General features: G+C 39.9%; 58 protein-coding genes (2 of these 58 only partly in view). 20 read left to right on the top strand and 38 right to left on the bottom strand.

Translation table 11 applies throughout. The features are described from left to right. Both AC1PJ9_RS13625 and AC1PJ9_RS13620 read right to left on the bottom strand, forming a co-directional pair. A protein-coding gene (locus AC1PJ9_RS13625; RefSeq protein WP_311087533.1) for an acetoacetate decarboxylase family protein crosses the window boundary here: on the bottom strand, positions 1–542 show its 5' portion. 205 nt of this gene lie to the left of the window's left edge; 542 of the gene's 747 nt are visible here — the first part of the coding sequence; the start codon lies at positions 540–542; its stop codon lies beyond the left edge, outside the window. Next, entirely contained in the window at positions 539–1,342 is an 804-nt protein-coding gene (locus AC1PJ9_RS13620) for an SDR family NAD(P)-dependent oxidoreductase (RefSeq protein WP_311087532.1), read from the bottom strand. Before AC1PJ9_RS13620 ends, AC1PJ9_RS13625 begins: the two co-directional genes overlap by 4 nt. A 107-nt stretch (positions 1,343–1,449) precedes the next feature. Here AC1PJ9_RS13620 and AC1PJ9_RS13615 point away from each other — a divergent pair, with 107 nt between their 5' ends. From AC1PJ9_RS13615 to AC1PJ9_RS13595, 5 genes are all read left to right on the top strand, one after another. Further along, on the top strand, positions 1,450–2,496 hold the full coding sequence (locus AC1PJ9_RS13615) for an AraC family transcriptional regulator (protein ID WP_311087531.1): 1,047 nt from the start codon (positions 1,450–1,452) through the stop codon (positions 2,494–2,496). An 80-nt stretch (positions 2,497–2,576) separates the two neighbouring features. Further along, positions 2,577–3,146, top strand: a complete 570-nt coding sequence (locus AC1PJ9_RS13610; RefSeq protein ID WP_191009963.1) for a TetR/AcrR family transcriptional regulator — start codon at positions 2,577–2,579, stop codon at positions 3,144–3,146. A gap of 139 nt (positions 3,147–3,285) precedes the next feature. After that, on the top strand, positions 3,286–4,305 hold the full coding sequence (locus tag AC1PJ9_RS13605; protein WP_311087530.1) for an MBL fold metallo-hydrolase: 1,020 nt from the start codon (positions 3,286–3,288) through the stop codon (positions 4,303–4,305). Positions 4,306–4,503: 198 nt separating this feature from the next. Next, positions 4,504–5,052: an RrF2 family transcriptional regulator gene (locus AC1PJ9_RS13600; protein WP_003651943.1), complete on the top strand. Its 549-nt coding sequence runs from the start codon at positions 4,504–4,506 to the stop codon at positions 5,050–5,052. Between the two features lie 158 nt (positions 5,053–5,210). After that, positions 5,211–6,416 (top strand): NAD(P)/FAD-dependent oxidoreductase, encoded by a 1,206-nt coding sequence (locus AC1PJ9_RS13595; RefSeq protein ID WP_311087529.1) that lies wholly within the window; start codon positions 5,211–5,213, stop codon positions 6,414–6,416. A gap of 97 nt (positions 6,417–6,513) precedes the next feature. Here the strand turns inward: AC1PJ9_RS13595 and AC1PJ9_RS13590 are convergent, their stop codons facing one another. After that, positions 6,514–7,206 (bottom strand): type 1 glutamine amidotransferase domain-containing protein, encoded by a 693-nt coding sequence (locus AC1PJ9_RS13590; protein WP_311087528.1) that lies wholly within the window; start codon positions 7,204–7,206, stop codon positions 6,514–6,516. A gap of 155 nt (positions 7,207–7,361) precedes the next feature. Between AC1PJ9_RS13590 and AC1PJ9_RS13585 the strand changes: the two genes are divergently transcribed. Together AC1PJ9_RS13585 and AC1PJ9_RS13580 are read left to right on the top strand one after the other, a co-directional pair. Next, the gene (locus tag AC1PJ9_RS13585) at positions 7,362–7,778 is read left to right on the top strand and encodes a MerR family transcriptional regulator (protein WP_004701448.1); all 417 of its coding nucleotides are present in this window, start codon (positions 7,362–7,364) and stop codon (positions 7,776–7,778) included. A 75-nt stretch (positions 7,779–7,853) separates the two neighbouring features. Beyond that, positions 7,854–8,660 carry a type 1 glutamine amidotransferase domain-containing protein gene (locus AC1PJ9_RS13580; RefSeq protein WP_311087527.1) on the top strand — a complete coding sequence of 269 codons (807 nt, stop codon included), beginning with the start codon at positions 7,854–7,856 and terminating at the stop codon, positions 8,658–8,660. 67 nt (positions 8,661–8,727) lie between these two features. Here AC1PJ9_RS13580 and AC1PJ9_RS13575 read toward each other — a convergent pair whose 3' ends face one another. From AC1PJ9_RS13575 to AC1PJ9_RS13560, 4 genes are all read right to left on the bottom strand, one after another. Then, complete coding sequence (locus AC1PJ9_RS13575; protein ID WP_311087526.1) at positions 8,728–9,303, bottom strand: dihydrofolate reductase family protein; 576 nt, start codon at positions 9,301–9,303, stop codon at positions 8,728–8,730. Positions 9,304–9,504: 201 nt separating this feature from the next. Continuing rightward, on the bottom strand, positions 9,505–10,572 hold the full coding sequence (locus AC1PJ9_RS13570) for a saccharopine dehydrogenase family protein (protein ID WP_311087525.1): 1,068 nt from the start codon (positions 10,570–10,572) through the stop codon (positions 9,505–9,507). A gap of 15 nt (positions 10,573–10,587) precedes the next feature. Then, a complete protein-coding gene (locus AC1PJ9_RS13565; RefSeq protein ID WP_311087524.1) occupies positions 10,588–11,826 on the bottom strand; it encodes an NADH:flavin oxidoreductase/NADH oxidase family protein in 1,239 nt (412 codons plus the stop codon). A 159-nt stretch (positions 11,827–11,985) separates the two neighbouring features. After that, the gene (locus AC1PJ9_RS13560) at positions 11,986–12,816 is read right to left on the bottom strand and encodes an alpha/beta fold hydrolase (RefSeq protein WP_311087523.1); all 831 of its coding nucleotides are present in this window, start codon (positions 12,814–12,816) and stop codon (positions 11,986–11,988) included. 328 nt (positions 12,817–13,144) lie between these two features. Here AC1PJ9_RS13560 and AC1PJ9_RS13555 point away from each other — a divergent pair, with 328 nt between their 5' ends. After that, positions 13,145–14,053, top strand: a complete 909-nt coding sequence (locus AC1PJ9_RS13555; RefSeq protein WP_311087522.1) for an acetoacetate decarboxylase — start codon at positions 13,145–13,147, stop codon at positions 14,051–14,053. A 91-nt stretch (positions 14,054–14,144) separates the two neighbouring features. Here the strand turns inward: AC1PJ9_RS13555 and AC1PJ9_RS13550 are convergent, their stop codons facing one another. Then, positions 14,145–14,939 carry a TorF family putative porin gene (locus AC1PJ9_RS13550; protein ID WP_311087521.1) on the bottom strand — a complete coding sequence of 265 codons (795 nt, stop codon included), beginning with the start codon at positions 14,937–14,939 and terminating at the stop codon, positions 14,145–14,147. Between the two features lie 81 nt (positions 14,940–15,020). Beyond that, the gene (locus AC1PJ9_RS13545; RefSeq protein WP_311087520.1) at positions 15,021–15,935 is read right to left on the bottom strand and encodes a LysR substrate-binding domain-containing protein; all 915 of its coding nucleotides are present in this window, start codon (positions 15,933–15,935) and stop codon (positions 15,021–15,023) included. Positions 15,936–16,035: 100 nt separating this feature from the next. On the opposite strand from AC1PJ9_RS13545, the gene AC1PJ9_RS13540 reads away from it, so the two are divergent. From AC1PJ9_RS13540 to pcaD, 7 genes are all read left to right on the top strand, one after another. Then, on the top strand, positions 16,036–17,142 hold the full coding sequence (locus AC1PJ9_RS13540; protein ID WP_311087519.1) for a muconate/chloromuconate family cycloisomerase: 1,107 nt from the start codon (positions 16,036–16,038) through the stop codon (positions 17,140–17,142). A 23-nt stretch (positions 17,143–17,165) separates the two neighbouring features. Next, complete coding sequence (gene catC, locus AC1PJ9_RS13535) at positions 17,166–17,456, top strand: muconolactone Delta-isomerase (protein WP_311087518.1); 291 nt, start codon at positions 17,166–17,168, stop codon at positions 17,454–17,456. Between the two features lie 160 nt (positions 17,457–17,616). Continuing rightward, positions 17,617–18,537, top strand: coding sequence for a catechol 1,2-dioxygenase (gene catA / locus AC1PJ9_RS13530; RefSeq protein WP_002113693.1), 921 nt, complete (start codon positions 17,617–17,619; stop codon positions 18,535–18,537). A gap of 134 nt (positions 18,538–18,671) precedes the next feature. Continuing rightward, entirely contained in the window at positions 18,672–19,343 is a 672-nt protein-coding gene (locus AC1PJ9_RS13525) for a 3-oxoacid CoA-transferase subunit A (protein WP_005069060.1), read from the top strand. Positions 19,344–19,361: 18 nt separating this feature from the next. Continuing rightward, positions 19,362–20,015 carry a 3-oxoacid CoA-transferase subunit B gene (locus tag AC1PJ9_RS13520; RefSeq protein WP_311087517.1) on the top strand — a complete coding sequence of 218 codons (654 nt, stop codon included), beginning with the start codon at positions 19,362–19,364 and terminating at the stop codon, positions 20,013–20,015. 236 nt (positions 20,016–20,251) lie between these two features. Beyond that, a complete protein-coding gene (gene pcaF, locus AC1PJ9_RS13515) occupies positions 20,252–21,466 on the top strand; it encodes a 3-oxoadipyl-CoA thiolase (protein ID WP_311087516.1) in 1,215 nt (404 codons plus the stop codon). Positions 21,467–21,476: 10 nt separating this feature from the next. After that, positions 21,477–22,256, top strand: a complete 780-nt coding sequence (gene pcaD, locus AC1PJ9_RS13510; RefSeq protein ID WP_311087515.1) for a 3-oxoadipate enol-lactonase — start codon at positions 21,477–21,479, stop codon at positions 22,254–22,256. A gap of 68 nt (positions 22,257–22,324) precedes the next feature. Here the strand turns inward: pcaD and AC1PJ9_RS13505 are convergent, their stop codons facing one another. From AC1PJ9_RS13505 to AC1PJ9_RS13445, 13 genes are all read right to left on the bottom strand, one after another. Beyond that, positions 22,325–23,812 carry an NAD-dependent phenylacetaldehyde dehydrogenase gene (locus tag AC1PJ9_RS13505; RefSeq protein ID WP_311087514.1) on the bottom strand — a complete coding sequence of 496 codons (1,488 nt, stop codon included), beginning with the start codon at positions 23,810–23,812 and terminating at the stop codon, positions 22,325–22,327. A gap of 33 nt (positions 23,813–23,845) precedes the next feature. After that, positions 23,846–25,063 (bottom strand): hypothetical protein, encoded by a 1,218-nt coding sequence (locus tag AC1PJ9_RS13500; protein ID WP_311088057.1) that lies wholly within the window; start codon positions 25,061–25,063, stop codon positions 23,846–23,848. A 144-nt stretch (positions 25,064–25,207) separates the two neighbouring features. Beyond that, the gene (gene tynA / locus AC1PJ9_RS13495; RefSeq protein WP_198308545.1) at positions 25,208–27,523 is read right to left on the bottom strand and encodes a primary-amine oxidase; all 2,316 of its coding nucleotides are present in this window, start codon (positions 27,521–27,523) and stop codon (positions 25,208–25,210) included. A 209-nt stretch (positions 27,524–27,732) separates the two neighbouring features. Continuing rightward, the gene (gene feaR, locus AC1PJ9_RS13490) at positions 27,733–28,647 is read right to left on the bottom strand and encodes a transcriptional regulator FeaR (RefSeq protein ID WP_004701415.1); all 915 of its coding nucleotides are present in this window, start codon (positions 28,645–28,647) and stop codon (positions 27,733–27,735) included. 197 nt (positions 28,648–28,844) lie between these two features. After that, the gene (locus tag AC1PJ9_RS13485) at positions 28,845–29,801 is read right to left on the bottom strand and encodes a p-hydroxyphenylacetate 3-hydroxylase reductase component (protein WP_081399139.1); all 957 of its coding nucleotides are present in this window, start codon (positions 29,799–29,801) and stop codon (positions 28,845–28,847) included. Positions 29,802–29,846: 45 nt separating this feature from the next. After that, the gene (locus tag AC1PJ9_RS13480) at positions 29,847–30,800 is read right to left on the bottom strand and encodes a PDR/VanB family oxidoreductase (protein WP_100193537.1); all 954 of its coding nucleotides are present in this window, start codon (positions 30,798–30,800) and stop codon (positions 29,847–29,849) included. A gap of 33 nt (positions 30,801–30,833) precedes the next feature. Further along, complete coding sequence (locus AC1PJ9_RS13475) at positions 30,834–31,571, bottom strand: SDR family NAD(P)-dependent oxidoreductase (RefSeq protein ID WP_049836819.1); 738 nt, start codon at positions 31,569–31,571, stop codon at positions 30,834–30,836. A 10-nt stretch (positions 31,572–31,581) separates the two neighbouring features. After that, complete coding sequence (locus AC1PJ9_RS13470; RefSeq protein ID WP_005040195.1) at positions 31,582–32,067, bottom strand: aromatic-ring-hydroxylating dioxygenase subunit beta; 486 nt, start codon at positions 32,065–32,067, stop codon at positions 31,582–31,584. A gap of 10 nt (positions 32,068–32,077) precedes the next feature. Beyond that, positions 32,078–33,355, bottom strand: coding sequence for an aromatic ring-hydroxylating oxygenase subunit alpha (locus AC1PJ9_RS13465; protein ID WP_033847177.1), 1,278 nt, complete (start codon positions 33,353–33,355; stop codon positions 32,078–32,080). Between the two features lie 29 nt (positions 33,356–33,384). Next, entirely contained in the window at positions 33,385–33,918 is a 534-nt protein-coding gene (locus AC1PJ9_RS13460; RefSeq protein WP_311087513.1) for a nuclear transport factor 2 family protein, read from the bottom strand. 4 nt (positions 33,919–33,922) lie between these two features. Continuing rightward, complete coding sequence (locus tag AC1PJ9_RS13455; protein WP_057222016.1) at positions 33,923–34,282, bottom strand: hypothetical protein; 360 nt, start codon at positions 34,280–34,282, stop codon at positions 33,923–33,925. A 25-nt stretch (positions 34,283–34,307) separates the two neighbouring features. Next, on the bottom strand, positions 34,308–35,456 hold the full coding sequence (locus AC1PJ9_RS13450; protein ID WP_119685114.1) for an acyl-CoA dehydrogenase family protein: 1,149 nt from the start codon (positions 35,454–35,456) through the stop codon (positions 34,308–34,310). 36 nt (positions 35,457–35,492) lie between these two features. Continuing rightward, entirely contained in the window at positions 35,493–36,602 is a 1,110-nt protein-coding gene (locus tag AC1PJ9_RS13445) for an amidase (protein ID WP_311087512.1), read from the bottom strand. Positions 36,603–36,751: 149 nt separating this feature from the next. On the opposite strand from AC1PJ9_RS13445, the gene AC1PJ9_RS13440 reads away from it, so the two are divergent. From AC1PJ9_RS13440 to AC1PJ9_RS13430, 3 genes are all read left to right on the top strand, one after another. Further along, complete coding sequence (locus AC1PJ9_RS13440; protein ID WP_004701395.1) at positions 36,752–37,219, top strand: MarR family winged helix-turn-helix transcriptional regulator; 468 nt, start codon at positions 36,752–36,754, stop codon at positions 37,217–37,219. 415 nt (positions 37,220–37,634) lie between these two features. After that, positions 37,635–38,984, top strand: coding sequence for a spinster family MFS transporter (locus AC1PJ9_RS13435; protein ID WP_311087511.1), 1,350 nt, complete (start codon positions 37,635–37,637; stop codon positions 38,982–38,984). A gap of 115 nt (positions 38,985–39,099) precedes the next feature. Next, on the top strand, positions 39,100–40,356 hold the full coding sequence (locus AC1PJ9_RS13430; RefSeq protein WP_311087510.1) for an OprD family outer membrane porin: 1,257 nt from the start codon (positions 39,100–39,102) through the stop codon (positions 40,354–40,356). 39 nt (positions 40,357–40,395) lie between these two features. Here AC1PJ9_RS13430 and AC1PJ9_RS13425 read toward each other — a convergent pair whose 3' ends face one another. From AC1PJ9_RS13425 to AC1PJ9_RS13410, 4 genes are read right to left on the bottom strand one after another with little or no spacing between them, the layout of a single operon-like run. Next, positions 40,396–41,139: an SDR family oxidoreductase gene (locus tag AC1PJ9_RS13425; RefSeq protein WP_005040180.1), complete on the bottom strand. Its 744-nt coding sequence runs from the start codon at positions 41,137–41,139 to the stop codon at positions 40,396–40,398. A gap of 16 nt (positions 41,140–41,155) precedes the next feature. Beyond that, positions 41,156–41,854: a histidine phosphatase family protein gene (locus AC1PJ9_RS13420; RefSeq protein ID WP_005040177.1), complete on the bottom strand. Its 699-nt coding sequence runs from the start codon at positions 41,852–41,854 to the stop codon at positions 41,156–41,158. Continuing rightward, positions 41,851–42,972, bottom strand: coding sequence for a phosphotransferase family protein (locus AC1PJ9_RS13415; RefSeq protein ID WP_311087509.1), 1,122 nt, complete (start codon positions 42,970–42,972; stop codon positions 41,851–41,853). The genes AC1PJ9_RS13420 and AC1PJ9_RS13415 overlap by 4 nt, the downstream gene beginning before the upstream one ends. A gap of 17 nt (positions 42,973–42,989) precedes the next feature. Continuing rightward, the gene (locus AC1PJ9_RS13410) at positions 42,990–44,231 is read right to left on the bottom strand and encodes an acyl-CoA dehydrogenase family protein (protein ID WP_311087508.1); all 1,242 of its coding nucleotides are present in this window, start codon (positions 44,229–44,231) and stop codon (positions 42,990–42,992) included. 90 nt (positions 44,232–44,321) lie between these two features. Here AC1PJ9_RS13410 and AC1PJ9_RS13405 point away from each other — a divergent pair, with 90 nt between their 5' ends. Next, entirely contained in the window at positions 44,322–45,242 is a 921-nt protein-coding gene (locus AC1PJ9_RS13405; protein ID WP_311087507.1) for a LysR family transcriptional regulator, read from the top strand. A 42-nt stretch (positions 45,243–45,284) separates the two neighbouring features. Further along, positions 45,285–46,097: an IclR family transcriptional regulator PcaU gene (pcaU, locus tag AC1PJ9_RS13400; protein ID WP_000030964.1), complete on the top strand. Its 813-nt coding sequence runs from the start codon at positions 45,285–45,287 to the stop codon at positions 46,095–46,097. Positions 46,098–46,190: 93 nt separating this feature from the next. Here pcaU and AC1PJ9_RS13395 read toward each other — a convergent pair whose 3' ends face one another. From AC1PJ9_RS13395 to pcaK, 12 genes are all read right to left on the bottom strand, one after another. Beyond that, positions 46,191–47,057, bottom strand: a complete 867-nt coding sequence (locus AC1PJ9_RS13395) for an MBL fold metallo-hydrolase (RefSeq protein ID WP_311087506.1) — start codon at positions 47,055–47,057, stop codon at positions 46,191–46,193. 4 nt (positions 47,058–47,061) lie between these two features. Next, on the bottom strand, positions 47,062–47,475 hold the full coding sequence (locus AC1PJ9_RS13390; protein WP_311087505.1) for a DUF6691 family protein: 414 nt from the start codon (positions 47,473–47,475) through the stop codon (positions 47,062–47,064). Positions 47,476–47,479: 4 nt separating this feature from the next. Next, positions 47,480–47,893 (bottom strand): YeeE/YedE family protein, encoded by a 414-nt coding sequence (locus AC1PJ9_RS13385; protein ID WP_019458806.1) that lies wholly within the window; start codon positions 47,891–47,893, stop codon positions 47,480–47,482. A gap of 133 nt (positions 47,894–48,026) precedes the next feature. Beyond that, the gene (locus AC1PJ9_RS13380; RefSeq protein ID WP_311087504.1) at positions 48,027–48,494 is read right to left on the bottom strand and encodes a DUF6438 domain-containing protein; all 468 of its coding nucleotides are present in this window, start codon (positions 48,492–48,494) and stop codon (positions 48,027–48,029) included. A 632-nt stretch (positions 48,495–49,126) separates the two neighbouring features. After that, entirely contained in the window at positions 49,127–51,556 is a 2,430-nt protein-coding gene (locus tag AC1PJ9_RS13375; protein WP_311087503.1) for a glucose/quinate/shikimate family membrane-bound PQQ-dependent dehydrogenase, read from the bottom strand. Between the two features lie 81 nt (positions 51,557–51,637). Then, complete coding sequence (locus tag AC1PJ9_RS13370) at positions 51,638–52,957, bottom strand: carbohydrate porin (RefSeq protein WP_311087502.1); 1,320 nt, start codon at positions 52,955–52,957, stop codon at positions 51,638–51,640. Between the two features lie 55 nt (positions 52,958–53,012). After that, the gene (locus AC1PJ9_RS13365) at positions 53,013–54,464 is read right to left on the bottom strand and encodes a NosD domain-containing protein (RefSeq protein ID WP_311087501.1); all 1,452 of its coding nucleotides are present in this window, start codon (positions 54,462–54,464) and stop codon (positions 53,013–53,015) included. Between the two features lie 19 nt (positions 54,465–54,483). Next, a complete protein-coding gene (gene aroD / locus AC1PJ9_RS13360) occupies positions 54,484–55,311 on the bottom strand; it encodes a type I 3-dehydroquinate dehydratase (RefSeq protein ID WP_311087500.1) in 828 nt (275 codons plus the stop codon). Positions 55,312–55,386: 75 nt separating this feature from the next. Then, complete coding sequence (gene pcaG / locus AC1PJ9_RS13355; protein WP_311087499.1) at positions 55,387–56,016, bottom strand: protocatechuate 3,4-dioxygenase subunit alpha; 630 nt, start codon at positions 56,014–56,016, stop codon at positions 55,387–55,389. A 14-nt stretch (positions 56,017–56,030) separates the two neighbouring features. After that, positions 56,031–56,756, bottom strand: coding sequence for a protocatechuate 3,4-dioxygenase subunit beta (gene pcaH, locus AC1PJ9_RS13350; protein WP_000077913.1), 726 nt, complete (start codon positions 56,754–56,756; stop codon positions 56,031–56,033). 10 nt (positions 56,757–56,766) lie between these two features. After that, entirely contained in the window at positions 56,767–57,180 is a 414-nt protein-coding gene (gene pcaC / locus AC1PJ9_RS13345; protein WP_004701356.1) for a 4-carboxymuconolactone decarboxylase, read from the bottom strand. A gap of 15 nt (positions 57,181–57,195) precedes the next feature. Then, positions 57,196–57,671 carry the 3' portion of a 4-hydroxybenzoate transporter PcaK gene (pcaK, locus tag AC1PJ9_RS13340; RefSeq protein WP_311087498.1) on the bottom strand. It continues 880 nt past the right edge of the window, so only the last 476 of its 1,356 coding nucleotides appear in the window; the start codon falls outside the window, past its right edge; its stop codon occupies positions 57,196–57,198.

Here is a 57,671-nt window from a genome sequence, read left to right as displayed (position 1 = left end):
TGTTCTTTCGGGGTAAATCGAACTTCACGTGGTAAACCAATTCCTAATCCACCCGTAATATTCCGATGCGGTAATCCTAAAATTGGAGGTGCATCATGAATGACTTCACCCAGCTTGGCTTCCATTTCAATGAGCGTTGTACCTCGGCGTGAAGCTTTACTTAAAATGCGTTTGCCATCATTTTCCCAGCTAATTTCTCCCATCTTTTTAGGGTAGCCTAACAATTCACGGCCAATAATCATGGCGCGGTCATCGTCCAAAATCATCCAAGGACAAAAGATTCCTGTTTTATTGCCAACTTTAATATGAACAAATAGACCCGCTTCATGGTAAGCGCCCGTATAGACATTTTCTGGGAAATACGCACAAAACAGATCAGCTCTGGCAGGTTTAACCAGTGTCATTCCAGACGGTAACCAGCGCGCCATTGCTTTTTCATCAACTTCAACGACAGCAGTCAAATAGTGGGCATTGTGATAAAGCTTATTGCCAAGATTGGCTAAACCCACAGGCACACGTAAGTCATTAATCAACTGTTTCATGGGCTTAATCTCGAAAATACTTGTTTAAGAATGGGCAGCAAAATAATGCGTGGTGTGTAACGCCCTCCAAAGGTTTGGGCTTGTGCAACGAAACCTGGAATCACAATTCGACAATTCCGATCCATTCCCTGAATGGCTTCTTTGGCGACGCGTTCTGCGGTTACCCAAACAAGACCGCCACCAACGCCATCAATTTTTGTAATGCCTGCAACTTCGTTAAAACCAGTTTTTGTTGGCCCCGGAGCCAGTAGCGTACAGCTAACCCCTGTCCCTTTAAGTTCGCTATGTAATGACTCGGCAAAAGAATTGGCAAATGCCTTGGTTGCTGCATAAGTTGCATTTGCTGGGGTTGGCTGGTGACCAGAAGTAGAACCCACAATGAGTATTGCCCCAGCTTTTCTTTTAATCATTTGTGGCAACACGGCTAAAGTCAGGTCATGAATTGCCACCGAATTAACTTCAACTTCTTCGCGCTCTCGATCTGCATTTAAGTCTTGTAGGCAACCAAAAGTTGCAAATCCCGCGTTATTACAAAGAATGGCTACTTCAATATTTTCTAAATAATCACGAAATTTAGCTCGCGCCGTCCGATCACCCAAATCACATGGATATAAATCTACGGATATTTGATATTCGGCTTTTAGTTTTTCTGCGAGTGCCTCTAATTTCTCTACACGACGTGCCACCAAAACTAACGAATAACCGCGCATAGCAAACTGTTTTGCTAGCTGTTCACCAATGCCCGATGAAGCGCCAGTAATCACAGCTCGAGAGGAAGCTTGTGGAATAGGTAAGCTCATAATTGATGCTCAAAATACAATAGTTTGATTATTCCGAACTTTTAACTTGAGCGTGAGATGTGGATCAGACATACTGATAATCATTTTCGGCCAAAACAAAAAGTAATATGAAAGATCCGTATGGGCTTTCCAAAGCCAGTATTCCTATTTCTTATGCGCATTTATTATTGGAAATCATGGTCGACAAAGGATTTTCAGCCCTTGAGATTTTGAAGAAAAGTAAAATTTCATTAAACCTTTTAGATCAACTAGATGCGCGAATTACCCCTGTGCAGTGGTCTAAGCTAGCGTGGGAAAGCTTGTTATTGTCGAAAGATTCTGGCTTGGGATATGAATATGGACTAAAACTGCGTTTAACTGCTCATGGCCCGATGGGATACGCCCTTATGAGTAGTCCAAACCTTCGTCAAGCCATTGAAGTTTCAACGCAATTCTTTAACATGCGATTAAAAGATTATCGTATTGCTTTGCTTGAAAATAATGAGTTTTCTATTATTGAAATAAATGAAACTCACCCAATTGTCAGCAATCAACCCGAACAAGCTGAAACGCTTAGACGATTTTTTTATGAATGCTTAATGATTGGTGTGATTCAAACTGGCCAATTTCTAATAGAGCATGATTTTGCTGAAATTGAGTTATGGGCAGATTGGCCTGAACCTACCTATCACAAAGCCTATCAGCATTTATTGCCACCTATTCGATTTAACCAAGCAACTAATCAAATTCGATATAAAAAACAGCTTCTAGATTTACCCATTAAAATGGCAGATCCGATTGCCTTTAAACAAGCTCTGGCGCAGTGTGAAGCTGAACAAATCCGTTTTTCAGAGCAAATTAAAGATATATGCCTGACTGTAAAGGCCGAACTAAACTTAAAACCACAGATTGGTTATCCTTCATTTGATGAAATTGCAACTCGCTTAAACATGTCTAGTCGAACATTACGGCGCCATTTGAACCAAGTCGGTTCTTCATATATTCAACTGCTTGAAGAAGCTCAACTAAAAGAAGCTGAGCATTTGTTACTTCATAGTGATATGGATATACAAGAAATTGCGCTTTATCTGGGCTATATACAACCTACAAATTTCACACGAGCTTTTAAGAAATGGACAGGTCAAACACCCATTACATTTAGAAAGAATCAATAATGTGGATCTAACAAAATATATCTTGCTGTCTTACTATTTTTATGTATGATTGAGTAATCACTCAATTAACATGTTTGTATATGGCTCGTCCTCGTAGTGAAGATAAACGTAATGCAATTTTAAGCGCTGCTATTGAAACATTAGCAGAGCTTGGCGAACGTGCATCTACCTCAAAAATTGCAAAAGTCGCTGGTGTCGCGGAAGGTACTTTATTTACCTATTTTAGTAATAAAGAAGAACTGCTTAATCAGTTATATCTTTCGCTAAAGGCTGAGCTACGTCAGGTCATGATGCTTAGTTACCCAACTAACGCTGACCTACAAACACAAATGTCGCATATCTGGCAAAGCTATTTGGACTGGAGTTTAGAAGCTCCCCTTAAGCGTAAAGTAATGGCACAGCTTTCGACCTCGGAACAAATTACCGAGCAAAGCAAACAAATTGGCATGCAAACCTTTTGTGATCTCACCCAAAACATTCAAGAACGTATTAACGATGGCAAATTAAGAGATTATCCACCGTTATTTATTGCTTCAATTTTAGGTGCGCTTGCAGAAGTTACACTTAATTTTATTGCTCAAGACCCTTCTCAAACCGAGCGTTATCGCAAATCTGGCTTTGAAGCGTTTTGGCATGCAGTTTCAATTTAGATAAAAATAAGGATGCACGGCGTCCTTATTTTTAAACGAATTAATGAGTGAGCAAATACTCATTTAAATAAATCAAAATAAGCACTTAGCCCAAGTTCTTATTTGCACATATAGGTTTGTTCCAATAAGGAAAAACAAGATGACGATTTCAAACACAACAGACTTGCCTTCTCCCTTAATGCCATCTCAACAGCACAATGGCAAATTTAGAAATACGCGTCCAAACCAACACAAGCCTTCTTTTGGCAAAACGCTCCAACTTATGTGGAAGTTTCTATTTAACAAACCAAAAGATACAGTACCAAACAAAGAAATTCCTGTTTTAAGCTTAACCAAAGAACAGCTTTTAACTGCGCCTGACCGCTCTCTATTTCGTTTGGGCCACTCAACCATCTTGTTAAAACTTCAAAATGAATTTTGGTTAACCGACCCAGTTTTTTCAGAGCGTGCTTCACCTTTTCAGTGGATTGGTCCAAAACGTTTTCACCAGCCACCAATTAGCATTGCCGAGTTACCACCGATTAAAGGCGTGATTTTGTCGCATAACCACTACGACCACCTCGACTACCATGCAGTGATGCAACTTAACGATAAAGTTGAGCATTTCTTAACGCCGCTTGGTGTGGGTGACACACTCATTAAATGGGGAATTCCAGCAGAAAAAGTTCAACAACTTGATTGGTGGGATACTACCCATGTAGATGGACTAAAATTGGTGGCTACCCCTGCTCATCATTTTTCAGGCCGTGGTATGGGCGATAGTAATGCGACCCTTTGGGCTTCGTGGGTAATTATTGATAATGATCTACGGGTATTTTTCAGCGGTGACACAGGCTATTTCGATGGATTTAAAGAGATTGGACATCGTTATGGCCCCTTCGATCTAACCATGTTAGAAACTGGGGCTTACGACCCTGAATGGCCTGATGTTCACATGCAGCCAGAGCAAACTTTACAAGCACATATCGATTTAAAAGGTCGTCATTTGTTGCCTGTACACAATGGTACTTTTGACTTGGCGCTTCATGCTTGGGATGACCCGTTTGAACGTATTGTCGGTTTAGCTCATGAAAATAATTTAGCCATTAGCACACCGCAAATGGGACAAATCTTGAACTTAAACGAGCCGAATGTTGAAAATTATTGGTGGCGTTCGTAAGTTTTTCGATAATTTTCTAAATTATTTATACCCTTCAATTTTACTTTAAAGGTATTTAAATTCAGTTATATATCCTCCACTTCTGCCATCCATTCCACTCCAAAATAAAACTAGGACTAACTTTGTCTTAGTTTTATTATTGACTTAAAACACAGACTACATTAGTCTGTGTTTGTAATTGATCAATTATGAAATTAAATGGCTTATATCACTAGTAGCGTCGAGTATGCGATTCACTGTCTTCTTTTTCTTGTGAACAATGAAGATAAACCTTTGAGTAGTAAGGATCTTGCTGAACTACAAGGAGTCTCTCCAAGTTTTATGGCCAAGATTTTTCCTAAACTTGAAAAGGCAGGTCTCGTTATTGCTCAAGAAGGTGTTCGTGGTGGGTATTTACTCGCTCGATCTGCTCATGAAATTAGTTTTTTAGATATTGTGAATGCAATCGAAGGTGAAAAACCGCTTTTTGAGTGCCAAGAAGTTCGTGGTAAATGCGCGGTCTTTAATCATGCTCCACCAGATTGGGCAACCAGTGGTGTGTGTGCAGTGCATGCCGTCATGCTACAGGCCGAAAAAGCCATGCGAGACGCTTTAGGTGCCCATACACTTGGTGATATTGCTGACCGTTTTGGCCGTTATGCACCCGACGTATTTTTTAGTGATGTAAATGGCTGGATCAATGAACGCATCGAAGGAAGAACAGCAAAAATGCGGAAAAACAAAATCTCACGGGATACCCCCGACTAATGAATTGAAAGGGTCTCAAACCCTAGAGCAATAACACCCCGTAATCATTTTAAACGCCTTCTCAGATTTTTCGGACAATCAGAGAAAGGATTCGCTCACCCTAAATTTTGTGATGAGTTGGAATGTGTTGTCCGAAAATCTATCAAAAGGATAATCAAATGAGTAAGCATATTATTATTGCAGGTTCTGGCTTTGCGGGTTTATGGGCGGCACTTGCCGCACAAAGAGCAATTCACTTAGCATCGCAAGAACAAAACATTGAAGTGGTGATGGTTTCCCCTAGCCCGAATGTTGGGATTCGTCCTCGTCTTTATGAAGCTGTGCTTGAAAACATGAACCCTGATATTTCAAAGTTATTAAGTGTGGTTGGGGTTAAATTTCTGGCAGGTTGGGTAAATAAAATTGATGCCGACCAACAGGAAATTGAAGTTTCAACCACCGATGGCAGCAAACAAACTTTAAGCTATGACCGTTTTATTCTGGCAACCGGAAGTACTACGTTTATGCCCCCAATACCGGGTCTTACCGAATATGGCTTTAGCGTAAGCACACTAGAAGATGCTGAAAAACTAGACCAACATCTTAAAAACTTAGCCAGTAAACCTGCAAATGCAGCGCGTAATACGGTGGTCGTTGCAGGTGGTGGTCTTACGGGGTTAGAAACCGTTACTGAAATGCCTGAACGTCTGCTTAGCATTTTAGGTGAAACTGATGTCCGTGTAGTTTTAGTTGATTCCTCAACAGAAATTGGCGCGGCGATGGGTGACCAAGCTGCTACCGTTATTCGAGAAGCTCTTAGCGAGCTTGGTGTGGAAGGTAAAGCTGGGCTACGAGTTACAGCACTAGATGCATCAGGGGTAACACTTTCTAATGGCGAAAGAATTGAAACAGAAACCGTGATCTGGACTGCGGGCATGCGAGCCAACCAACTCACCTCTCAAGTTACTGGTGAAAAAGATAATTTAGGACGTATTTTAGGGGATGCTTATTTACATGCACCTGAAGCAAAAAATATTTTTGTGACTGGTGACACTGTAAAAGTTCCAACCGATGATTTAGGTAACTTTAACGTGATGTCGTGTCAGCACGCCATGAGCCTAGGTCGTGTAGCGGGTTACAACGCTGCGGCAGAATTGGTTGATTTACCTCTTCATCCATACAGTCAACCGAAGTATGTGACGTGTGTTGACTTAGGTCCTTGGGGCGCACTCTATAGCGAAGGTTGGGATCGTCAGGTTCAATTTGTACGTGATGAAGCTAAAAAAATTAAACAAGAAATTAATACCGTCTGGATTTATCCACCAGCCGCAGACCGCGAAGCAGTTTTTGCAATAGCTAACCCTGATTTTGTGATTGTTCCTTAAAGTTAGCCTTGCTAGATCACATCACTTTATTTAAACAGTCGAAAAGCAAAACCGTCACTGGTTTTGCTTTTCTGATTTATATTTGATTCATTAACAATTACGACTTTTCTAGCTCTTCTACTATTGCTAAAGCCGTCTTTCTAGCTGAAAAAGGGTTTTGACCAGTAATCAAATTACCGTCCTGAACCACATACGGCGCAAATGGGATGAAAGCTTTTTCATAACGAGCGCCATATTCTTGCGCTAGCTCTTCGGCATTATATGGGACTTTTTTCGCAACCCCTGCCAGAACTTCTTCACTCCAAGCAAAGCCCGTTAACTTCTTACCTTCTATTAGACGTTTGCCATTTGAAAGTCTGACGTTAAGCAAACCGCAATATCCATGACAAACACTAGAAACGATGCCGCCTTTTTCATAAATGTTTTTGGTGATTTCTTGCAGTTCAGGGTTATCTAAAAAATCCCACATCACACCATGACCACCCGTATAGTAGATCACGTCATAGTCTTGCCAATTGATATCTGAAGGCTTAAATGTATTTGCCAGCAGCATTATAAAAGATTGATCTTTTTCTCGGTCTTTAACAGACTTGTCTGCAACTAAAGGCAAAAGTGACTTAGGTTCAATCGGTGTTTTACCACCATTTGGGCTAACAATATCTTGTATATAACCTTGCTTTTCAAACTCATCATAGGCATGGGTAAGTTCGCCTAACCATAACCCTGTTGGTTCATCAACATCCTTATAGCGTGAAATATTAGTCACGACATGTAATATGCGTTTAGACATTTTTTCACCTCATTTCCATATTTATAATTCTATTCTTTCATCTATCAAAGCATAGAAAGCTGTTAATGAAAGTGTGTGCTTGGTAAAGTTATGAACCTTGCTTTTAAGTGACTATAAGTCTAAAGTTAACTTGAATGTCAATAGAGTCTGTAGCTATGAATATTAGCGAGTTATCGAAATTAAGCGGCTTAAGCACCCCTACAATTCGTTATTACGAGCAAATCAAACTCTTACCTAAAGCAAAAAGAAAATCAAATGGTTATCGTGAATATACCGATAACGATTTGAAGCAGCTTTCTTTGATTCAGCAAGCCCAGCAAGTTGGTTTTTCTTTAGCAGAAATTAAAGCTTTTTTGCCTTCAAAAGTTGCCACTTGGAACCATGATGCACTCATCCAAACCATTGAATTAAAAATTCAGGAAATAGAACTTTTAGAACAAAAGCTAAAAGTGAGTAAACAAAACTTACGTACCATGATTGATGCGATCAACAACAAACCCGATGAAATTACCTGCGAGCAAAATGCAGAACGTCTCATGAATCTCTATTTCGACAAAGCAAAAACACCATAATTTCTTAGAGACCTATTGACCTTAAAGTGTGCTTTAAACATACGATTGGCTACAGGTGATGAATGAGGACCTGTCATGTTTAAAGTTTGGAATTTTCAGCGTTGGTTAACCATTATTTTTGCCATTTTTTTGACTACACATGTAGTACATGCCGCAGAGTCAGATAAAGCTCAAAGCCTTGCAAAAACAAATGGAAAAATTTTAGTCGTAATGACCAATCACTCAGCTTACCCTTCCCGTTCAGATAAAACAGGACTTTGGCTAACCGAACTCACCCATTTTTATGATGTTGTATTAGCTGCCGGCTATGAAATGGACTTTGTAAGCCCTTTAGGTGGTGAAGTGCCTCTAGATGAACGTAGCTTAAAGTCTATTTACCTAGACAAATCTGCCCGTCAGCATTTAGCCGACCCAACATTTATGCAACGGTTAAAGACAACATTGGCTCCGAGCGCGATTAATCCTACACAGTACAAAGCCATTTACTATACAGGTGGTCACGGCACCATGTGGGATTTTCCAAACAATAAAGCTTTGCAAAACATTAGCGAACAAATCTATCGCCAAGGTGGGATCGTTTCAGCAGTATGTCACGGCGTGGGTAGTTTATTACCTTTACAGGATAAAAATGGCAAACCTTTAATTGCAAATAGAACCGTTACTGGTTTTGCAAATATTGAAGAAACACTTTCAGGTATTAAATCTCAAGTTCCATTTTCTTTACAAAATGGACTCATTGAACGTGGTGCAAAATATAAAGAAGCATTTATTCCATTTACCTCATATGTAGTTTCGGACGATAGATTAATTACTGGACAAAACCCTCAGTCGAGTAAAGAAATTGCCGAAGCAGTTGTTAAGCGTTTAAGCAGCATTCAATAAATCTAAAAAGACGAATTACAGACTAGCCCTGTAATTCGTTTTTTTCATATAAATATTATAGAAAAAACTAACCAATCTTTTGATAGTGAAGAGCTATCGCACCTGAAGCAAAAGTTTTATTTTCAATGAGTTTAAGATTGGTCTTTTCTTTAATACCTTGAAATAGTGGCAAGCCACTACCAATTAAAACGGGCGAAACCGTAATTTTATATTCATCAATTAAACCCAGTTGCATGAGATAGTGCGCGAATCGAGGACTTCCTAGAATCACCATATCCTTACCCACTTGCTGTTTCAGCTTATTAATTTCTTCTTCAACATGGTCTTTTACAAGGCGGGAATTATTCCATTCAACTGTATCTAAGGTGGTTGAAAAAACGATTTTTTCGGTCTTTTCAATCCACTCAGCATGATTTCGTTCATGCTCCGAAGCTTCTGGATTTGAAAGCATGGTTGGCCAGTAATTATGCATCATCTGGTAAGTCGCACGTCCCCAAATCACCGTATCGGCAGTGCTCAAAATTTCTTTTGCATGGTTTGCTAAATCGGCATCGTAAGCAATCCACCCTATGTCCATTGCCCCATTTGGACCTTCAACAAAACTGTCAAGCGATGCATGTAGAAATAGTATGAGTTTTCTCATTATTCTCATTCCTTTGTTATGAAAAATATTTATCGCTTTTTAGTATATTCAATTTGAATTATTTCTTATGCAGTGTTTTGTTTTCTGGTTTTCTTTTTATCCATATTAAGCCGTATTTACTTGAAATATTTAAAAATAACCCGAACAAGAATTACTCCTTATTCGGGACTATCTATAAATATGCTTTTTTGATAAAGGCTTTTAATTAATGACCAACGGACCAGAACCCGGCAGCTCAGTCACTAGTTTATAACCCATCAGTTTTGCTGGCGTATATGTACCGCCTTTCACGGTATTTTTGAGTAAATAATTCACCACAGTCAGTGAGCCATTTACGGTAAGGCTATACGCGTTTTCTGTTTGGATACGGGCAGTTTTGATTTCCCCACGTGAATTTCTTGCCTCCCCCCAAACATAGGTAGGTACTTTCGCGCGAAGTTCCTCATTTGGTCCCACAACCGTTTTTTCAATACGCGACTTAATAAACTTCTGCACGGCATTAATTTTTAATACTGGGCGTAAATAGTTCATCATTTTCGCACCCAAAATCATTTTGGGAAATGCAGGTACAAATACTTCAATGTTTGGAATACCTGTTGTATAGAACGCTGTAGATACGTCTCCCCACGGAACACTCATGGCACTTTTTTTACCGTCACCAAAATCAATGGTCCGAACATAATGTGCTAATGGAACGGTAGTAATTTTTCCGTTTTTACGAATTTTTCCGCCTTCGGCCATGCCTTCTGTACTTGTTTTAGCAGTACCCGGTGAAAACCCTGTTCTAGAGTCAAAACCAAGTGCTAAATGGGTCGCATCTGGCAATGCTTCTTTCAGTGCCGCGGCAACACAATCTGTCGGAATCACATCGAAACCAACACCCGGACAAAGCACAATATCGGCTTTTTCAGCTTGGCTGTTCAGTGACTGTGCCAATTCAAATACAGAGGTTTCACCCGTAATATCTAAATAGTGAGCGCCTGCTTTAATACACGCTTCCATCATGGGTTTTGATGTTGCTGAAAATGGCCCTGCACAGTGCATGACCAGTTTGAAGCCTTGGAGCTGCTCACTGACCGCATCTACGTTATCAAGCCCAAAAGCTTTATAATCGAGCCCCAACTCTTGAGCTAATGTTTCAACCTTAGCTTTGTTACGACCAGCCAAAGTTGGTTTTAGACCTTGGCGTACAGCTTCACGAGCGATTAACTCGCCCGTGTAGCCATTTGCTCCATAAATTATCCAGTTTGAATCGTTAGGATTTGTCATAACACAACTCACTTATTAAGAAGCAAATGTATAGTCACGCATGCCTTTTTTGTATTGGCGGGTACGGCATGACATCGCTGATTGTTGCAAAATTAAAGCCCAAGCTGGTGAAACATTTGGTTTTGTTTTTTTACCAGCACTTAAATTACGTAACTGGAATTTCACCACTGCCATATTGGCAAGAGAAGCGAATGTTTTATTTTCCCAGGTAATTGGCTTGAGTTCAGGTGAAACATCTTTGCCTTGTTTCCAAGCATTTGGCAAATTAGGTTCAATCGCTAAAGCTGTGGCAATACCAACCATATCTACACCACTTTCAACCACTTGCTCTGCCACTTGTTTACGGCGTATGCCACCTGTGACCATAACAGGCATTTTGGCAACTTTACGAATCTCCTGTGCCAACTCTAAAAAGTAAGCTTCGCGAGCAAGTGTTCGGCCATCACGCGCTTGACCTTGCATTGCTGGCGCTTCATAGCTACCGCCTGAAAGTTCAACCAAATCGACCGCATGTTCATTTAGCATTTTAACTACTTGTTGAGCATCTTCAGCGCTAAAACCACCACGTTGGAAATCGGCTGAATTTAGTTTCACTGCAACAGTAAACTGAGGCGAAACCACTTTACGAACTGCTTCCACAACTTCAATTAAAAGGCGAGCGCGGTTTTCTAAAGAACCACCCCATTGATCTTGGCGTTTATTGCTCAGTGGTGAAAGAAACTGGCTTAATAAATATCCATGCGCTGCATGAATTTCCACACCAGTAAATCCTGCTTTTTCACCTAAACGCGCTGTATTTGCAAAACGTTGAATAACCTCTGCAATCATGGATTCAGTCATTTCGATTGGCGTATTAAAGCGATTTGACATTTTGCCAAGATCAAGTGAAATAGCCGATGGCGCCCAAGTCTGCTGACCAAGGTCCGCTTGCATTTGACGCCCCGGATGGTTAATTTGAAGCCAAATCTGAGCACCTTTTGAGCGACCAATTTGTGCCCATTTTTTAAAAGTATCCAGATGCTTTTCATCTTCAAGCACTACACCGCCCGGTCCAGTCATCGCTCGGCGGTCTACCATCACATTTCCAGTAATGATTAGACCTACGCCACCATTTGCCCAAGCTTGATATAAACGCATTAATTCTTCTGATGGTGCGTGGTTTAAATCAGCCATGTTTTCTTCCATTGCTGCTTTAGCAATACGGTTAGGAACATATGAGCCATTTGGGAATACTAATTTTTCGAACACTTTCATTGGAATGACCTCATTCAGTATGGCTTTACTTTAAGGTTAAAGCTAACTTTAATGTCAATACCTTTTAGCATTTCTATATTTATTAGTTTCAATTTCATTTATTTATAAATAAAAAAGAGGCACTTAATAGGCCTCTTTTTTAAAGTTTAAAGCTTTAAATTATTCACGAATAAACGCCAATAAGTCAGCATTAATCACCTCATGGTTTACAGTTAACATACCATGAGAAAAACCCGGATAGATCTTGAGTTGGCTATTTTGAAGTAACTCTGCAGATTTTACGCCAGACGTTTTATAAGGCACGATCTGGTCGTCGTCACCATGCAACACCAAAACAGGAACCGTGATTTTCTTTAAATCTTCGGTGAAGTCAGTTTGTGAGAATGCCACAATACCATCGTAATGTGCTTTTGCACTACCCGTCATACCCTGACGCCACCAGTTCGAAATGATACCTTCAGATGGCTTTGCATCAGGTCGGTTAAAACCATAGAACGGGCCAGATGGTAAGTCTCGGAAAAATTGCGCACGGTTGGTGAGAACCTGATTTTGAAGATCATCAAAAACTTCTTTTGGTAAACCTTCAGGATTATTTTCAGTTTTAACCATAAGCGGCGGTACTGCACTCACAAGAACAGCTTTCTTAACATTTTCCTGACCATGACGCGCAATATAGTGAGCTACTTCACCGCCACCTGTTGAGTGGCCAATATGAATTGCATTTTTAATATTCAGATGTTTAACCACTTCTGCAACGTCATCTGCATAATGGTCCATATCATGACCATCCCACACCTGACTCGAACGCCCATGCCCACGTCTGTCATGAGCAACTACACGAAAACCTTCTTTAAGGAAAAAAAGCAACTGTGTGTCCCAATCATCTGAACTCAAAGGCCAACCGTGATGAAAAAATAATACTTGGGCATCGCGTGGTCCCCAATCTTTATAGAAAATTTCTACGCCATCTTTTGTGGTTACATATCCCATCTTTGTTCTCCTGGTGAAAAACCGCTTGTTGATTCGTTATAAAGATTTGAATATTTATACTAAGCTTAAAGTTAACTTTAAGGTCAACTATCTTAATCATCTTTTAAAAATAAAATTTATATGAAGACTCTCATCAAGTTTGTATCTTTTTAAACTTTAATTGTTTTTATTTTATTTCTTTTAAATGTCAAAGATTTGACATGTCAAAATTAAAGCCTTGACTTTAAAGTTAGCGTTAAACTTATAGTGACCACATTGGCTATTAATTAACACGTCTTGATAAAGACAACGGTAGCTACTCAGTCAATTAATGTAAAGGTGAACTCCAATGAATATAAAACAAGAATTTACTGAGGTTGAATTCGGGCAACAAAAAGTCAAAGTACCCAAAGGTGGTTATTATGACCGCTTTAGAATGAATCCTGACCTAGACAAAGTGGCTCAAGATCCAGCTGCTGGCAATATCAACTTTTTCCGCCATATTCCTAAAAAAATCGTAGAATCCCGAGTAGGTTCTGTTTGGGCACCCAACTTTTATTATCGTAGTGCAAATGTTCAGCTATTAATGCTTGCACCCATTAAGCAGATTAAAGCAAAACTGCCTGCTGCCTTAACACCATTACAACTATTTCCGGGTTATGGTTTGGTCGCCGTTACCTTCTTTACCTATTCAGTTTGTGACAATGACCCTTATAACGAAGTGTCGATTGCGATTGTTGTACGTAAACCTAATGCTCGTGGGCCACATATTGCAGAGTTAATGAAATCGATGCGTCAACGTCATTTTTATGCTCATGTTTTAGCTTTGCCTGTTGATACTGAAATTGCCAGAGTGCGTGGTGTATATGGTTACCAATTACCAAAATGGTTAACTCAAATTGATGTCGAGATTAACTCAAAAGAAGTGCAAGCCCATATTTTTGATATTAATGGAAAATTAGATTTAAGTTTAAAAACTGCTGTTCCTACTTTAAAACGTGTCGATTCTGAAACACATATTAATAAAGCAACTATGCTACATGTTGTTGATGGCAAATGGCACCAGACAGAGGTTCAGTCCAACATTCTTTCTTTTGCAAAAAAGCTTTTTCCAAAGGAAGTACGACTTGTGAAAAACGAAGGCCCTTTAACAAAGCTATTAAATGAACTAGGTGCTTCAAAAATTTTGCGTTTAGATGTTATAGAAGATGCGCAAGTCGTCCTTAATTTGCCTACCGTAATTAATTTAAAAGCATAAATAAAAAGGCCGTTTTTAACTACGTTTGAAAGTTTGAATTTATAGGCATCTTTTCAAGCGTAGTTAATTAGCCATTACTCATAAATTTAACTTAGAACACCTTTTTTACAGACACTGTAAAAGTCGAATCGATGGGATTTGAAACAGGTGCGCCTACCTCACCATTGCTATACTTTTTATAATAAGCATTTTTATCCCATGCCTTGGTATAGGCTAAGCCAGTACTCCAACCATCACCTAAATCTTTTATGAGTTCGGCTTTAACATCCTGAAAGTTCGACTCTGAAAAATTTTTGATTCTTTCATAGCCATAATGGGCGCCAAAAGTCCAAGTGTCACCGATAGGCTGGGTAAAGTTAAGATCTAAATAACTTGAACCTCTCGACCTTTTACCAGCAGGTCCACCCATGGTCTTAGAGTTATAACCGGCATAATCTGGTGTGTAGGTAACAAAGTATTTAAGGCTTAAAGGACCATAGCCAATTTGAGGTACGATTTCACCATAGTTATAACTGCTGCTCCCCGTTTCTGGTGTACTTTTTGCGCCTGGATAGTAGTAGTAAAAAACCGACATCCCAATTGAAAATTTATCGATTGTTTTTAAATAACCTGTATAAAAATCCCATTCAACTGAAGCATCCCGCAGATAGTTGGAACTTACACTTGATGCCCAAGTCCCTACAAAAAAACCATTAGGATTAATATAATCTAGGCCACCTTGTAAGGCTGGTTTACCCCATGTTTGTTGGAAACCACGTGAAATATATTGACTAGCAAAAGTAACATTTGCGCTATATGGAGAGGTTTTTTCTTGTTCTTTTAATTGTTCTGCATGTACAACGCTAGTAGACATAATAAGTGAAGCTAAACCTAAAATTTTTCTCATTCAATAATTCCTTTTACATATTACCTATAGGTTTAAAGTTTTAAAATAACATGAAATATCCAGTTTAAGAACCTTAAAAGTTTATAAATTCAAGTTTCTAGACACATCTTCTTCGCTATAAATCTCTTCAATACAATCTAAAATTTTTGGAATGTAGGAACTTTGATCCATGTTTCGCATAGATAGAGAGATTGGACTATAGGCTTCTAAGTCCAAGATATTTAAATAAGTTAGATTCTTCATTCCAATATCACAGGCACTTTCTGGAATAATACAAATACCCTCGCCCGATGCCACCAAACCAAGCGCCATGTGAATTTCTCGTACTTCGGTCAGCTTGGCTGGGATTAAACCTAACTTGGTAAATAAAGCTTGAATAGTGGTCGAAAAATTAGGCTTAGGTGTCGTTGGGTAAGAAAAAATCGTCTCGTTGATAATTTGAGATAGGTAAATTCCTGAATCTTGAAACTCACTTAATGGATGCTTTTTATGAATCGCGAGTTTTAATTTTTCTTTTCTAAGCAATAGCCTTTTAATCGCTGGATCACTAATGGGTAATCGGCCAAAACCTAAATCGATTTTGCCTAACTTTAAAGCTTCGACCTGATCTCGTGTGCCACATTCAATAAGCTCGACATGAATGTCAGGATTTTTTTGCCTAAATAGATAAATGACCTGTGGTAAACGCCCATACAGAAGTGAACTGACATAGCCAACTTTGACAATGTTCTCTACCAGCTTCATTTTTTTAGCCATCGAAGCAGCTTGAGCCGTATGCGTCAAAATTTGAACGGCATGTTGGTAAAAAAACAGCCCTGCTTCTGTCACTTTTAATGGACGTGACCCTTTCACAAACAAATCAATGCCTAATTCTTCTTCTAGTTTTTTGATTTGACGCGTGAGTGGTGGCTGGGCAATAAAAAGCTTCTCAGCCGCTTTAGTCAGACTTTGTTCTTCCACAACGGTAACAAAATAACGTAAATGTCTTAATTCCATTAATATACCTTTTTAGTATCTTAAAATACCGTTCTATATCTATTTTAGGCTATTACATTCTTCTATGGTATGTAAACAAGTTCGTAATAGTTGAAACTTCATGTATAGAACCATAGAAACCATACTTGTGGATATTCCAACTATCCGTCCTCACCAGTTGTCTGTGACTACAATGCGTACTCAGACTTTGGTGCTCGTTAAAATTACGACCACGGATGGTATTGTAGGTTGGGGTGAAGCGACCACCATTGGTGGACTGAACTATGGTGAAGAAAGTCCTGAAAGTGTCAAAGCCAATATTGATACTTACTTTGCACCATTACTCGCATCAGTTAAAGATTTAAATGTTGCTCAAACACTAAAACTGATTCGTAAGAATATTAATGGTAACCGTTTTGCGAAATGTGCCATTCAGACTGCTCTACTTGATATTCAGGCAAAACGTTTAGGCGTGCCGTTAAGTGAAGTTTTAGGTGGCCGTCTGCGTAATAGTTTACCTGTACTTTGGACGCTCGCGTCTGGTGACACTGAAAAAGATATTGCTGAAGCTCGAAAAATGATTGAGTTGAAACGTCATAACACGTTCAAACTCAAAATTGGTGCACGCCATTTGCAACATGATGTTGATCATGTGATTGCAATTAAAAAAGCACTAGGTGCAGATATTAGTGTACGTGTTGACGTAAATCGTGCATGGTCAGAGCTGGAATGCATTCAAGGTATTCAACAACTGCAAGATGGCGGGATTGATTTAATTGAACAGCCTTGTGCTATTCAAAATACTGAAGCACTTGCGCGTTTAACACGTCGTTTTGATGTAGCCATTATGGCGGATGAAGCTTTAACTGGACCTGACAGTGCATACCGTATTGCAAAAAATCATGGTGCAGATGTATTTGCCGTGAAGATTGAACAATCAGGTGGCCTGATTGAAGCATGTGAAGTTGGCAAAATTGCTGGTTTAGCTGGAATCGACCTATATGGCGGTACCATGCTTGAAGGCCCTGTAGGAAGTATTGCTTCTGCTCATGCATTTGCAACTTTTGAAACGTTAGCGTTCGGTACTGAATTATTTGGTCCGTTATTACTGACCGAAGAAATTTTAAAAGAGCCGCTACGTTACGAAAACTTTGAATTGCATTTGCCAACAGCTCCGGGCTTAGGCATTGAAATTGATGAAGATAAGATTGAGAAATTACGTCGTTAAGGCAACAGGATAAGGAGTTTCCCATGTTATTTCATGTACGTATGGATGTGCATATTCCACTTGATATGCCAGCCGACAAAGCAAATGAAATTAAAGCTGTTGAAAAAGCTTATTCGCAAGAATTACAACGCCAAGGTAAATGGCGTCATATCTGGCGTATTACAGGCCAGTATTCAAATATCAGTATTTTTGATGTTGAGAGCAATGAAGAATTGCACAATATTTTACAGGGTTTACCTCTCTATCCCTACATGAACATCGAAGTGATAGCACTTAATCGCCACCCTTCTTCTGTTCGTGATGATGATTCGTAAATCAAAAGAATTTTTTAAATGTGATCTCTGAAGTCCATTTAAAAACCAAGCAGATTATTCAGAAGGTAACAAGGAACGTGGCGGCAATTATTCGCTAGCAAGACAAAATGCCCGCAGCGCTGCCACCCAAAACCGTATTGCATACTTAAGGAGTTTTAGTATGAACCGTCAACAAATTGATGCGCTTGTAAAACAAATGAATGTCGACACTGCAAAAGGCGAAGTTGATGCACGTGTTCAACAAATTGTAGTGCGCCTTCTCGGGGATTTATTTCAAGCCATTGAAGATTTAGACATCCAACCATCAGAAGTATGGAAAGGTTTGGAATATTTCACAGATGCTGGTCAAGCAAACGAACTTGGTCTTTTGGCAGCTGGCTTAGGTTTAGAGCATTATCTTGATTTACGTGCAGATGAAGCTGATGCCAAAGCTGGTGTTACGGGTGGCACACCACGTACCATCGAAGGCCCACTTTATGTAGCTGGCGCGCCTGAATCTGTTGGTTTTGCACGTATGGATGATGGTACAGAATCTGGCAAAATCGATACCTTAATTATTGAAGGTACTGTAACTGATACTGATGGCAATATCATTGAAAATGCCAAAGTTGAAGTATGGCATGCCAACAGTTTGGGTAACTATTCATTCTTTGATAAGTCTCAATCTGACTTCAACTTACGTCGTACCATCTTGACTGATGCTGATGGTAAGTATGTTGCATTAACAACTATGCCTGTAGGTTATGGTTGCCCGCCAGAAGGTACAACTCAGGCCCTTCTTAACAAATTAGGCCGTCATGGTAACCGTCCATCTCACGTTCATTACTTCGTTTCTGCACCAGGTTACCGCAAGCTGACTACTCAATTCAACATTGAGGGTGATGAGTACTTATGGGATGACTTTGCTTTCGCAACTCGTGATGGCTTAGTGGCAACAGCAGTTGATGTAACTGACCCAGCTGAAATCCAACGCCGTGGTTTAGATCACGCTTTCAAACACATCACATTTAACATCGAACTTGTTAAAGATGCCGCTGCTGCTCCTTCAACTGAAGTTGAACGTCGTCGCGCTAGCGCTTAATTGAAAGTATATGTGAGTTAAAAGTTCGCTTTTGGCTCACAAAATTTATTCCATTTATTACTACCATTAAGAATTTAAGTAAATTTTTAGCGGTAGTAATACATCACGTTACCTCATGCTCTAAGGTTTCTCACATGATTGACAAAAGTAAGTCCTCACTAAGCGAGGTTCTATCGCAGATTAAAGATGGTGCAACCATTCTGATTGGTGGTTTCGGTACCGCAGGACAACCCGCTGAACTCATTGATGGTCTGATTGAACTCGGTGTTAAAGGCTTAACCATCGTCAGTAACAATGCCGGTAATGGCGATTATGGTCTGGCGAAACTGCTTAAAGCCGGTTCGGTTAAAAAAGTCATCTGTTCTTTCCCACGTCAGTCAGACTCTTATGTGTTTGATGAACTTTACCGTGCCGGAAAGGTCGAGCTTGAAGTGGTACCACAAGGTAATCTGGCTTGCCGTATTCAAGCTGCTGGTATGGGCCTAGGCGCTGTATTTACCCCAACTGGCTTTGGAACACTTTTGGCCGAAGGTAAAGAGACCCGTGAGATTGATGGGAAAGATTACGTACTCGAATATCCGATCAAGGCTGACTTTGCCTTGATTAAAGCCTATAAGGGCGACCGCTGGGGCAATCTGGTTTACCGTAAATCTGCACGTAACTTTGGTCCGATTATGGCCATGGCTGCAGATGTCACCATTGCTCAGGTTTCTGAAGTGGTTGAACTAGGTGGATTAGACCCAGAACACATCATCACCCCGGGTATCTTTGTACAGCATGTTGTACAAGTAGCGCCAGCACAGTGAGCAATAAGGAGAAATAACATGAGCTACCAGAAACTCAGCCGTGACCAGATTGCAAAACGTGTGGCACAAGATATTCCAGATGGCGCCTATGTAAACCTAGGCATTGGTTTACCAACCAAGATTGCGAGCTACTTACCTAACGACAAAGATATTTTCCTTCATTCTGAAAATGGCCTGTTGGCTTTTGGCCCTCCGCCAGCAGCAGGTGAAGAAGACCCTGAACTGATTAATGCGGGTAAAGAGTTTGTGACCATGCTTGAAGGCGGCAGCTTTTTTCATCATGGCGACTCATTTGCGATGATGCGTGGTGGTCACCTTGATATTGCTGTACTGGGTGCATTTCAGGTTGCTGCGAATGGTGATTTGGCCAACTGGCACACAGGTGCACCGGATGCGATTCCTGCGGTAGGTGGTGCGATGGATTTAGCTGTAGGTGCCAAGAAAGTATTTATCACCACAGACCATGTAACCAAGCAAGGTGAGCCAAAGATTGTGGCTGAGTTGAGCTATCCAGTTACGGGTAAACACTGCGTTGACCGGATTTACACCGATCTTTGTGTGATTGATGTGACCAAAGATGGTTTAAAGGTGATTGAGAAAGTTGCAGGTCTTAGCTTTGATGAGTTACAGGCTTTAACTGGTGCAACTTTGATTGATGCGACACAAGGGTAAGGTTTATACAGCATAGTCAATCCTACTACCGTCATTGCCTATAAAGGATAGTGGTCTTCGAAAGCCCTTTGTATAGGCAATACCTTACTTTTTAAGGATAAAAAGTAACAAAAATCCTTTGTTACTCAGACACAACTTCCCTGTTGTGCTGAGCAACGAGGCGACATCCATGTCGCCACCGCGAAATACTTACGGAGAATGGCTAAAAAGGCCTGAAGTAAAGGACAAAAGTTAGAATGAAAAACGCTTATATCATCGATGCCATCCGTACTCCATTCGGTCGTTATGCTGGTGGTCTTGCTCCTGTTCGTGCCGATGACCTTGGCGCTGTGCCGATTAAAGCCCTCATGCAACGCAACCCCAATGTAGATTGGGAACAGGTCGATGATGTGATCTATGGTTGTGCGAACCAAGCAGGTGAAGATAACCGTAATGTGGGCCGTATGTCGGCACTGCTTGCAGGTTTACCGTATCAAGTACCGGCAACCACCATTAACCGTTTGTGTGGTTCTTCACTCGATGCGATTGCCATTGCTGCCCGTGCCATTAAAGCAGGTGAAGCGAACTTGGTGATTGCAGGTGGTGTGGAAAGCATGAGCCGTGCACCTTATGTGATGGGTAAGTCTGACAGTGCTTTTGGCCGTAGCCAGAAGATTGAAGACACCACCATGGGATGGCGTTTCATTAACCCTAAACTTAAAGAATTGTATGGTGTAGACACCATGCCCCAGACTGCCGAAAACGTGGCTGAACAGTTTAACGTGAATCGTGCAGATCAGGACCAGTTTGCCTTGGTGAGCCAACAACGCACCGCAAGCGCGCAAGCCAAAGGCTTTTTTTCTAAAGAAATCGTGGCAGTTGAAATCCCTCAGCGTAAGGGTGATGCTGTTGTGATTGATACCGATGAACATCCACGTGCGTCGACCACACTTGAAGCTTTAAGCAAACTTAAGCCTGTGGTTAAAGCAGATGGTTCTGTGACTGCAGGCAATGCTTCAGGTATTAATGATGGTGCAGCAGCTCTACTGATTGCTTCTGATGAGGCAGTTCAAGCTTACAACCTCAAACCACGTGCCAAGATCATTGCTTCAACAGCGGTCGGTGTAGAACCACGCATTATGGGTTTTGCCCCAGCACCAGCCATTAAAAAATTACTTAAACAAGCTAACCTGACTTTAGATCAGATGGATGTGATTGAGCTCAATGAAGCCTTTGCTGCACAGGCTTTGGCAGTGACCCGTGATTTAGGCTTGCCAGACGATAGCAACAAGGTAAATCCAAACGGTGGTGCAATTGCTTTGGGCCATCCACTTGGTGCATCAGGTGCACGCCTCGTGACCACCGCCCTAAACCAGCTTGAGCAAACAGGTGGTCGTTACGCCTTGTGTTCAATGTGTATTGGTGTAGGTCAAGGCATCGCCTTAATTATTGAACGTGTTGAAGCACTTTAAGGAGAAACAAATGCCATCTTTTCAATCTGCCGATGCACAAATTAACTATCAAACCTTTGGCGAACCATCTTCCCCTGCTCTGGTGTTTTCCAATTCTTTGGGCACCAACTATGGCATGTGGCAAAAACAGTTTAATGAGTTAAAAGATCAATTTTTTGTGATCTGCTATGACACTCGTGGTCATGGTTCATCATCTACGCCTAACGGCCCATACACTGTAGAGCAATTAGGTGAAGATGTTGTCCGTTTACTGGATCATCTGAATATTAGCAAAGCTGCTTTTTGTGGTATTTCTATGGGTGGTTTAACGGGTCAATGGCTTGCGATTCACTACCCTGACCGTTTTAGTCATGTGGTTGTGGCAAATACTGCCGCTAAAATTGGACAAGAACAAGCATGGCTTGACCGTGCAAAATTAGTACGTGAGCAAGGTTTACAACCGATCGCAGCTACAGCAGCTTCGCGATGGTTTACAGATCCCTTTATCCAAAGTCATCCTTCAATCGTCAACAACCTGTGTAACGACTTGAGTGCTGGCAGCGCAATGGGTTATGCCAATTGTTGTGAGGCTTTGGCTAAAGCGGATGTCCGTGAGCAGTTAAAAGACATCAAAATTCCTGTATTAGTCGTTGCTGGAACTCAAGACCCTGTAACAACCGTTGCAGATGGTGAATTTATGCAGCAACGCATTCCACAATCAAAACTTGCAGAAATAGATGCTTCTCATATTTCCAATGTAGAACAATCAGAAGCTTTTAATAAGATCCTAAAAGATTTTTTAGTGAGCTAATTTTAAGTTTAAGAATTAAAAAAATGGCCTTTATAGGCCATTTTTTATATCTCGCAGAATCTTAAAACTTAGTACCGAATCATGACCGATTTTAATTCGGTGTAATCTTCAATAAATGCATCTGAAAACTCTCTGCCAATTCCTGAAGCTTTTACCCCGCCAAATGGAACTGATGGATCTAAGAACGTATGCATATTGACCCACAAGGTGCCTGCTTCAATCTTAGGAATTAAACGTAAAGCTTTAGATAAGTCATTTGTCCAAATACTTGCAGTTAAACCAAAGCGAGATTGATTCATCAGTTGAATGAGCTCTTCATCAGTTTCGAATGGCATTACTCCGACCACTGGACCAAAAGTTTCTTCTGAAAATAAAGGATCATCCGTATTTTTAAAGGAAATTAAAGTCGGTTGTACAAAATATCCGGTCTGATCTAAAGCCTCACCACCAGCAATAATCTGATTGTTGGCTTTAGCCATATCTAAATAATGTTTTACTTTATGAAAATGTGGCTGATTCGAGAGTGGACCAAACATACTTCCTTCATCCATAGCCGATCCAATTTTGAACTGCGAGAGTGCTTTAGAGAGTTTCTCGACAAGTTCATCATATTTTGTACGGTGTACAAAAAAACGCTCGGGGGATGCACAAACTTGACCTTGATGCACAAAAGTTGCTTGCAACAAAGTTGGTAAAATCTCATCGATATTCGCATCAGCCAAAACGGCTATGGCATTTTTACCACCCAACTCTAGACTAACACGGGTTAAATCACTGCTCATCGCGAGCTTACCAATGGCAATGCCCGTTGGTACTGAACCTGTAAATGAGACTTTCTTAACGAGTGGCGATTCAATTAAATATTGTCCTGTATCGCCTTTACCCGTAACCACATTAATTACGCCAGCCGGAATACCTGCCTCAATGGCAAGTTCGGCTAACCGTAATAAAGATAAGCTGGCAAACTCACTTGGCTTAAGCACAATGGTACAGCCAGTTGTTAAAGCTGAACCAATTTTCCAAACACTAATCATGAGTGAAAAATTCCAAGGCACGATACCTGCGACCACACCAATCGGTTGTCTTAAAGTAAAGGCCGTATATTTTTCACCTTGCATTGATGGAATAGAAGGTTGCATGGTTTGGCCATTAATTTTGGTTGCCCAACCAGCAAAATATCTTAAGAAAATAACAGATTGTGCCACTTCAAGATGGCGGGAAATATTGATGAGTTTTCCAGTAGATAAAGTCTCAAGCTGAGCAAGTTCTTCACCATATTGTTCAATTAAATCTGCCAACTTGTTTAGTTTAACGCCACGTTCATACGGCGTAGTTTCAGCCCAAGCATTTTGAAAAGCATGTTCAGCACTTTTCACGGCACTTTCGACATCGTGTTGACTACCAATACTAATTTGAGCAACCACTTGTTCAGTCGATGGATTTACAATATCTACTTTATCTAAATGCTCAGCAGCAACTAATTTTCCATCAATAAAATGTCCATGTTGACGCGCCATAAATTGCTGTACGCTTGCTAAAATCTGAACTTCACTCATTTTTATTTCTCTCAATTCATTTAAAAGGATCTATTAATAGATGTATTGCAAAATTAACTGTGCATACACATTGGTTTTGTCATCGTAGTTTTGAGTGCCGCCACTCTGGATATCCTGTTTAGGCTTATAGAGTCCAACCAACGGAATAACGTTAAGTTTTTTATTGACGGACCAAACCGAGAACACATCCAGCTCATGTCCATCCACATTACTTAAAGACTTATTTACTGTTTTGAACTTATAGGCCAAAGCACCTAACATGAAATTTTCTTTTAGATTCATACTGTAAGAGACTTGATGGATATCTGCATTTTTATTAAATGGGCCAGCATAATTTCCAGCAACTTCTCCCTGAAACCACGTGCCAAAACCGACCGTATTCCCATAAAACATGGGGTCGTATTGGTCTGAAAAATGGCTAAAACGGTAACCTAATGAGGGCGTATATTTTGAAGATAAAAAGTTATAATTCAGCCCGACGTAACCTGCATTTTCCGTACTATCTTTTTTATCTTGAATAACAAACTCAGACTTAACTTGTAGCTCTGGTAAAGGTTGATAATTCAAACGTAAAGCATAATTTTTAAGGTCTTGTCGTCCTGAAACCTGTTCAGCATCTTTAAGATCTAATACATTTAAATAGGTAAACCCAACGCCCTTATCTTTAAGCTGATACATCAGATCAGTCACAAAGAGTTCTGGGGAAAATTGTGCTTTATTGTCGGACTTTAAATAAGCCAGCTTTAGCGTTGTATTTTCCTGCGGTTTGTATTGAAGCAAACTTGTAAAATCAAAGCTTCGACGAGCTGCTAGATAATATGCCCCGCCCCGATCTAGTATGCCCTCCGCAGGTGCTTTACCGAGATTTAATGCATCACCCGCAATGAAGAACCCATCACCAATCATGATATTTTGTCGACCAATACTTAAATCATAGGTCGTTAATTCATCTTTATTGGTGCCATCTTTAAAACCAATAATCCATTCATTCACATCTGTTTTACGTTCTTTGCCATTACTATTTTGGCCGGCGTCACCATCACCAAATGTTGCCGAGCTAATACCGCTCAAGCTTGCATAGAGCTGATTGTTTTTAAAGGTATAGTTTCCCTTCGCACCATATTTAAGATGACCTTCTTGCCAATTGACTCTTTCATCATCTAGGTTTTCGCCGTTATAGCTTTTGCCGCTACTAAAAGCCCCAAAAGTTGCTTCAAAAGTTGGCTTAATTTCAAGCTCACCAGCATGCACAGTTGAAAAAAATGAGACAAAGAGAGTCCCTCTCACAACCTGAGAAAATAAATTTTTCATTGAGAAATTCCTTTTTTGCGAACGGCCTAACCGTGCTCAAGGATGGGTAACCGATTCGTTACCCACCCTAGATCATGCACCTGTTTAATGATGGTCGTGCTGTGTGTTTTGCTCGTCTTCACCCAAGTTTAAAGTCGGCGTGTTGTCAAAGAAGTTCCAAGGTTTGATGAGTGTATTTACCCATTCTGTTGGCATGATTGGCCACTCTTCAGCACGTGCCACATGCGTTGTACCTGTTGTCATCCACACCACAAGGTCTTTATTTTCAATATTTTCATTGTTGCCAATGAATTGTCCTAAGCCTGTATCATGAGTTGAACGGTTTGAATATTTCCCTTCAGGATAGCGTTCGTCTGGATTGTACTGAGTCACCCAAATTTGCTTATCCATAAAGTTCAAACGTTTAAATAACCATTCATCTTTAGAAAAATTGGCTCCTTTCGCCACAGGGTGTGTTCCACCTGCAAACGGAATGAGTTGGTAAGAAACTGGATTACCTAATTTATTTTCCTTGTTGAAATTCGTGAGTAAGCGAATGGTAGACGGATCAAATTTTTCAGCCGCATTTTGCTCATTCGTAATGACTTTACTATCAATTTGCATTGAGCTTGTACGAACACCACCTTTGTCATTAGCTTTCACCACAGGGTCCATATGCATAAAGCTGTTGTTTTCCCCATCTACGTCCATGTCTAAACGGAAGTTATAGATGTGTTGGTGCGTTGTACCCACAATATTATGGTCAATTAAAGTTCCATATTTAGTGTCTTCTTTTGCGGTACTGTCATGCATGGTGCGTGATTTAACACCTTTAACAGCTTCAATACCTGTTGCACCCGCATTAATCCCAATTACACCATTTTGGGCAAATACCCAGTCAAACATGTAATCATAGTTCCCCACTGTACTAATCCAGCGCACAACAAGTTCACGGCGGGCTTCACTCGCATCTTGGTTACCAAAAATTTCGTGATGTTTATATTCAGGCCCAGCATAACGTTCAAACACGGCAATGGCATTTGGAATCACTTGTGGCTGGCCTTTATAGTCTGCAATCACGGCATCAAGTAAAACAGCGTTGTCGGGTGCATCTGTTCCCGGAAGAATAGATGAGGTAAGGGTTCCCATACCATATTCGCCAGAGTCCAAATAAGATTTGAAGTACCAACCAATATCAGGGTCACCATATGGAACTACCATTCCACCCAAGTTCCCTTCATACATGACTTTACGCTTAACGCCTTTATCTTTATAGGTCACGGTTGAAAGCTGTAAGCCAACACGAGAATCTAACGCTACATGCAAACACCAGTTCCCCCAATGTATGGTTTGACCTGTAATGCTAAAGTTCTTACCCTCAGGTTCAGAAATATTGAGTGGTTTTAGCTTACTTGCTACGGGCTTATTCGACATATAAGGTCGATTTGCCATCGGCACAGGAATGATCGCACCTTCTTCAATCTTGATAATTTTTTCTTTATCTAAATCGACTACAGCAACTAGGTTCTCAATAGGATGCGCCCAATAATTGCCATCGCCGACATCGAGGTAAGCAACAACTTTTAATATATTGAGTTGTTTGTCTAGACCATCTTTACCGCCAAAATATCCAACAGTTAGTGGAGTAGCAATCACTTTCTTCACATCGGAAATGCCGCGTTTGCGTAACGCGTCTTGATATTCTTTACTTGTCTCAATTACGCGCTGTACAGCTTCAAAATTATCAAGCAACACCATTCCATGAGTGTCTTTAAGTACATTCCATTTTGTGACTTGTTGAGTATTAAGATTAACTTCACCTTCAATCGCTTGACTCCCCTTTAACAAAATAAATGAGGCAATACGATCTTCTTTAAATTCTTTGTGATTAATAAAGTAATCCCAGACTTTGGCTTTTTCTGGTTCTTTTAACTTTAACTCGGCAAAACGCATATTTTTATAGGCGTATTTCGAGCGATTAATCACATCAAATGTCTTTTTAATTTCGTCAGAATTTAAGCTATTGAGCGGGTGAAACGTATTTTCAATTTTAAAAGTTTGATCTAAACCAGACTGGAATACTTCATTAAAAAAGTCTTTTCCAATAACAGGCTTACCATCTTTGATTAGTAAAGGGACACTGAGCTTGAAAGGTTTGCCGTTCACCAAAACCTGATCTGAATTGGGTTTAGCTCGAACCACCATAGAACCTTTGGTGATCATATAAGTATTGGTAAAATCGTCTTTGACAACTTTAGCGCCTTGCTCACTCATGTTTTGATAAAGTGAGACCATTTCGGCCTTGCCACCATGCGCAAACGCTTGAGTATTGAGTCCCCAAAAGCTTGCAGCGATTGATAAGTTAAGTGCCAGTATTTTTTGTATGTCATTCAATAATCGTTGTTTACGCATTGGTTTCATCCTTTTCATCTATCCCTGAACTATCTGAATCAGACAGTTAAAATGCACTTTCCTGTGAGTGAAATTCGTTAGACCAACTTAATAGTTTTATAGTTATTAAGCTTATCTAACCTGCTCTAATGAATTTAATTTCAACACAGTTACATAGGGCTAGCTTGTTCAAGAATGACGTCGAATTTGTCTAAAAATGACATTGAGAGATGAAAGATTTAAACCGACATACCCTCTCTAAATTCTTTAGGAGAAATACCATAAGTCTTTTTAAAGATTTTTGAAAAATGAGCACCGTCCCAAAAACCCCATTTCAAGGCAACTTGGGTAATTGAGCTTTGTTTGTTCTTTTTATCAAGCAAATCTGCTTTGACTTTTTCTAGGCGTTTGAGCTGTATATATTTGTTAATAGATAAATTTTCTTGAAGAAATAAACGGTAGAGATGACGTAGCGACACCCCAATATGCTCTGCAATTAATTTAGGGGTTAAGTCAGGTTTTGCTAAGTTTTCTATAATATATCGCTCGGCTTTTTCCATTAGATTATTTGAGCTATTTATATTTTTATAATTGATTGTGGGTTTGATTAAGGCGATCAGCGCATCTTCAAAAGCATTACCATCTTCGGTTGCATACCAAAGTTTGATGTTTTCAGCAGACATATTTTTCAAAATATTCTTGAGCAAAAAACCACTCATATTTTGAGTAATCAGTTTTCCAAAATATTCGGTACTAATATTTTCTTTAAGTAATTTTTCACGCGACAGATGGACTGAAATCTGACTTACCAAACCTTGCGGATACATCGAAATTGTTTCGACCGGGTCCACCAACACAATATCGCCTTCATTCAAGCTTAAGGTTTCATTTTTATACTCGAGCAGCATTTTTCCCGAATACTGTAAAATCAAAAAACAAAAACGATTATTCACTCGATCGATTTCATCGGCTTTTCGGACAATTTTATTTGCATTGTTTTTGATAAAAGCAATTTCGGTATCGCCCAATAAAAAGCACTGAACCTCACCAATGAATAAATTACGGGTTCCGTCAAAATCGGTTTCAAAATTGCCGCACACACTTTTAATATGGTGCGTCCATGTGAGTAATGCATCACTTACATATTGGTTCATCCCTTACCTCTCTATACATGTGCAACCGCTCAAAATTTTGCGTTTGTGGTGGTGCACTGTCTTGGCTTTTTACAATCTTGTTTTATTGATAAACAAATTGTGTGCCAGAAATTCCTTATCCTTGGAATTGTTTTGATGATAGTCAGCTAGATGTAAAGAAGCTGATAAATCAATTCAATTTATCAGCTTAATGGGACTTATGCTACTCCTGCAAAATCTCGCAGCATGGTAATAAAAATATCCTTTTGTTCCTCAGAATACTTTTTAAACACCTCATTTTGGTGGCTATCGGCAATATCAAACAAATACTGCGCCGTTTGTTTACCTTTCTCGGTCAGTGCGTACAAATTATCGTGATCGACCAGCAACCCTTCAAATTTTAGAATTTCAGCCGATCTTTCAACTTCCTGCATTGGCATAGCAATATCGCGCGGTAAATCTTCCTTACTTGAAGCAGTACCACTAGCCAAAACAAGTAAGAGACGTGATTCACTGGTACGGAACCCAGAAGCCATTTGCTTAGGAATATAGTCGGTTTGATAGGCTTTAAAAGCACGACTCATTAAATAGCAGACATTGTTATATAAGTGTCCATAATGTGTTTGGTCTACGCCGTTCTGTTCAGTTTGCTTAACTTGAAGGCTCGGATGCGGCATGACACAAGAATATGCGCCTTGATGGTAGACCAACGGGCTTCGGCCTTGGTCATGGAAACGAACCACTTTACCAACAATAATCCAGTGGTCACCACCTTCTATCACTTGATAGCGTTCGCACTCAAATACCGCAGAACAATTTTCTAAGATTGGTGCACGTCCTGCACCAAGTTGAAAATTGGTGTCTGCAAATTTATCAATATTGCGTCTCGAAAACTTATTAGACAGTTCAATTTGCGTGCCCGATAAAATATTGACTGCAAAATGTGTGGCTTGTTCAAATACTGAAAAACTTGACGATTTTTTATCAATACTCCACAAAATAAGCGGTGGGTCGAGCGATACCGAGTTAAAACTATTTGCAGTTACACCGACTTTCTCACCTTGTGCATTTTGTGCAGTAACAATGGTAACACCTGTTGCAAAATTTCCTAATGCTCGTCGGAACTGTAGTGGATCGACCGTAAACTCATCTATTTGTTGTAATACATTCATCATCTTTCTCCTAAACCTTCTCTTACATCCATATAAATCGCGAGAACATTAGATATCTAAAACTAATCTCGGTGTTTTAGAGCGCGAACAGCACACCAATATTTGTTCATTGCTGGCTTTTTCTTCATCAGTAAAATAAACATCTCGATGGTCAGGTTCACCTTCAATTACATCGCACATGCAGGTTCCGCATACGCCTTGCTCGCAAGACATTTCAATGTCGATGCCTTCTTTAGCCAAAGCCTGCAAAATGGTTTCGCCAGCTTCAACCATAATGATTTTTCCGCTACGCTCAGCCACCACCTCAAATGAATCTCCCGAGGTGTCAGTTTCAACTTGGAAATATTCTTTGTGGATTTGCTGCTCAGGAAAATCATGAGTTGTAGCAAGATTAATCACCCAGTCCATGAAACCGACTGGACCACAGGTGTAAATATGGCTTTCCGAGTCAATATCTTTAATGGCAGATTCAAAAAATGCTCGGTGGCTTGCACCTTCGGATTTAAAATGGAAGGTTGTATATTTTGCTAACTCACCATTTTTAATTTCATCAACAAAAGCACAGTGTTCAGGGCTAGCACCACAGTAGTGAAGCTCAAATGATTCACCTTCATGTGCAAGTTGATAGGCCATCGTGATTAACGGCGTAATTCCAATTCCACCGCCAATCAATACACTGTGTTTGGCTTTTAAAAGTGGAAATAAATTTTTTGGTTCACTGACCTGAATTTGCATGCCATCTTTAATTTCATCAAAAGCCGAGACTGAGCCACCACGAGATTCTGGGTCACGTAAAATTCCAAGGCGAAACTTACCTTCGTCATTTGGATTTTGGCAAAGTGAATACTGGCGTACCATACCATTTGGTAAGTGCACATCAATATGCGCACCCGCTTCAACTTTTGGTAATGTTGCAGAAGTTGCAGATTCAAATTCCATGACTGCAATATTTCCACCTTCCACATGGCGATTTTTAACGACAACATCATAAAGTGTAGTCATGATTTACTCCCTTTTCACGCGTAGCCTATTGGCTTAACGCATGAATAAACCACCGTTAATATCCCATGTTGCACCAGTCACAAACCCCGCATTTGGACTCGCAAGTAACCCACAAGTTTCAGCAATAAAATGCATACTTCCTAAGGCTTTAACCGGAATATTCTGGATGAACTGTTCCATTTTTTCGTCAGACACCACACTGTGAACGATGGGTGATTCCATTGGTCCCGGTGCAACCGCATTGACCGTTACACCTTTTGCCGCAAACTCTTTGGCAAAAATCTTGGTTAAAGTCACAATGGCACCTTTGGTTGCCGCATAGTGTGCACCCGTTGCAGTGCCACCGTTTTGCCCCGCTAAAGACGCCATATTAATGATGCGTCCATAGCCTTTTTTAGCCATATATTGGCCAATAATTTGGCAAGCCTGAAAGGTGCCGCGTTGGTTGACTTGGGTCACCCAATCAAAATCAGCTGCGGTAATTTCTAATACTGGCGTTGCTTTGGTGACGGTGGCATTGTTAATCAACACATCAAGTTTAGAAAATTTCTCTTCAATCCATTGCACCGCTGCATGAAAATCTGCCTCAACTGAAATATCTAATTTCAAGGGAAACATATTTTGTGCATATTGACTTTGTGCCTTGGCGTTTTCGGCTTTTTCAAGCGTACTAGCTGACAAAATCACTTGATGGCCTTGGCTCGCAAAATATTCAGCAATGACATTACCGAGTCCAGAAGCAGCACCTGTCACTAAAACAACCTGTTTCATGTTACCGCTCCTAAAGAATGTAGCTAATACCAGCTAAGGTATCGGTTGAGTTAACCAAGTTAATGATTTTACGGTTAATCTTAAAACCAGTATCGGCATCACGAGTCAAATGGTAAGTAATATCTGCAGTGTAATGCTTGAGGTTTTCTTTACGGAATTCACGTAAGTTTTGAGCACAACGCAAAACGATTTCATTATCTTGGTCTTGAATAACACGTACACGAGAAACACTACGTACGGTATTTGCTTTAGGCGCTGTAGAAATCGCTTCTCCATTTTCCAGACGCTCGACACGTAAAGTACGCATATGATTATCGTCATAGGCATAATTTAGGTTGTTTTCGTAGTCAGTGAGGTTTGGGTCAATTGGAATGATATAGACACCTTTTTCATTCCATAAATTGAGCCATTCACGGTATTCACTGTGGTCTAACATGTCTGCTTCAGCCCAGATGAAAGCAGTGACTTCATTTAATAATTGCAGATTCATATTCATTGCTCTCTCCTTAAGCCGTCATCATCTTTTTCCACTGCTGATATGCAGCACGCATACCTGTTTCAGCACTGACATCACTTTTTAAGCCATCTTCGGTTTTGACTTCGCCTGGTAAACCACGGTTGAGCATGATCCATAAATCATTGCCAGCATTGGCGCCGTGTTGTACGCGTTCCCAAGCTTCTGAGTCATCTGGCGTACCAAAACCAAATGGGCCTTGGAAATGTTCATGCAAACGTAGGCGATATTGGTTGGCAATTTGCGGACCACCGTCCATGGTAATTACCGAGTGATGAATTTCTGTTTCAGCAACTGAAATTGGCTGTAATACACGGAAGAAGGCCATCGAACATGCGATGTTTGGAAATAAATTTAAGTTAAAGCCAGAACCACCCACTGCACGAACAATACGGCGTACCTCTAATTCTTCATGTCCTTCATCACGCAAAGCTTGAGCCAAGTCTTCGAAACGCTCTTGAATTGGACGTTCCATGAGCTCTTCATCTAAATCGACTAGTTCAGGAATCATCACCATTACACTGTGACCATTTCCTAAGTCTTCAACAAAGCCCGGCTGATTTTCGAAGTTAAAGAGTTCTTCGGTTTTTTCATCTACAGAACTTAAGAATGACTTGTGTACCAATGGGAAGTGATAGGCATCGGTGGTATTTTCAAGCTGGATTTTCCAGTTACCCGGGAAACGGAAACGGTGTTCGCCCAACACTTTAATTGGATAACCCGCACCTTGTTTCATAAACAGGTCAATCCATTTTTTCGCCGGCCCAAGGAACTCTTCAAGCGGTTGAATGTCTTCTTTAAATGAAGCGAAGATCATGCCGTTATATTCTTCTACACGTAGGCTCACCAACGGTAATTCAGACTTATCTAAACAATCACCGTAACTTTCTGGAGATGGCACACCGCGTAAACTGCCATCAAGTGCATAACTCCAACCGTGGTAAGGACATACAAAACTATTGGTTTTTCCTTTTTTATGTTCGCATACGGTTGCGGCACGGTGACGGCAACGGTTTAAAAGTACATGGACTTTCTTTTTACGATCACGCACCACAACAACAGGTTGTTTACCAATGTTAATGGTTTTATAACTTCCACCTTCCGGAATTTCGCTGGCATGCGCAACCCACACCCAAGTGCTATAAAAGATTTTTTCCATTTCTTCATCAAAAATGCGTTCATCTTTATAAAGAGAAGTATGGGCACGGTCACTTTGAACCAAAGCATCGTAATCAGTGCCAATGTTATGCGTTGGGATAATACTGTTCATATCAATAGTCCTTTTAAATATGTCCTGGGTCATTCCTGGGAAGGTACCGGCAGTTCGGCTTCACTGTGCCAATGCGATACGGGACGACTGAAAATATTCTGTGTTTGGAAATGTTTAATTTTCCATGTTCCATCTGCTTGCTTTTGAAACTTCACGTTGAGCTTTGCTGTATTCAGATGACTACGGCCATCTTTAAAGGTTGAAGTTTGCAACATGAGCCAAGAAGCATTTGCATCATTTTGATTTACATAAATTTGTTCTGAATTTACAAAGTGTGCATTCATAACAAAGTGAGATTCTTTTTGGGTATAGCTTTTAAACATGTCGTAAATCGACTGCCAAGAATCATAACGGCCAAAAGATTTGGCATATTTCTCGCCAATACCTTCCCAAATACAGTCCTGATCAAAAAGATTCATTAACTCATCAAGGTCTGTATTTGCATTAAGCTCGTCGCAGATTTCCATATAACGGTTCAGGCAGTTACGAATTGCATTGTGCGCTTCTAACTGTTCTAGTCGCTTTATGATTTCTGCAATATTCACTTTGTCAGTCATTGCCATCGCCTTAACGTTGGATAATCAATTCACGCCCAACACGAGCTTCAACTTTGCAATATTTCCAAAGTTTGTATGGCCCTTCACCCACTACGGTCGTTCTAAACAAGTTACAAGCGGCATGTACGGTTTCAATATCCGGAACATCAGCAAGCAAGTAGGTTGTCCAAGGCCAACCAGCACTTGGACCAACCATGCTTTGGTCATCATCAAGATTTCCAAAAACATGTACGCCCGGTAAGTCATGAATGCCATTCCACATTTCACCAAACGCGGCCCAAACTGCTTTTGCTTCAGCAGGTTCCGCGTCAAAAAAGTTTTGGTTAATACCCATGCAGAACAAAACGCGTAATGTTTTTTTAGCTTCCATCTTAATATCCTTTTAAAAATTAAACTTATAAATAACCTGGGGTTGGCTTTAACCCGAAACTGATTGAGCCTGCATTTTGTAAAGTCGCATCGCCCATAAAGGCATGCTGAGTCACCACATTGGTGTCATTCACAAAACGGCTAAATGGATTGTTGGTATAGATCGCTGTCATGCCCGCGAGCATTTGCATTTTTCGGGTGACTTTGGCGCAAACTCGCGCTGCATGGGTACATGCCAGACGCATATCGCTAATTTGTTCAGCAGTTGCTTCACGACCAGCAATAATTTCATTCCAGACAATATCCATGGTTTGATAAAACCAAGATTTTGCAGCCTGAAACTCCGCATCTGCCTGAGCAAACTCATATTGAGTCACGGGGCGGTTTGCAATTTCTGACCCGCCAGTAATGGATGCTTTACCCGGTGCCAATTTTTCAAATTCTTCTAATGCGGCAGCGGCAACTCCAATACCTACTACGGTTAATACTTGAGTCGCTAAAGACAGTGACGGATATTTAAAAAATGGCTCGCTTAGTTTTGAAGGTTCACCACGTACAAAGGTCCATTTCTTTTCGACCAATACATCTTCGACCACCAAATCATGGCTTCCTGTACCTTTTAGGCCAACGGTGTCCCAAGTCATTTCGATTTTGGCTTTTTTGGCAGGCATCACTGCCATGCGAGGTAAGCCCTGCATTTCATTATTTTTTAGCGGTGAAATTCCCACGCCAACAATGTCGGCTCCCATACAACCGCTTGAGAATTTCCAACGTCCACGAACTACGACACCTTCATCAGTAATTTCAGCTGGTTGTGGTGGGAAAATACCTCCAGCAAATACAACATCTGGCCCGTTTTGATACAACTCTTTAAGCGTTTCTTCTGGCAAACTTCCTAAATAGGCAGGGCTCATACCGAAACTTGCCACCCAACCGACTGAACCATCAGCTTTAGATAAAGTTTCGATCAATTCACAAAACTGCCGAGGAGACCATTCTTCACCGCCAAAACGTTTAGGCACCAAGGCACGATAAACACCAATCTGTTTAAGTTTTTCGATAATGTCTTGGCTCACATACGCCTGATTATCAAATTCACCTGTACAGGCACGCTCACGAATTTCTTGGCACAAAGCATCTAAGTCAACTGCTTTGTCTTGAGAAACAAACTCCATTTTAGACAACTTATTCATCATCTAACTCCTTGTAATTTATTGCATTGCATCAACACAAAATTTAGCTATAGCGCATAATTGCTCATCTTTTTGATACTTTGATACGATCTGTAAGCCCACAGGTAAACCTTCACTGGTTTCAAGTGGCACTGAAATGGCGGGATGTCCTGATAAATTAAATGGTCGAACTAAAGCTGTAAGATTCAAAAACGCGACTGTGTTTTCAGCTTCAGAAACTTTCGGTGGAATTTGCGGAAGTGTCGGTAGAACCAATGCATCATATTTTTCTAATAAAGCATCGAGTTCTTGAGTCAGTTGCGCTCTCACAACTTCGGCTTGTTTTACTTGTTCTAAAGTGGTGTGTGCTGCTTTTAATAAACGACCATTTACATCAGAACCAATTAAACCTGTTTTGGTTAACTCACCAAAAGCTTGCCAATTTTCATAATTAATAATCTGCATGCCTGCGTCATAAGCCGCATCAAAATGTTCAACTTTTTCTGAAGTGGTCTGTAAATTGGCTTTTTGAAGTGCTTGATGAATACAGTTCCAAACAACCTCATCTGCTTTTACATCGAGAACAGCAATTTTTGGTGCGCTAGTACATTGAATAGGTTTGAAAGTTGGATCAATAATTTGCATGGCCTTTTCAATCATCTCGACTGAATTTGCAAAAGGACCAACACAATCTAAAGAACTTGACGGCGGATATACGCCTTTTCTGCTCACACGACCAAAAGTTGGTTTTAAACCAAAAACTCCGCAGCACGCAGCGGGCATACGAATAGAGCCGCCAGTGTCGGTACCTAGAGTAAAGTCAGCTTGTTTAGCAGCAACTGCCGCAGCCGAACCACTCGAAGATCCGCCTGGAATAAGTTCAGGATATTTAGGGTTGATAGGTGTACCAAAAGCGTGGTTAATACCTGTAATTCCAAAAGCCAATTCGTGCAAGTTCGTTTTCGCAATAATTTCACAGTCTGCTTTTAGAATGTTTTTAACCACCTCGGCATCATCTTGAGCAGGTTCAACATTTAATAAAGCTCGACTACCAGCAATGGTTTTTAGACCTTGAATATCAATTGTGTCCTTGACCATCACCTTGAGCTTGCCACTTCCTTTGTGCACGCTTTGGCTAACAATATTCATTCACTTTTCCATGTATTTTTATTCATCAGTCAAAATATCGGAAAATTTAATGGAATTGTCAAGTATTTTTTATAATTTGTTCTCAAGGAAATATCCAAAATTTTGTTTATAATAGGATTACCCTTTTTTCACTAAGTTATTGCTTAGCTATGCTTGATCATTTAGAACAATTTCTTCCTAATAAAGAACCGTCGAGTATTCAAAACTTCCCTTTTTTTTGGGTTTCCCAAGTTAACGGAAAATATTCACAACTCATTGAAAAATCAATAAAAAAACTAGGTATTGATAATACACGCCGTAAAATCATTTTAAGTACTAATGCTTTGGGTGAAGCCAGTATTACCGATATCGCTAATCTTTCTACCTTAAAGTTAACTACGGCAACAAAAGCTGTATATCGCTTAGTAGAAGATGGAATTGTCGAGGTCTACTCGTCTACCACCGATGAACGAATTTCGATGGTGAAATTAACTCCCAAAGGTGTCGAGCTGGTTGAACAGATTAATCAAATTAGTGTGGTTACCTTGGCAGGCATCCTAAATGCTTTTTCAGAAGATGAGCTTCACAATTTAAATCACCAGTTAAAAAAATTATTTGATCTCATGCCATCAAGTTGATTATTTGACTTGATATCGGGTTAGATACGCTCAAGAGCAGCCTGAAAATAGTTCTTCTTTTCTCGCTGCTCTTTATCAAAATAAGTTTTAATATTAAAAAATAAATAAAAATCAGTTTCTTAATTCAATAAATTATTACTATCTGTTTACTTAACATACTTTTTAGGTATTCTAACATACTCAATAAGTAATGGAATTTTACATATAAAAAGAAAATAATAATTCCATGATCTTTAAAAACCCATTAACTCCTAATTGGGTTTAGACACACTCTTCCGGTCTGTACGAGACCAAACTACTCATTTCTAGCCGATTTATTATTCTTATCTAAAGGGGGAAATATCGAAAACTTCAGAGGAATAATAAAAGTTAGATATCAATTTCTTTAAGCGTTTTATACATAAGGATTAAGTGTATGAACCAAAGTAATATCGCTGTTGAAAGGACACAAAAGAAAACCAATGCATATGCATGGTACGTGGTCATACTTTGTATGTTGGCCTATATATTTTCATTCATTGATCGCCAAATTCTGGCACTTATGATCGAGCCGATCAAAGCCGATCTTCAACTTTCAGATACCCAGTTTAGCCTATTACATGGCCTTGCCTTTTCACTGTTTTATGCCGTAATGGGTTTACCTTTAGCCTATATTGCCGACCGTTTCTCACGCCCAAAGCTTATTTCAATCGGCATTATTGTCTGGAGTTTGGCAACAGCCACTTGTGGTTTAAGTAAAAACTTTATTCAACTATTTTTAAGTCGTATGGCTGTTGGTGTAGGCGAAGCTGCCTTATCTCCTGCTGCATATTCAATGTTTAGTGACATGTTTAGTAAGGACAAACTGGGCCGTGCTGTCGGGATCTATTCTGTTGGAGCGTTTTTAGGTGGCGGTATTGCCTTTTTAGTCGGCGGTTATGTCATTAATTTACTTAAAGGCGTGACTTTAATTCAAGTTCCTTTATTAGGCGCACTTAAGGCATGGCAAATCGCTTTTTTAGTGGTAGGTTTACCCGGCATCATTATTGGTTTGTTATTTATTCTGACGGTTAAAGACCCAGCACGTAAAGGTCAGCAGCTCAACCAAAACGGGCAAGTTGATCAAGTTAAATTCACACAATGTCTTCAGTTTATTAAAAAGCATTCGAAAACCTTTGCCTGTCACTATTTAGGTTTTACCTTCTATGCTATGGCGCTCTACAGCCTAACTAGTTGGACACCCGCATTTTATATCCGAAAGTTTCAACTCGCGCCGACTGAAACAGGCTATATGCTCGGCACAATTCTGTTAATTGCAAATACATTAGGGGTGTTTTGTGCAGGTTGGTTAAATGATTGGTTTATCAAAAAAGGACGCCAAGATGCTCCAATGATTACAGGTGTGATTGGTATTGTTGGTCTTATTATTCCAATTTCGTTTTTTACCCAAACAGACCAACTCTGGCTTTCAGTGAGCCTACTCGTTCCAGCAATGTTCTTTGCATCGTTCCCTCTAGTGATTTCCGCAACAGCCTTACAAATGTTAGCGCCAAATCAATTTAGAGCACGCCTTTCAGCTCTCTTCCTTTTGATCAGTAACTTAATTGGGCTTGGTATTGGCACAACACTGGTCGCAATCATTACAGATAAAGTTTTTGCTAATCCTTTAATGGTTGGCTCATCTTTATCTATTGTCGGCGGGTTCTCTTGTGTGCTGGCTTTAATTTTACTTTTCAAAGGCTGCAAATTCTTTAGTGAAAGCATGAAGCTTGAAAAATTAAATTAATTGAAGAAATCACCCGCTATTTAACAGTGCTCCCTTTAAGAACTTAGGGAGTACTACACAAATATTTCACAATACGTAATGCCTAGGACTGGCGCATAGATTTTGGAAATGGATTATGGAATTATTACACCGCTTTAAACCGCAGCCTTTAGCTATAGCAACTTTAGTATTGATGTGTGGCAATTCATGGGCTGCAAACCCGAATCAGCAAACTGAAGATGAATGGAAATTCACTTTAAAAAATGCCTATATCAACCGCGATTTTGACAACGATGCACTCAAAGATACTGGCAGTTGGTCTCAGGCAGCCTCTTTATTTTATAAGTCGAAAATGCATGACACTCCACTGCAAATTGCAGATAAGCCTATTACGATTGGGGCTGATGCATCTGTTCAATACGCTGTTCGTTTGAGTTCAGATAAACATGTCGCCGATACAGTTTTGCCTTTTAATAAAGAAACACAATCTCAGGCATCTGACTATTTAAAATACGGTGCCACATTAAAACTTGGCTATGACAAAACACTTTTAAGTGTAGGTGAGCTTTGGTTGGATTTACCCGTAACTGCTGTCGATGCCAGTCGTCAGTTACTTACTTCGTATTGGGGAACCAATCTTAAATCACAACTTTCAGATCAACTCTATGCCGAAATTGGTCGGGTTGAAAAAGTCTCGCCACGAAATGAAGAAGACTTTAAAAAGTTTTCTTTCACTGCAAATGGAATTACTAAAGAATCTGATGGTTTGAATTATATTGACCTGCGTTATCAATTTACGCCGTCTTTAAAGGGTGAATATTACTTTGGTAATTTAGAGGATCTGTATAACAAGCATTATGTGGGACTTGAGCATACATGGAAGCAGCCAACTTTTGCCCTAACTTCCAAGTTTAAATACTTCAATGCCAAAGATGATGGCAATACTTTTGATATCGATGCGCAGAACATTGGATTACTTGAAACCGTTAAAGTAAAAAACCACACATTTGGCTTGGGTTACCAACAGATTATTGGTGAATCAGCTTATCCACTACCAGATGGCTTCTTACCTGAAACCTATTTCATTAACTGGAACGCCACTGGATTCTTTAAAGAAGATGAAAAGTCTTACCATGTGATGTACGGCTACGACTTTAAGGACTATGTACCAGGCTTAAATGCGATGGTGAAATATGTTTATGGCCATGACTTCAAGGCAGCCAATGGCGAGAAAAATCACGAAACTGAGTCGAATGTGATTTTGAACTATGCGTTTCAGCAGCCGTTCTTAAAAGGCGTTGCCCTGCAATATATTCGTATTGATTACAACGTCAAACATGGCAATGACTTTGGTGAAGACCGTTTATTTGTCAATTACACCAAGAAGTTCTAAAAATAAAAAAATTACCCCCTAAAATTTAGGGGGTAATTTTTATCCTAATTTATTGACCAACCTTAAAGGCAAAACCTTCATTGCAATACTCATCGGTAACCATGGCCACTGTGGTACATAAGCTTTCACTGGTTGTTTTTCGATAGCTTTGACAAGTGCTTTGCACCCTGTTTTAGCATCGACTTCAAATGGCAAGTGTTTAGCACCTTCATTCATTTCAGTACGAATGTAACCCGGGAAAATTGTAGAAACTTTAATTGGCGTATCCAGTAATTCAGCACGAATACCTTCAGCCAAGTGAGCAACCGCAGCTTTACTTGCTGCATAGGTCGATAAATGTTTTGGTAATCCACGCATGGCACTCATAGATGACATCACCACCAAATGACCTGCGTTTTGCTCTCTAAAAATTTCAACCGCCGCTTCACACTGCGCTAAGGCAGAAATAAAGTTGGTTTCAGCGGTGGCTTTGTTAATTTCAAAATTGCCTTTACCAATACGACGACCATTTCCGACTCCAGCATTGACAATAATTCGGTCCAAATAACCAAACTCTTGCTTAAATGCACGAAAAACTTCGAAAACCTGATCGTAATGAGTCACATCTAGACTCTTTGCAATCACCTGAATGCCATATTCATTTTCAAGTTCGGTTTTTAAAGTCTCTAATCGATCTAGACGGCGTGCACAAATCGCCAAGTTATAGCCTTTCGCGGCAAATTCATGAGCCATACCCGCGCCCAGACCAGAACTTGCACCTGTAATTAAAATTGTCTTTGCCATGCTTTTATCCTTATTTTTAAATCCATGTCAGTAAATCTGGACGCTCAGCTTTTATAAAATGATGTTCATTTAAACTTAAAACTTGAGCTTCATTTCCAACTAAACGTAAAGTGGTGAGACTTGTATTGGTAATTGCCCAGTTCAAGGCAAAAGTTCGATTTGGACTCAGTTCAAGTAGTTTGCCAATTGCTACAGAAATCACACCACCAGAGGTAAAAACGACTGCATAACGAGGTTTGGTTTTTGCCAATTCATCACAAAGTTGTTGTAGTGCTGTTTCAACTCTGTCTTTAAAATGCGGCCATGACTCATCATATTCATGATGAAAATCGCCATCTGTCCATCGTCCAATTGCGCCTTCAAATATTTTGGCAAGATATGCACGCGGGTTCTGTTCTTGTGCTACGTCAGCTTTTAACAATTCCGGTTGTTCAAAACGCGGTTCATAGCGTGCAAAAACCTGCTGATGGTTAAACTCGTTCCATAAACTATTGTGATTAATCACTGCATCTGGAAAGCATTCATTTAATGCGAGTTGTGCAGTTTGCTCGTGGCGCTGCATGGTACCTGCAACAACATAGGGTTGTTCTTTCAATATTTGTTTAAAATAACGACCTAATAAAGTCGCTTGAGCCTCACCATTTTCAGACAACTCATCATAATTACTTTTCCCAAATGATGCCTGTCCATGTCTTACCAGATAAATTGTGGTCATTTTCTTAAAATACCCTGTATTTTCTGTAGAGATTGCTGAGCAAATTCCGATTCTTGAATTTTTTGCTGCCCAATAAGTTTTAAAGCTCTGATATGTAACGCATGAATGACGATCCAGAAATCTTTAAAAGCTGGATTTCGCGTTTGTTTATGGTAATAGCGGTAGTAAATTTGCTGAGCAATCACTGCTAAACGGAATACGCCAAATACCTCGTAAAAAGCCCAATTTTGAGGGTTCAAACCTGTTTTTTGTAGGTAATAATCAACAACTTCTTTACGAGAGAACATTCCCTTCAAATGGGTAGGCTGACGGCGTGTCGATCTGAAAATCATATTATCCGTAGGTTCAACCCAATAGGCTAAAGCACTGCCTAAATCCATTAATGGATCACCCAAGGTTGCCATTTCCCAATCCAGCACGCCAATCACTTCAGTTGGATGCTCTGGATCTAAAATCACATTATCAAAACGCCAATCGTTATGAATAATACAAGTCGTGGAATCTTGAGGGACATTATCTTTCAACCATTTTCGAACATATTTAAATGAAGGAACGTTGAGCGTTCGGACCTTTTCATAACGCTTATCCCAACCTTCGACTTGTCTACGACAATATCCTGTACCTTTGCCCAGTTCAGCTAAGGGCGTGTTTTCATAAGGAACTTGGTGTAATTCAATAAGCTTATCAAGCACATTTACACAAAGTTGGTGAACATCCTCTTCATTAAATCTAAGCTCGGGCGGCAATTTTGCACGAGGAATAATTCCCTCAATGCGCTCCATGACATAAAAATCACAGCCAATGACTGTTTCATCCTGACAAAGTGTGACCATTTTAGGAAGCACCGGATAATAAGGCGCAAGATTTTTTTGCACCATATATTCACGGGCCATATCATGAGCCGACTTCGCTTTTGTTCCTTTTGGAGGACGTCGTAAAATTAAATCGGTATTTTCATACTTTAAACGATAAGTCCAATTTGAAGCACCACCTGTATATTGAGTAACAGCTGCTGAGCCGATCAACTCAACACCTTGGCTCTTTAACCAGCTTTCAACTGCTCCAATATCAAGTTCTTCACCTTCACGTACTTCACCGCCTATATCAATTACCGACATTCTAATTTCCTTTAAACTTATACTTTCTTATGACGACCGTAACCACGTTTGGCTAACTCTAATTTGGCAATCATGCCTTTATGTACTTCATCTGGACCATCAGCTAAACGTAAACTGCGTGCTTGAGCAAAGAAACCTGTTAATGGTGTATCTCTTGAAACGCCCGCGCCACCATGTAGCTGAATCGCCATGTCGACTACTTTTTCTAAAACACTTGGAGCCACCACTTTAATTGCAGATATTTCTGTTAAAGCGGCCATATTTCCTAAAGTATCCATTTTATAGGCTGCATACAAGGTTAAAAGCCGAGCTTGATCTATCGCTACCCGTGCATCAGCTACCCGTTCGAGGTTCCCACCGAGTTTTAAAATTTCTTTGCCAAACGCCGTTCTAGACATACCACGGTCAATCATCAGTTCTAAAGCTTTTTCAGCAGCCCCAATACAGCGCATGCAATGGTGAATACGTCCCGGCCCTAAGCGGCCTTGAGCAATTTCAAAACCTTGACCTGCACCACCAATAAAGTTATCAAGAGGCACTCGAACATTATTAAAATGAACTTCACCATGTCCATGCGGCGCATCGTAGTCGCCAAACACTGGTAACATACGCTGAATTTCTACACCCGCTGTATCAATAGGCACTAAAACCATAGAGTGTTGATGATGACGGTCTTTGCTTTCATCTGGGGTATGAGCCATAAAAATAATGACTTTGGCATTTGGGTCACCTAAACCAGACGACCACCACTTTTTGCCATTTAAAACAATTTCATTACCTTCTATGAGTGCAGTAGCTTGCATATTTGTTGCATCACTTGAAGCAACGTCTGGTTCAGTCATACAAAAAACCGAGCGAATTTTTCCGTCCAATAAAGGCTGTAGCCATTGCTGTTTTTGCTGTTCACTGCCATAGCGCCATAACAATTCCATATTCCCTGTGTCAGGTGCATTACAGTTAAAAACGGTAGGTGCCAATAAACTACGACCAGTCAATTCGGCTATGTGTGCATATTCTTGAACTGATAACCCTGCACCGAGTTTGTCATCTGGTAAAAACATATTCCAAAGACCAGCTTGCTTCGCTTTAGATTTCAGCGTTTCTAGAAGTGCTGGCCACTGCCATTTTTTCCAGTTTCCATCCGGATTTAGCTCATGAACTTCTTCCCAAAATTTTGCTTCAACAGGTTCTATTTCTTCTTGAATAAATTTTCTTGTTCGCTCGACAAAATCTTGAGCTGTTTTTGAAAGTTCAAACATTATTTTTTTCCTTTACATCATTATCTGGTCTTTACATCAACATAACTTGAAACTTAATATGAATGAAATGATTTTATTAAATAACACATCATGAATAATATTCATAACCTGCATGGCCTAGACTTAAGTTTTTTTCACCGAATTGATATCAATTTATATCCGCTATTTATCGCAATTTATGAGCAAAAAAGTATTTCAAATGCAGCAAGCAGTCTCAATATTACACAGTCAGCAGCAAGTCATGCTTTACAGCGTTTACGTCAGCAACTTGAAGATGATGTATTCATACGAGTAGGCAATAAAATGTCTGCAACGCCTTTTGCAGAACAGATTTATCCAACTGTTAAGCAAGCACTTTTAACGATTCAAAATATTAGCCAACAGAAACATGTCTTTGATCCAACCAGTTTAAAAAGCTTAAAAATCGCCGTTCATGATGAGATTGAACCGATTATTCTTCCAAGGCTTGCTCAACATTTTCAAAATCTTAATTTAGATTTGCAGTTTGTCAGTATGAAGCTAGATCGAAAACATATTATGGCTGACTTGGCAACGCAGCAGCTCGATTTCGTCATTGACCTAGAACAATACTTATCTCCAAAAATTACCTTTGATCATTTGGTAACAGATGAGTTCGTCATTTGCAGCCAACTTAAAGAAGTCGATTTATCTCGTTATATTAATGGACGACACATTGGTGTTTCATCACGCCGTACGGGCGCTTTGCTTGAAGATATTTATTTGAACCAGCATCAAAAAATTTCAAGAAATGTATTTATGCGCTGTCAAAACTACTCAACGGCGTTACAAGTTCTGGCGGCTCAACCCAACGCAATATTGACCATGCCTCGTATGATTTTGCAGCATTTATCTTATAGTCCTGAAATTTGCTTACATTCGCTGCCTTTTGAGATAACCAATATTAAAATGGGTATGTTTTGGCACGAAGATTTAAGGGATAATTTAAGACATCAATTTTTGCGACATGAAATTATTAAACTTTTTCAGTAAAGCAAATTGATCTACTAAGCTTCTATCCTACAAGGACCAGTAATGAGTAAAGATGAACGGATAATCCAGAATCAGGACAACAAAAAAACGATTCGTCATGAAGATTACATTGCTGGCATCGGTAAAGGCATGGCAATTTTAGATAGCTTTAGCAGTAATCAACATCGTTTAAACATTTCTATGGCGGCTGAAAAAACCGGGCTTACCCGAGCGGCAGCAAGACGTCATTTATTAACTTTAGAATATTTAGGTTATCTTGAGTCAGATGGCCACTATTACTATTTAACTCCGAAAGTTCTTAAATTTTCAGGAGCTTATTTGGGTGCAGCTCAGCTTCCGAAAGTGTCTCAGCCTTTATTAAATCTGTTAACTAACCAAACTTCACTTATTTATTCGGTGATGGTACTTGATGGTTATGAAGCCATTACCATTGCCCGTAGTGCTGCCCACCAACAAACTGACCGTGTAAATCCATACGGCTTACATTTGGGTAACCGCTTACCTGCTCATGCAACCTCGGCAGGTAAAATTTTACTGGCACATTTAAGCCAAGAAGAACAATTGGACTGGCTCCAAAAATATCCTCTTCAACGTTTGACCAAGTATACGCATGTCGAAAATGATAAATTTTTAGAGTTACTACAAGAGATTCGAGAACAAGATTGGTGTTATTCACGTGAAGAACACGAATTAGGCGTTCATGCGCTCGCCGTACCAATTTATGGACAAGACTTTAAAGTTGTTGCAGCTTTAAATATTGTCTCTCCAACCATGAAAACAACCGAAGAATATTTAGTTCAACACATTTTGCCTTTATTGCAAGAGACTTCGAGGGATCTAAGACAAGTTCTTTAAATCTTGCCTAGGCTATTTCCACAAGATTAATTTTATTTCTGCTTAGGCTATTTAGAGTATGAAAACGATCCAAAATAAATGCTTAGGCTATTTCTAAAAGTAATTGAAAGGAATTTTCAAATAGCGGATGCCATTCGCTTCAGGTTCCGGAAAATTTCCACCATTCATATTAATTTGAATTGAAGGCAGAATTAATTTTGGCATTGCCAAAGTTGCATCTCGTTCTTGGCGCATTTTTATGAATGATTCTTTGGAAACGCGTCGATTTAAATGAATATTGCTTTGCTTTTGAGTTCTAATATCTGTTTGACAGACATATTCATCACGGCCTTCGGGCTTATAGTCATGGCATAGAAACATACGCCTGTCGTCGGGAAGTGTATAAAGTTTTTGTACCGAATCATAAAGCTCAGCAGCACTTCCTTTAGGAAAATCGCATCTAGCCGAACCATAATCAGGCATAAATAAAGTATCCCCGACAAAAACAGTATCACCAATCACATAGCTTAAGCAAGCTGGCGTATGCCCGGGTGTAGGAATGTTATAGGCTTCTATCTCCCCTATTTTGAAATGTTCATAATCTTCAAACAAATAATCAAAGGGCTGATTTTCATTAAATTTCTTAAAATCAAAATTATAGATAGCAGAAAATGTTTCTTGTACGATTGAAATTTTTTGACTAATTGCAATTGTACCGCCCAATTTAGATTTTAAATATTGGGCAGCAGTCATATGGTCGGCATGTACATGGGTTTCTAAAATCCATTGCACTTTAAAGTTTTGCGCCAAGACATAATCGATAATCAGATCCGCATTAGTCGTTTTTGTAGTGGCCGATGCGGCGTCGTAGTCAAGCACACTATCAATAATCGCGCATTGACGAGTCGCTAAATCTGCAACAACATAGCTAAAAGTATTGGTGTTTTCATCAAAAAAATCTTTTACTAGAGGTCGTTGCATAGTTTTAATTTCCTTTATTTAAAATTCGGTAAATAAACATTCCTAATAACATTGCCACAATAAAATAAAGCGCTTCAAAATGTCCTAATCCGATAAGTGTTAAAGCTGGCGCTGGACATATTCCAGCTATTCCCCAGCCTATACCGAAAATAAAAGCACCAACAATTAATCTTTGGTCAATCTGTGTATTCATTGGTAATTGAATTTTCTCATTAAAAAGCGTTTTAGGACTTTTTATAGCCTTTTGAAATGGAATAAATGCCACAGCAATTGCGCCTAACATCACAAACATTAAGCTAATATCCCACTGCCCAAAGATATCTAAAAAACCTAATACCTTTTCAGGATTAGACATGCCCGAAATCATTAAGCCCAATGAAAACAAACTACCAAATATAAAAGCCAAAATGTTTTTCATGATATTACCCCAAAACATGACGAACGATATAAACAGTTAACATGCCAGCAAACATAAAAACTGCTGTTGCTATCATGGAGCGTTTTGACAATCTGCTCATCCCACAAATACCATGACCACTTGTACAACCTGATCCAAGCCTAGTACCAAAACCAACCAATAAACCTGCTAAAATAAGAGCAAACATATTCGCTTTAATTTCAATTTCGGGTTGAAAAAAATAGCCATAAATAAAGGGTGTAATAATTAATCCAGCAATAAACCAGAATGCGGAGCCTTTAAAGATATCTTTAGATGGATTAATGATTTGAGCAAGCAAACCACTAATTCCAGCGATGCGACCGTTTATATATAAATAACCGACTGTTGCAATGCCCAGTAGCAAACCACCTAAGAAGGCATAAACAATATTTGACATGTACTCACCCAAACAATATATGTTTTTATAATATGTATTATACGCTTATTTATTTAGAAATACTTAAAACAAAACTCTTAAGTCTATAAATATTCTTAACAAGAAAAAGCCCCAAATTATGGGGCTTTTATCGTTAGATTAAATCTTTAATGCCTAATTGTTCAGGTAACTTTTCCATAACTTTATTTAGTCTGTTGTTTGCTGGAGAAATACAACCTGTGTAATGGCTTAATTTTGTTTCCGTGCCATTAGGTTTAATCCAAGTAATGTAATAGCTAGACATGTCAGTTGCAGTTTGCTGGCAACCCGCAGTTTTTGATTGAGTTCCTGTTTGAGGACGATAAGTTTTTAATTCACTGGCAAGTTTTTGATAATCTTTTACACTACCTTGGATTTCTTTAACACCAAGTGTTTTTGTATATTGTTTACCTTCAAATCGAATTAAACCAGTAGGTGTTACTTCTACAGAGTATATTGGACATGCACCAAAACATGGACTAGAAGCATAACGAATTATTTCTTGTGTATTAGGTGCTTGCTGAACAGAAGCACAACCCATTAAAGCCAAACCGGATAAAGTTGCAAGAACTAAAAATCTCATTACATCACCTATTATTATCAAGTGGCTTTAATCTAACAAATCATATCTGAATTGTCATTAAAGACTCATTTTTCATATTTTTATTTAATAATACTTAGGCTATTTTTAATATTATAAAAAAATTGCAATAGAAAGCACATAAAAAAAGGCCCATCTTTCGATGAGCCTTAAGCCAATTAAAGCTTAAATTCCTGAAATACAAATTATTACTGGGTAGTAATAACCTGCGGGAACCATTCTATCTTAATGCAATACATTATTTAAATATAATATAAGTATATATTTACGCTTGTTTTTCCAACAAAAAAAACCTGTTTTTCCAGGTTAAAAACCTAATAATGTTTATTTTTAATTAAAATTCACAGCCTTAAGTTAAACAAAACTTAATAAAGTTTAAAGTTTTATTTATAGGTAAAACATTATAAAAAAATGCTTAATAGTTCGGCTATCTCTAGTGTTTAGGATGAATCATTTATAAGAATATTTTAAGTTTAGCAATAACTTCAAGCACTTTTTTACTACTTGGTAAAGCTATCTCATTAAAATTATAGAATTTACATAATCACTTTAATAGAAAAAAGATATTAAAAAGAATAAGGGCAAAAGAAAATTTATCCTTTTGCCCTCTTTACTTACTTCTCTAAGCTATATGCGATTACATAATCACCATGGTCTGGAGACTGGCGTGCTCCACCTGCGGTAACAACCACATATTGTTTACCGGTTGTAGGTGAAACATAGCTAATTGGAGTTCCTTGGCTACCTACTGGCATACGTGACTTCCACAGCTCTTTACCTGTAGATGAATCAAAAGCACGCAAGTAATAATCTTGAGTTGCAGCAAAGAAAACTAAGCCACCTTGAGTTGCCATAGGGCCACCAATAGTCGGCATACCAATCGGTGCTTTTAAGCCCATCTTAATACCAAGTGGTCCAGTGTCTTCAACTGTACCTAGTGGCACTTGCCATGCAATCTGACGAGTTTTCATGTCAATTGCGGTCATAGTACCGAATGGTGGTTTTTGACAAGGAATACTTAAGGCAGACATAAAGCGGTTTTTATTCACTTTATATGGTGTACCTTTCATTGGTACAGCACCCATACCTGTATTTACTTTTTCACCACCACTCGCCTGAATCTTAATGTCTTCAGGGGTTTGTTTTATGAGTTGCACCCATAAACCAAGACGCATATCGTTCACGAACATATAACGATGAGTAGGATCAAAAGCAATGCTGCCCCAGTTCATGCCACCTAAAGAGCCTGGGAAACTTAATGAAACATCAGTCCCCGGTGCAGTAAATAAGCCTTCGTAACGCATTGACTTAAAGTTAATACGGCACATGAGCTGATCAAACGGCGTTGCGCCCCACATGTCTGACTCAGTTAAAGTCTGATTACCAATTTGAGGCATTTCAACTGAACGAGGTTGAGTTAAGCTATATTGCTCACCCGGAATATTTGCTGCTTTAACTGGCTGTTCAATCACTTTAGTAAGTGGTTTACCAGTTACACGATCAAGAACAAAGAATTGACCTGATTTGGTTCCAATCACAACAGCCGGTTTAGTCGTACCATCTTTTAATGGGAAGTCGACTAGACTTGGTTGCATTGGTAAGTCAAAGTCCCATAAATCGTTATGAACAGTTTGATATACCCACTTCTCTTTACCTGTTGTTGCATCAAGTGCTAAAACAGAAGTGTTGTACTTATGATCTAACGGATTACGGTTACCACCCCAAATATCGACAGATGAGCTACCCATAGGTAAGAACACCGTATTCATTTGCGGGTCATACGACATTGCGGCCCAAGAGTTTGCCGAACTACGTTTATAAGTTTCGCCCGGTTTTAGAACATGGTTAGGATCAGGATTACGTGGGTCAAATGCCCAGCGGAGTTTACCTGTAATCACGTCATAACCACGGATTACGCCACCCGGCATATCCGCTGCTACGTTATCGGCAATACGACTACCCACCACAATGGTTGTACCCGCAATTGTTGGTGCAGAAGTCACTTCAAAACGTGGAGCTTTTGTTCCATCGCCTAAGCCTTCGAGTAGATTAACCGTTCCATTCACCCCAAAGTCAGCACAACGCTCACCAGTATCTGCATTGACTGCAATTAAACGAGCATCTGGTGTATTGGTATATACACGGCGTGGACAGGCTGTGTTGCTCGCAACAGTAGTGACCGGAGTTGCACCAGCTAAAGTTGGTTGCACTAGTGGTTTAGTTGAATCGAAGTATGCAACACCACGGCAACGTTCCCATGCATCGGCTTTAGAGTTCACTTCAGCTTTCCAAAGTTGCTTGCCCGAATCAGCATCGATTGCAAAAATGTTGTTATGTGGTGTACATAAAAAGACTTTATTTCCAACTTGTAGCGGGGTCATTTGGTCTTCAGCACCATTACCGCTACCCGTTGTAAAATCACCTGTTCTAAAGCGCCATGCTTCTTTTAGCTTATGAACGTTATCTCGGTTAATTTGATCGAGAGCAACAAAACGACTACCGCCCGTATCGTTTCCATAATTTTCCCAATTTACCTGTTTTTTAGCTGGGTCAACTGGTACTAAAGGTAGCTTTTCACCCGAACTTGCTACTGTTGGATGCGGCTGGAACATTTGGTAAAGCGCAATCAACATACCGATAACAACTAGACCACCAACAGCATACGCTGGAGCTGCCGAACTGTTTTGAAATTGGTAACGTCGAATTGAAGGCAAAGTAAATAGCAAGGCAGCAAAAAGGCCAGCAGGAAACATTAAGCGCGAGAATAACGGCCAAAATTCCCATCCAGCGTCAACAAATGACCAAATTACCGTACCAACAAAAACAGCCGCAAAAATCCATACACTCAGTGCTTTTTTACGGAAAATACTAATTGCTGAAACTGTTATAAATAGTCCTGAGATAAGGAAATACCAAGAACCACCGAGAGATACTAGCTTTCCACCACCTACGATGTAAAAAACACCGGTAGCCAATAAAACTAGACCTAATATAAAACACCATATTTTGAATAAGATATGAAACTTAGAATCTGACTCAGACATAGATCCTACTCCACATATACTGAACACAATAGTTCAAGCATTTGGGCCAGTTAAACCATGTCTAACCAGCCATCATCATTGTTAAAAATTGACTTTCACACTCAGGCCCGCCACCCAAGCATCGTCAACCTCTTTTACACCAGCAGGTTGATGGATATATTGAATATTTGGACGCAACATGACAGCTGGAGACCATTGATAGGTATAGTTCAACTCGACATTTAGCTCGTCGTCTTGAATTGGAATATAGTTAGATGCGATCGGATCATAGCTATAGTATCCGCGGCTTTCGTTTGTTGCGATTTGCTTATCTTTAGCACGGTCATTGACCACATAATTGGCGATACCAAATCCAATCGAATCATTTGGACGGCTGTCAAATGGCCCTTTATACCAGAGCGCAAGTTGTTGGGTACTTTGAACAAAAGTCGTTGCTTTATCATTTACAACGCCATTAAAACTTACATATAAACCGCGTTTTGGATCTTGGCCGGCATGGCTAAGTTGTTGTTGAGCATTGATCCAGAAACTTTGTTTTCCATCATGAACTTTACCCGCGGTTTTAATATCATTCGCTTCTGCGGTTGAGTACAGCGCACCTACTTTATATTCACCCGGTAAACCATTAAAGACTGCAAGTTTTGGTTTCCATGCGAGCTCAACCGGTATAGTTGCGCCCTTCACATTATTCATATCCAGATTAAAACCATCACTATTTGATGCTGTTTTAATGTTGTCTGGATTGACCTCATAGACACCAATTCCAAAATTCCACTCAGGCGCAAATTGATATTTAACGTTTGCCGCCCAAACACCAACTGGTGAGTTATACCAAATTGAACCAATTGATTTTCCTAGCTGTCCACCGCAAAGCAATAAGTTCTGAAACTCACATTGAGAACTATTGAAGTCTTCTGACATGCCCATACGGCCAACTTTGACCTGTACGGTATTATCATCAAAACCTTTTTTTACCCATGCTTGAGACAGACGCCAGATTTTGCCACGACCATAAATTTCTTGGGCGTTACCTAATTGACTAGAACGTGGGTCTTTAATACGCTCCAAAGTAAGCGCATTTCCGTCACGTTTAGTCACGACTAGGCTCGCTGTTGTATCTTTCCATCCAGCAATTTTTTCTAAATCGAAAGTTGCACCTAAAGAAAGCTGTGCAGCGTTTTCAAAAGTATTATTGTCGTTGTAGCCACCATCTAAATTTGTAGCAGCTTGGCTCATGATAGAAGCTGTAAATTTATAGCCTTGTTGCTCTAGCTGTTGGCGTTCACCATTCCAATCACCAAGCAACCATTGACGGTCTTGTGACCAAGGTTCATTGGCAAGAACAAATTGGCTGCCTAATACAGCAATTGTTAACACACTCAGTTTCACTAAATTTGGCATTTCAAGTCCTTTTTATCTTTTAAACGCGCCTCTGTTTGAGGCGCTTTACTTGTTGTTATTTAACTTGCGTAAAGCCGAGTTCAGAAGTTGCTCCAAAGTGATCCGTTACATTTGCTGTAATTGAGGCAACTTTGACTGTTGGCTTCCAATTGGCTTTTGCGTTGCCTTGTGCATTTGTAGCAACTGTTATAGTTCCTAAATATTGCTCAGCCTCTTTTGATGCCGCACTTTGATTTCCAAAAAACTCAACTTGGTAACGTTGGTTTGGTAAGCCATTCACCTCTATATTAACTGAACCTTTATTTGCTGTTAACTTAGGCGCTTTAATACCCTGATTAGGTTGAGGATTACAGCCTTGTTCATTTGGCTGAGTACATGTTTTTTGTAGTTTAGATGGTTCAATCACCACACCACCACCACGAGAGCCAACAAACCCTTCATGCTCAAGTGCAGGCACTCCAAATACAATTGCCCCTAAACGCTGATCTGGTACACATGAACCACCAGCTTCGCAGCGTTTAATATCTTTACCATTGTCCCAAATTAAGTTTTTAGTCAATGTAATTCTTGCGTTTGCATCTTTTTCAGAGCGAATGGCTACACCAATACGGTTACCATGTACTCTATTGCTATCAAGAATGTTGCCATCGCCTGTCATGTTGAAACCAATCGAGTTATTGGTCATTTCGTTGTAGGCAATATAGTTACGTTTACCCCAGTTAATCTGTAAGCCATCCGAGTAGTTTTCGAATTTATTACCGACTACGGCATTGTCATTACCCCACAAAATTTCAATACCTTGTGATGGCTCTGGGTTCGCTTTCGTTGAAACAAAATGGTTATTTGCAATTAAGTTAAACGCAGCACCACGTGTCAGTTCTAAACCATCACCATTGTCTTGGAAAATATTATCTAAAACTTTGTTGTTATTGGTGGTTGTCGCAGTTGGATTACCTTTACCATCGTCACCCGTGATCATGACACCAGCACCACCATAGTTATTACTAATACGGTTATGCTGAATTAAGTTGTTACTTGAACGGTTAACCAATACACCAATGCAAAAACGATGTATATCTAATCCTTTTAAAGTCACGTTATTGACATCACGTAGTACAAAACCCGGTAAAGTCATGGTACGTACATTGGTGCCGTACTGTTCAGGATTTGCACCAGGACAAGCTTTTGCCCCTTCGCCTTTAATGTAATTTGATCCATCAATTGCGATATATTCACCAGTTTTATCCCACTGTGTACCAATGATTTTGACAGGAGCTTTAATTTCAGGAAGTGCACTATTTAATTTAATTGCATAAGGTGCGTTGCCTACCGCCTGAATCAGAATATCGCTAGCTTCGCTTGGGTTTGCATTAGCTTGTTCAATTGCCCAGCGTAAAGAGCCTTTGTTGCTATCATCTTGATAACGGTCAACAACATAAGTTTGAGCCGCAGCTATACCTGAAACCATCAAACCCAATGCAAGAGTAGTTAAACGTAATGTATTCATTTCATCATATCCTTATGATTTATGGGTTTGTTGGTTGAACAGTTTTTAAAATCTGTTTGAGCTTGGTCACATCAATTTGACCTGGTGCAGAAGCTTGACCAATCATGCCAAAGCTATAACTTCCACCCATATTGGCAGTCGCAACACGCGAAATCGTACCAAGTAGCCCCATCGACATTGTCAATAATGGCTTAGTGGTTTGCTGGCTTACTTTTAACGTTGCGTTCATTAAAGTGAAGACATCTTGTTTAGACTTCGGCATTACGGCAATTTTTAGAATATCTGCACCCATCTGATCTTGTTTCAACAAACGTTTTTCAATTTCATCTTGGCTTGGTGTTTTTTGGAAATCATGATTAGACATGACCACCAGCACTTTCTTCTGATGTGCTTTTTGAACAATCTCTGAAACTACTTTTTGATCACGGAACATTTCAACATCTAACCAGTCCATGAACGGATTTTTTAAATAAGCTTGATAGGTCTTACCATAGTCAGCATCGCTAATTTCAAGCTGACCACCTTCGTTTTTGGTACGAATGGTGGCGATTAGTGGCTTATTGCCTAAAATCTTTTTTAATTCATGCCCCAAAGCAATCACTTGTTTTGTATCACTCGCAAAACTGAGTAAGTCGATACGGAACTCTGCCAAATCAGCATCTGCTGTATTTGCAATCACTTGAGCTTGCGCCAAAGCTTGTTCTTTGGTTTTCGCAGTAATTGGAACAATTGTTTTAACAGCTGTAGTCGCAGGTTGTGTTTGAGTAGCCAAAGCAACAGATTCAGCATTCACCTGTGCAGTAAAAAATGGGAGTGCAAGCAAACTTAAGCTTAATAATGTTTTCATTTTCATCTCTGTCATACCATCCTTTAAGAAGGCTACACGCATCCATGGACAATCATGTGTAGCCTTAAGTGTTTCTTAAATATCAAAAAATACAGTTTCTTCATCGCCTTGAATACGAATATCAAAGCGATAAACAACCTCACCATTTTCTTCAAAACGTTTTGCAATGAGAGTTTGACGACGTGGAGCCCATTCAATGCTATTTAGAATTGGATCGTTAGCATTTGCCTCAGCTTCATCGTCAAAATAAACACGTGTATGAAGACCTAAATTAATACCGCGCGCGAAAATGACTAATGCAATATGAGGTGCTTGAGTTGAACCTTTACGGCCTGCTGTCGCACCCGGCTTAATTGTATTAAAGGTCCAGATACCCGTTTCAAAGTCTGCACCTGTACGACCCCAGCCCTGAAATGCAGGATCAGCTTTTTGCTCACGTGTATCTGCCTGACTTGGATAAATACCGTTCGCATCAGCTTGCCAAATCTCAATCAGCACATCGCGTAGCGGTAAACCCAATCCATCAAATACTTGACCTTCCAGACGAATGCGCTCGCCTTTGGTTTGGTTTTGTACTAACTGGTTATTAAAGTTGTTTTCAAATACTTCAATATTAGCCTGCTGTGGCAATAAGCCAATGTGGACGTAAGGACCACCTGTTTGAGATGGAGTTTCTTTTAATTCCTGAAAATTCCAGTTATTCATGCTCGTGCTCCCGATTAAGTCAATTCATTTTCGAAGTAAGTCGCTCGACGACCACGTAAAGTGATGTCAAAACGGTAACAACGGCTATCAGCTTCGATAAAGTTGTTTTTATCTTCTAGTGCAATCAATGCACGACGTTGATCTTCAGAAGGAATCGTTTTTAAAATCGGGCAAGTATCGATGAGCGTATCGCCTTCAAAATAAAACTGTGAAATTAAACGCTGAGCCCAACCATCAGCAATTAAAGAGAAATGGATATGCGCAGGACGCCATTCATTAATGCGGTTACGCCATGGGTATGGACCCGGTTTAATGGTACGGAAAATATAAAAACCGTTTTCATCAGTTAAGGTACGACCACAACCACCAAAGTTAGGATCCATTGCACCAATAAACTTGTCGTTTGGATGACGGTAACGGCCAGAAGCATTGGCTTGCCATACTTCTAGAAGTGCATTTTTCACAGGACGACCAAACTGGTCACGGACATAACCATGGACAATGACACGCTCACCAATTGGTAAACCATCTTTGGCATAGTTCAAAATCAAATCGTTATCTTTTGGGCCAAACAAATTTGAAGAAAAATGCGGTGCAGTAACTTCAGTTAAAGTCTCATTAATTGAGATCAATGCATTTTTTGGCGAACGTAATACACTTGTTTTATAACCTGGCGTATACGCTGGTGGATGATCATCTGTATTACGTTGGGCATAAGCACCCCAGCTATGTTGTGACATCTTTATCTCCTTAATCCTGTTCTTTCGCTGCAATTGGGTTTACTTCTATCCCCAACTCTTTAAAGACTTCTTCAGCCATATGCATTGCAGCGTTTGCAGCAGGTAAACCTGCATAGAGTGAACTGTGTAAGATCAGCTCTTTTAAATCTTCTTTAGTTACGCCATTGTTAAAACAAGCACGTAAATGCATGCGTAGTTCGTCTTCACGGCCAAGCGACAATAAAATTGCGATAGTGACTAAACTACGTGTATGACGTGGTAAGCCCGGACGAGACCACACCTCACCCCATGCGTAACGGCTAATAAAGTTTTGAAAATCTTGGTTAAAGTCATTCAGATTTTGCAAAGACCGACCAACATGCTTTTCACCCAAAACTTCAGTCCGCACTTCAATGCCTTGTTTATAGCGTTGTTCATCATTCATTGTGATAGACCTCTATTAAGTTGCATCGGTATGCGCAACAAGTGATTTAACAAATACAGCAACAGCCGCAGCAGTCGCTGGAATTAGTAATAAACTAAGAATGGCGGTAAACGACCAATCATTGCCGAGTAGTACAGCACCAATCCAAGCACCAAATACCGCACCGAAGCGCCCAATCCCCGTCATCCAAGACACGCCAGTTGCACGGCACTGCGTTGGGTAGAAACGAGCGCTTAACGCAGGCATTGAAGATTGCGCACCGTTAATTGCGATACCCGCACAAAGCACCAATACTGCAAGTAATGTTGAGTTTCCTAAGCTTTGACCAACAGCAATCGCAAATAGACCTGCTGCAAAGTAGAAAATAGCAATCACTCGATTCGGGTTGAATTTGTCCATCGCCCAACCAATAAATAAGGCACTTACCACACCACCGAACTGGAACAATCCACCGATAAATGCAGCACGCTCCATTGAGGCACCTGTTTCAC

Source organism: Acinetobacter sp. 70_2 (genome assembly GCF_056736115.1).
This window is presented reverse-complemented; position numbering and strand designations above follow the sequence as displayed.

Excerpts from the sequence above, each read along its gene's own strand:
- AC1PJ9_RS13485 (WP_081399139.1), bottom strand. The coding sequence starts at position 29,801 with ATGATGAATGTATTACAACAAATAGATGAGTTTACGGTCGATCCACTA.
- AC1PJ9_RS13620 (WP_311087532.1), bottom strand. The coding sequence starts at position 1,342 with ATGAGCTTACCTATTCCACAAGCTTCCTCTCGAGCTGTGATTACTGGC.
- pcaU (WP_000030964.1), top strand. The coding sequence starts at position 45,285 with ATGAGTAAAGATGAACGGATAATCCAGAATCAGGACAACAAAAAAACG.
- AC1PJ9_RS13415 (WP_311087509.1), bottom strand. The coding sequence starts at position 42,972 with ATGTCGGTAATTGATATAGGCGGTGAAGTACGTGAAGGTGAAGAACTT.
- AC1PJ9_RS13395 (WP_311087506.1), bottom strand. The coding sequence starts at position 47,057 with ATGCAACGACCTCTAGTAAAAGATTTTTTTGATGAAAACACCAATACT.
- AC1PJ9_RS13610 (WP_191009963.1), top strand. The coding sequence starts at position 2,577 with ATGGCTCGTCCTCGTAGTGAAGATAAACGTAATGCAATTTTAAGCGCT.
- AC1PJ9_RS13505 (WP_311087514.1), bottom strand. The coding sequence starts at position 23,812 with ATGAGTGAAGTTCAGATTTTAGCAAGCGTACAGCAATTTATGGCGCGT.
- AC1PJ9_RS13540 (WP_311087519.1), top strand. The coding sequence starts at position 16,036 with ATGTATAGAACCATAGAAACCATACTTGTGGATATTCCAACTATCCGT.
- pcaC (WP_004701356.1), bottom strand. The coding sequence starts at position 57,180 with ATGAATGATGAACAACGCTATAAACAAGGCATTGAAGTGCGGACTGAA.
- AC1PJ9_RS13425 (WP_005040180.1), bottom strand. The coding sequence starts at position 41,139 with ATGGCAAAGACAATTTTAATTACAGGTGCAAGTTCTGGTCTGGGCGCG.
- AC1PJ9_RS13525 (WP_005069060.1), top strand. The coding sequence starts at position 18,672 with ATGATTGACAAAAGTAAGTCCTCACTAAGCGAGGTTCTATCGCAGATT.
- pcaD (WP_311087515.1), top strand. The coding sequence starts at position 21,477 with ATGCCATCTTTTCAATCTGCCGATGCACAAATTAACTATCAAACCTTT.
- AC1PJ9_RS13365 (WP_311087501.1), bottom strand. The coding sequence starts at position 54,464 with ATGAATACATTACGTTTAACTACTCTTGCATTGGGTTTGATGGTTTCA.
- AC1PJ9_RS13390 (WP_311087505.1), bottom strand. The coding sequence starts at position 47,475 with ATGAAAAACATTTTGGCTTTTATATTTGGTAGTTTGTTTTCATTGGGC.
- AC1PJ9_RS13445 (WP_311087512.1), bottom strand. The coding sequence starts at position 36,602 with ATGAATATTGTTAGCCAAAGCGTGCACAAAGGAAGTGGCAAGCTCAAG.
- AC1PJ9_RS13375 (WP_311087503.1), bottom strand. The coding sequence starts at position 51,556 with ATGTCTGAGTCAGATTCTAAGTTTCATATCTTATTCAAAATATGGTGT.
- pcaH (WP_000077913.1), bottom strand. The coding sequence starts at position 56,756 with ATGTCACAACATAGCTGGGGTGCTTATGCCCAACGTAATACAGATGAT.
- AC1PJ9_RS13385 (WP_019458806.1), bottom strand. The coding sequence starts at position 47,893 with ATGTCAAATATTGTTTATGCCTTCTTAGGTGGTTTGCTACTGGGCATT.
- AC1PJ9_RS13410 (WP_311087508.1), bottom strand. The coding sequence starts at position 44,231 with ATGTTTGAACTTTCAAAAACAGCTCAAGATTTTGTCGAGCGAACAAGA.
- AC1PJ9_RS13465 (WP_033847177.1), bottom strand. The coding sequence starts at position 33,355 with ATGAACAGTATTATCCCAACGCATAACATTGGCACTGATTACGATGCT.
- AC1PJ9_RS13450 (WP_119685114.1), bottom strand. The coding sequence starts at position 35,456 with ATGGAGTTTGTTTCTCAAGACAAAGCAGTTGACTTAGATGCTTTGTGC.
- AC1PJ9_RS13480 (WP_100193537.1), bottom strand. The coding sequence starts at position 30,800 with ATGACTACACTTTATGATGTTGTCGTTAAAAATCGCCATGTGGAAGGT.
- pcaF (WP_311087516.1), top strand. The coding sequence starts at position 20,252 with ATGAAAAACGCTTATATCATCGATGCCATCCGTACTCCATTCGGTCGT.
- AC1PJ9_RS13615 (WP_311087531.1), top strand. The coding sequence starts at position 1,450 with ATGAAAGATCCGTATGGGCTTTCCAAAGCCAGTATTCCTATTTCTTAT.
- AC1PJ9_RS13565 (WP_311087524.1), bottom strand. The coding sequence starts at position 11,826 with ATGAAAGTGTTCGAAAAATTAGTATTCCCAAATGGCTCATATGTTCCT.
- pcaG (WP_311087499.1), bottom strand. The coding sequence starts at position 56,016 with ATGAATAACTGGAATTTTCAGGAATTAAAAGAAACTCCATCTCAAACA.
- AC1PJ9_RS13570 (WP_311087525.1), bottom strand. The coding sequence starts at position 10,572 with ATGACAAATCCTAACGATTCAAACTGGATAATTTATGGAGCAAATGGC.
- tynA (WP_198308545.1), bottom strand. The coding sequence starts at position 27,523 with ATGAAACCAATGCGTAAACAACGATTATTGAATGACATACAAAAAATA.
- AC1PJ9_RS13380 (WP_311087504.1), bottom strand. The coding sequence starts at position 48,494 with ATGAGATTTTTAGTTCTTGCAACTTTATCCGGTTTGGCTTTAATGGGT.
- AC1PJ9_RS13370 (WP_311087502.1), bottom strand. The coding sequence starts at position 52,957 with ATGCCAAATTTAGTGAAACTGAGTGTGTTAACAATTGCTGTATTAGGC.
- AC1PJ9_RS13430 (WP_311087510.1), top strand. The coding sequence starts at position 39,100 with ATGGAATTATTACACCGCTTTAAACCGCAGCCTTTAGCTATAGCAACT.
- feaR (WP_004701415.1), bottom strand. The coding sequence starts at position 28,647 with ATGAACCAATATGTAAGTGATGCATTACTCACATGGACGCACCATATT.
- AC1PJ9_RS13475 (WP_049836819.1), bottom strand. The coding sequence starts at position 31,571 with ATGAAACAGGTTGTTTTAGTGACAGGTGCTGCTTCTGGACTCGGTAAT.
- catC (WP_311087518.1), top strand. The coding sequence starts at position 17,166 with ATGTTATTTCATGTACGTATGGATGTGCATATTCCACTTGATATGCCA.
- AC1PJ9_RS13595 (WP_311087529.1), top strand. The coding sequence starts at position 5,211 with ATGAGTAAGCATATTATTATTGCAGGTTCTGGCTTTGCGGGTTTATGG.
- AC1PJ9_RS13575 (WP_311087526.1), bottom strand. The coding sequence starts at position 9,303 with ATGAGAAAACTCATACTATTTCTACATGCATCGCTTGACAGTTTTGTT.
- AC1PJ9_RS13600 (WP_003651943.1), top strand. The coding sequence starts at position 4,504 with ATGGCTTATATCACTAGTAGCGTCGAGTATGCGATTCACTGTCTTCTT.
- AC1PJ9_RS13455 (WP_057222016.1), bottom strand. The coding sequence starts at position 34,282 with ATGGAAGCTAAAAAAACATTACGCGTTTTGTTCTGCATGGGTATTAAC.
- AC1PJ9_RS13405 (WP_311087507.1), top strand. The coding sequence starts at position 44,322 with ATGAATAATATTCATAACCTGCATGGCCTAGACTTAAGTTTTTTTCAC.
- AC1PJ9_RS13470 (WP_005040195.1), bottom strand. The coding sequence starts at position 32,067 with ATGAATATGAATCTGCAATTATTAAATGAAGTCACTGCTTTCATCTGG.
- AC1PJ9_RS13460 (WP_311087513.1), bottom strand. The coding sequence starts at position 33,918 with ATGGCAATGACTGACAAAGTGAATATTGCAGAAATCATAAAGCGACTA.
- aroD (WP_311087500.1), bottom strand. The coding sequence starts at position 55,311 with ATGAAAACATTATTAAGCTTAAGTTTGCTTGCACTCCCATTTTTTACT.
- AC1PJ9_RS13580 (WP_311087527.1), top strand. The coding sequence starts at position 7,854 with ATGTTTAAAGTTTGGAATTTTCAGCGTTGGTTAACCATTATTTTTGCC.
- AC1PJ9_RS13435 (WP_311087511.1), top strand. The coding sequence starts at position 37,635 with ATGAACCAAAGTAATATCGCTGTTGAAAGGACACAAAAGAAAACCAAT.
- AC1PJ9_RS13545 (WP_311087520.1), bottom strand. The coding sequence starts at position 15,935 with ATGGAATTAAGACATTTACGTTATTTTGTTACCGTTGTGGAAGAACAA.
- AC1PJ9_RS13560 (WP_311087523.1), bottom strand. The coding sequence starts at position 12,816 with ATGGGATATGTAACCACAAAAGATGGCGTAGAAATTTTCTATAAAGAT.
- AC1PJ9_RS13550 (WP_311087521.1), bottom strand. The coding sequence starts at position 14,939 with ATGAGAAAAATTTTAGGTTTAGCTTCACTTATTATGTCTACTAGCGTT.
- AC1PJ9_RS13590 (WP_311087528.1), bottom strand. The coding sequence starts at position 7,206 with ATGTCTAAACGCATATTACATGTCGTGACTAATATTTCACGCTATAAG.
- AC1PJ9_RS13440 (WP_004701395.1), top strand. The coding sequence starts at position 36,752 with ATGCTTGATCATTTAGAACAATTTCTTCCTAATAAAGAACCGTCGAGT.
- AC1PJ9_RS13555 (WP_311087522.1), top strand. The coding sequence starts at position 13,145 with ATGAATATAAAACAAGAATTTACTGAGGTTGAATTCGGGCAACAAAAA.
- AC1PJ9_RS13420 (WP_005040177.1), bottom strand. The coding sequence starts at position 41,854 with ATGACCACAATTTATCTGGTAAGACATGGACAGGCATCATTTGGGAAA.
- AC1PJ9_RS13585 (WP_004701448.1), top strand. The coding sequence starts at position 7,362 with ATGAATATTAGCGAGTTATCGAAATTAAGCGGCTTAAGCACCCCTACA.
- AC1PJ9_RS13520 (WP_311087517.1), top strand. The coding sequence starts at position 19,362 with ATGAGCTACCAGAAACTCAGCCGTGACCAGATTGCAAAACGTGTGGCA.
- catA (WP_002113693.1), top strand. The coding sequence starts at position 17,617 with ATGAACCGTCAACAAATTGATGCGCTTGTAAAACAAATGAATGTCGAC.
- AC1PJ9_RS13605 (WP_311087530.1), top strand. The coding sequence starts at position 3,286 with ATGACGATTTCAAACACAACAGACTTGCCTTCTCCCTTAATGCCATCT.